This is a genomic window from Proteus sp. G4380, from assembly GCF_963885725.1.
GTDB classification, from domain to species: domain Bacteria; phylum Pseudomonadota; class Gammaproteobacteria; order Enterobacterales; family Enterobacteriaceae; genus Proteus; species Proteus mirabilis.
This window is the reverse complement of record NZ_CAWPAV010000086.1, coordinates 1-57,225: the sequence shown is the minus strand read 5'-3', so window position 1 is coordinate 57,225 and position 57,225 is coordinate 1. Positions and strand designations below refer to the sequence as shown.

48 protein-coding genes are annotated in these 57,225 nt (G+C 46.2%); 3 read left to right on the top strand and 45 right to left on the bottom strand.

Translation table 11 applies throughout. The features are described 5' to 3' along the window. From AACU98_RS07200 to AACU98_RS07125, 16 genes are all read right to left on the bottom strand, one after another. Positions 1–1,268, bottom strand: a 1,268-nt coding sequence (locus tag AACU98_RS07200; RefSeq protein WP_161735743.1) for a 5-methylcytosine restriction system specificity protein McrC, incomplete at its 3' end; no start/stop codon positions are given. Between the two features lie 3 nt (positions 1,269–1,271). Beyond that, positions 1,272–2,915: an McrB family protein gene (locus AACU98_RS07195; protein ID WP_161735663.1), complete on the bottom strand. Its 1,644-nt coding sequence runs from the start codon at positions 2,913–2,915 to the stop codon at positions 1,272–1,274. A 19-nt stretch (positions 2,916–2,934) separates the two neighbouring features. Then, the gene (locus tag AACU98_RS07190; RefSeq protein WP_024008817.1) at positions 2,935–3,687 is read right to left on the bottom strand and encodes a hypothetical protein; all 753 of its coding nucleotides are present in this window, start codon (positions 3,685–3,687) and stop codon (positions 2,935–2,937) included. An 89-nt stretch (positions 3,688–3,776) separates the two neighbouring features. Continuing rightward, the gene (locus AACU98_RS07185) at positions 3,777–4,850 is read right to left on the bottom strand and encodes a DUF7146 domain-containing protein (RefSeq protein WP_049195488.1); all 1,074 of its coding nucleotides are present in this window, start codon (positions 4,848–4,850) and stop codon (positions 3,777–3,779) included. A gap of 91 nt (positions 4,851–4,941) precedes the next feature. Then, entirely contained in the window at positions 4,942–5,283 is a 342-nt protein-coding gene (locus AACU98_RS07180; RefSeq protein WP_049195487.1) for a hypothetical protein, read from the bottom strand. Further along, complete coding sequence (gene radC / locus AACU98_RS07175) at positions 5,283–5,780, bottom strand: RadC family protein (RefSeq protein WP_060554878.1); 498 nt, start codon at positions 5,778–5,780, stop codon at positions 5,283–5,285. Before radC ends, AACU98_RS07180 begins: the two co-directional genes overlap by 1 nt. Positions 5,781–5,865: 85 nt before the next feature. Further along, positions 5,866–7,521: a VWA domain-containing protein gene (locus AACU98_RS07170; RefSeq protein ID WP_049195483.1), complete on the bottom strand. Its 1,656-nt coding sequence runs from the start codon at positions 7,519–7,521 to the stop codon at positions 5,866–5,868. Positions 7,522–7,590: 69 nt separating this feature from the next. Beyond that, entirely contained in the window at positions 7,591–8,031 is a 441-nt protein-coding gene (locus AACU98_RS07165; protein WP_049195482.1) for a hypothetical protein, read from the bottom strand. A gap of 61 nt (positions 8,032–8,092) precedes the next feature. Continuing rightward, complete coding sequence (locus AACU98_RS07160) at positions 8,093–9,046, bottom strand: DUF3150 domain-containing protein (protein WP_060554879.1); 954 nt, start codon at positions 9,044–9,046, stop codon at positions 8,093–8,095. A 98-nt stretch (positions 9,047–9,144) separates the two neighbouring features. Beyond that, on the bottom strand, positions 9,145–9,912 hold the full coding sequence (locus AACU98_RS07155; protein ID WP_004249383.1) for a hypothetical protein: 768 nt from the start codon (positions 9,910–9,912) through the stop codon (positions 9,145–9,147). Beyond that, entirely contained in the window at positions 9,912–10,871 is a 960-nt protein-coding gene (locus AACU98_RS07150; protein WP_004249382.1) for an AAA family ATPase, read from the bottom strand. Before AACU98_RS07150 ends, AACU98_RS07155 begins: the two co-directional genes overlap by 1 nt. Before the next feature lie 209 nt (positions 10,872–11,080). Beyond that, positions 11,081–12,097, bottom strand: a complete 1,017-nt coding sequence (locus AACU98_RS07145) for a YqaJ viral recombinase family nuclease (RefSeq protein WP_060554880.1) — start codon at positions 12,095–12,097, stop codon at positions 11,081–11,083. 60 nt (positions 12,098–12,157) lie between these two features. After that, positions 12,158–12,301, bottom strand: coding sequence for a hypothetical protein (locus AACU98_RS07140; RefSeq protein ID WP_000167275.1), 144 nt, complete (start codon positions 12,299–12,301; stop codon positions 12,158–12,160). Positions 12,302–12,384: 83 nt separating this feature from the next. Continuing rightward, positions 12,385–13,203, bottom strand: coding sequence for a phage recombination protein Bet (bet, locus tag AACU98_RS07135; RefSeq protein ID WP_060554881.1), 819 nt, complete (start codon positions 13,201–13,203; stop codon positions 12,385–12,387). A 79-nt stretch (positions 13,204–13,282) separates the two neighbouring features. Continuing rightward, entirely contained in the window at positions 13,283–13,702 is a 420-nt protein-coding gene (locus AACU98_RS07130; RefSeq protein ID WP_060554882.1) for a single-stranded DNA-binding protein, read from the bottom strand. Between the two features lie 15 nt (positions 13,703–13,717). Then, on the bottom strand, positions 13,718–14,044 hold the full coding sequence (locus AACU98_RS07125; RefSeq protein WP_060554883.1) for a hypothetical protein: 327 nt from the start codon (positions 14,042–14,044) through the stop codon (positions 13,718–13,720). A 367-nt stretch (positions 14,045–14,411) separates the two neighbouring features. On the opposite strand from AACU98_RS07125, the gene AACU98_RS07120 reads away from it, so the two are divergent. Then, on the top strand, positions 14,412–15,014 hold the full coding sequence (locus AACU98_RS07120) for a hypothetical protein (RefSeq protein WP_022614423.1): 603 nt from the start codon (positions 14,412–14,414) through the stop codon (positions 15,012–15,014). A gap of 90 nt (positions 15,015–15,104) precedes the next feature. Here the strand turns inward: AACU98_RS07120 and AACU98_RS07115 are convergent, their stop codons facing one another. The 17 genes from AACU98_RS07115 to traL form a co-directional block, all read right to left on the bottom strand. Next, positions 15,105–15,767, bottom strand: coding sequence for a hypothetical protein (locus AACU98_RS07115; RefSeq protein WP_000342215.1), 663 nt, complete (start codon positions 15,765–15,767; stop codon positions 15,105–15,107). A gap of 30 nt (positions 15,768–15,797) precedes the next feature. Further along, positions 15,798–16,130: a hypothetical protein gene (locus AACU98_RS07110; RefSeq protein WP_001132435.1), complete on the bottom strand. Its 333-nt coding sequence runs from the start codon at positions 16,128–16,130 to the stop codon at positions 15,798–15,800. Positions 16,131–16,360: 230 nt separating this feature from the next. Then, entirely contained in the window at positions 16,361–20,053 is a 3,693-nt protein-coding gene (traN, locus tag AACU98_RS07105; RefSeq protein WP_034167062.1) for a conjugal transfer protein TraN, read from the bottom strand. Positions 20,054–20,055: 2 nt separating this feature from the next. After that, entirely contained in the window at positions 20,056–21,084 is a 1,029-nt protein-coding gene (locus tag AACU98_RS07100) for a TraU family protein (protein WP_024008827.1), read from the bottom strand. After that, the gene (locus tag AACU98_RS07095) at positions 21,068–22,195 is read right to left on the bottom strand and encodes a TrbC family F-type conjugative pilus assembly protein (RefSeq protein WP_226894331.1); all 1,128 of its coding nucleotides are present in this window, start codon (positions 22,193–22,195) and stop codon (positions 21,068–21,070) included. The genes AACU98_RS07100 and AACU98_RS07095 overlap by 17 nt, the downstream gene beginning before the upstream one ends. 7 nt (positions 22,196–22,202) lie before the next feature. Further along, complete coding sequence (locus AACU98_RS07090) at positions 22,203–22,715, bottom strand: S26 family signal peptidase (RefSeq protein ID WP_024008829.1); 513 nt, start codon at positions 22,713–22,715, stop codon at positions 22,203–22,205. Then, positions 22,699–23,046: a hypothetical protein gene (locus tag AACU98_RS07085; RefSeq protein WP_024008830.1), complete on the bottom strand. Its 348-nt coding sequence runs from the start codon at positions 23,044–23,046 to the stop codon at positions 22,699–22,701. Before AACU98_RS07085 ends, AACU98_RS07090 begins: the two co-directional genes overlap by 17 nt. Beyond that, a complete protein-coding gene (gene traC / locus AACU98_RS07080; RefSeq protein WP_024008831.1) occupies positions 23,039–25,438 on the bottom strand; it encodes a type IV secretion system protein TraC in 2,400 nt (799 codons plus the stop codon). The genes AACU98_RS07085 and traC overlap by 8 nt, the downstream gene beginning before the upstream one ends. Continuing rightward, positions 25,438–26,130 (bottom strand): DsbC family protein, encoded by a 693-nt coding sequence (locus tag AACU98_RS07075; RefSeq protein ID WP_024008832.1) that lies wholly within the window; start codon positions 26,128–26,130, stop codon positions 25,438–25,440. The genes traC and AACU98_RS07075 overlap by 1 nt, the downstream gene beginning before the upstream one ends. Positions 26,131–26,261: 131 nt before the next feature. Further along, positions 26,262–27,200 (bottom strand): nucleotidyl transferase AbiEii/AbiGii toxin family protein, encoded by a 939-nt coding sequence (locus AACU98_RS07070; RefSeq protein WP_000356587.1) that lies wholly within the window; start codon positions 27,198–27,200, stop codon positions 26,262–26,264. Then, positions 27,193–28,026, bottom strand: a complete 834-nt coding sequence (locus AACU98_RS07065) for a type IV toxin-antitoxin system AbiEi family antitoxin (RefSeq protein WP_024008833.1) — start codon at positions 28,024–28,026, stop codon at positions 27,193–27,195. Before AACU98_RS07065 ends, AACU98_RS07070 begins: the two co-directional genes overlap by 8 nt. A gap of 178 nt (positions 28,027–28,204) precedes the next feature. Then, a complete protein-coding gene (traA, locus tag AACU98_RS07060; RefSeq protein ID WP_000180225.1) occupies positions 28,205–28,591 on the bottom strand; it encodes a TraA family conjugative transfer protein in 387 nt (128 codons plus the stop codon). Beyond that, positions 28,588–29,160, bottom strand: a complete 573-nt coding sequence (gene traV / locus AACU98_RS07055) for a type IV conjugative transfer system lipoprotein TraV (protein WP_024008834.1) — start codon at positions 29,158–29,160, stop codon at positions 28,588–28,590. The genes traA and traV overlap by 4 nt, the downstream gene beginning before the upstream one ends. A gap of 74 nt (positions 29,161–29,234) precedes the next feature. Then, complete coding sequence (locus AACU98_RS07050; protein ID WP_049195464.1) at positions 29,235–30,524, bottom strand: TraB/VirB10 family protein; 1,290 nt, start codon at positions 30,522–30,524, stop codon at positions 29,235–29,237. 2 nt (positions 30,525–30,526) lie between these two features. Continuing rightward, positions 30,527–31,426: a TraK domain-containing protein gene (locus tag AACU98_RS07045; protein WP_024008836.1), complete on the bottom strand. Its 900-nt coding sequence runs from the start codon at positions 31,424–31,426 to the stop codon at positions 30,527–30,529. Next, positions 31,407–32,033 (bottom strand): TraE/TraK family type IV conjugative transfer system protein, encoded by a 627-nt coding sequence (locus AACU98_RS07040; RefSeq protein ID WP_000667167.1) that lies wholly within the window; start codon positions 32,031–32,033, stop codon positions 31,407–31,409. The genes AACU98_RS07045 and AACU98_RS07040 overlap by 20 nt, the downstream gene beginning before the upstream one ends. Continuing rightward, positions 32,030–32,311, bottom strand: a complete 282-nt coding sequence (traL, locus tag AACU98_RS07035) for a type IV conjugative transfer system protein TraL (protein WP_000433891.1) — start codon at positions 32,309–32,311, stop codon at positions 32,030–32,032. The genes AACU98_RS07040 and traL overlap by 4 nt, the downstream gene beginning before the upstream one ends. 287 nt (positions 32,312–32,598) lie before the next feature. Here traL and AACU98_RS07025 point away from each other — a divergent pair, with 287 nt between their 5' ends. Beyond that, positions 32,599–33,186, top strand: a complete 588-nt coding sequence (locus tag AACU98_RS07025) for a hypothetical protein (RefSeq protein WP_024008837.1) — start codon at positions 32,599–32,601, stop codon at positions 33,184–33,186. A 26-nt stretch (positions 33,187–33,212) separates the two neighbouring features. On the opposite strand, the gene AACU98_RS07020 is transcribed toward AACU98_RS07025, so the two are convergent. The 12 genes from AACU98_RS07020 to AACU98_RS06965 all read right to left on the bottom strand — a co-directional run bounded on the left by AACU98_RS07020 (position 33,213) and on the right by AACU98_RS06965 (position 55,782). Beyond that, entirely contained in the window at positions 33,213–33,848 is a 636-nt protein-coding gene (locus AACU98_RS07020; protein ID WP_011788471.1) for a DUF4400 domain-containing protein, read from the bottom strand. Beyond that, positions 33,835–34,395: a hypothetical protein gene (locus AACU98_RS07015; protein WP_060554884.1), complete on the bottom strand. Its 561-nt coding sequence runs from the start codon at positions 34,393–34,395 to the stop codon at positions 33,835–33,837. The genes AACU98_RS07020 and AACU98_RS07015 overlap by 14 nt, the downstream gene beginning before the upstream one ends. A gap of 9 nt (positions 34,396–34,404) precedes the next feature. After that, positions 34,405–36,225: a conjugative transfer system coupling protein TraD gene (gene traD, locus AACU98_RS07010; RefSeq protein WP_040132779.1), complete on the bottom strand. Its 1,821-nt coding sequence runs from the start codon at positions 36,223–36,225 to the stop codon at positions 34,405–34,407. Positions 36,226–36,273: 48 nt separating this feature from the next. Then, positions 36,274–38,424 (bottom strand): MobH family relaxase, encoded by a 2,151-nt coding sequence (gene mobH / locus AACU98_RS07005; protein WP_060554885.1) that lies wholly within the window; start codon positions 38,422–38,424, stop codon positions 36,274–36,276. A 154-nt stretch (positions 38,425–38,578) separates the two neighbouring features. Next, on the bottom strand, positions 38,579–41,230 hold the full coding sequence (locus AACU98_RS07000; RefSeq protein WP_004249347.1) for a TrlF family AAA-like ATPase: 2,652 nt from the start codon (positions 41,228–41,230) through the stop codon (positions 38,579–38,581). 43 nt (positions 41,231–41,273) lie between these two features. Further along, positions 41,274–43,328 (bottom strand): protease Lon-related BREX system protein BrxL, encoded by a 2,055-nt coding sequence (brxL, locus tag AACU98_RS06995; protein ID WP_196534595.1) that lies wholly within the window; start codon positions 43,326–43,328, stop codon positions 41,274–41,276. A 198-nt stretch (positions 43,329–43,526) separates the two neighbouring features. Then, positions 43,527–46,196, bottom strand: a complete 2,670-nt coding sequence (gene pglZ, locus AACU98_RS06990) for a BREX-1 system phosphatase PglZ type A (RefSeq protein ID WP_060554886.1) — start codon at positions 46,194–46,196, stop codon at positions 43,527–43,529. Next, on the bottom strand, positions 46,196–49,813 hold the full coding sequence (pglX, locus tag AACU98_RS06985) for a BREX-1 system adenine-specific DNA-methyltransferase PglX (protein ID WP_060554887.1): 3,618 nt from the start codon (positions 49,811–49,813) through the stop codon (positions 46,196–46,198). The genes pglZ and pglX overlap by 1 nt, the downstream gene beginning before the upstream one ends. A 156-nt stretch (positions 49,814–49,969) precedes the next feature. Next, positions 49,970–53,647 (bottom strand): BREX system P-loop protein BrxC, encoded by a 3,678-nt coding sequence (brxC, locus tag AACU98_RS06980; RefSeq protein WP_060554888.1) that lies wholly within the window; start codon positions 53,645–53,647, stop codon positions 49,970–49,972. Positions 53,648–53,665: 18 nt separating this feature from the next. Continuing rightward, positions 53,666–54,250 carry a DUF1788 domain-containing protein gene (locus AACU98_RS06975; protein ID WP_004249341.1) on the bottom strand — a complete coding sequence of 195 codons (585 nt, stop codon included), beginning with the start codon at positions 54,248–54,250 and terminating at the stop codon, positions 53,666–53,668. Beyond that, the gene (locus tag AACU98_RS06970; RefSeq protein ID WP_049194747.1) at positions 54,247–54,846 is read right to left on the bottom strand and encodes a DUF1819 family protein; all 600 of its coding nucleotides are present in this window, start codon (positions 54,844–54,846) and stop codon (positions 54,247–54,249) included. Before AACU98_RS06970 ends, AACU98_RS06975 begins: the two co-directional genes overlap by 4 nt. Positions 54,847–54,855: 9 nt before the next feature. Then, complete coding sequence (locus AACU98_RS06965; protein WP_156868342.1) at positions 54,856–55,782, bottom strand: WYL domain-containing protein; 927 nt, start codon at positions 55,780–55,782, stop codon at positions 54,856–54,858. Positions 55,783–56,084: 302 nt separating this feature from the next. Between AACU98_RS06965 and AACU98_RS06960 the strand changes: the two genes are divergently transcribed. After that, positions 56,085–57,225: IS4-like element ISVsa5 family transposase (locus AACU98_RS06960; RefSeq protein ID WP_001443860.1), on the top strand; the 1,141-nt coding region annotated here is incomplete at its 3' end.

Here is a 57,225-nt window from a genome sequence, read left to right as displayed (position 1 = left end):
CCCTGTGTTTTTTCAAGGTTAAGTGAAGCCCATCGTTCTTCTGATATAGGGTAAATAAATCCACATCCCTTGATTGCGGCAACATTTCCATACTGCCCTATGTAAGTATGTAGCTGAAAAAGATCTTCACGCTTCACCCCAAATTGTGAATCAAATGCTTTATACTTCACATCAAATACGAATAAACTCTCATCGATTTCTATAACAAGATCAGGTTCAAGTTTTCTCATATAACCACTGAGAGCACCAGATGCTATTTGCTGACGTTGCTCGAACTTACCTAGCAGGCGTAGCCCATCTCGCTTAATGAGCTTACGAATGAAATATTCAAACAACATCGAAATATCGAAAAAGAAAGCACTCGAATCCTGCTGCGAATCAAAATCAGAGCCCTTCCGGTCAATGACTTGCTTAGATAAGTCAATGAGCACGTTATAATCATTGTAGAAAGGGTTGGTGAAATGAGAAGTCCTCAAAATTTCTTGCTGTGACCTTTTAATCCCCTGATTGGCAGTCAGAAATGCACTATAGATATTTCGTGTTTGGTGACAAAATGAGTAATGTGCGACTGCTTCATAAGCTTTTATAAAAAGTGAAGTTGCAGGGCTGTCGTAGCTGTGCTCTCGGTACGAGCATAAATATTTTCCAGATGACTTATTCTGGAAATAATCTGTAGCATTTATAGTTCCCCTTACGCGGGAAATACGATCATTTCTTGTAATATAAGTCTTTGGCAAGCCCAGGCGGTATGCTCTCTTAAACTTAATGTTCCATAGATATGCTAAAAGCCACTCGTAACCGTCTGCGTGACTTTCTCCTCCAATGTTTTCTAATTCGAGAAATCCATCGGCATCTGCAATGATGTATTGAAGGAAAGCATCACCAAAACGTGAGCTGATCTTCAGAGAGTAATCTCCTCGCTTAACAAATCCGATTAGATTGCCCGTGTCGAGATTAAAATTTCTTGCATCCGTACCAGAGACACCGATGAAACCGCCATCTGTATTGTGTTCGTAATCTTCATCATTGAAGAGTATTAAAGCATCGGAAATATTATCATTCAGCGTTTTTTCGACATCACGAGATACCGAATTCAAAAAGTGCCAAATTGCAGACTCGTCGTTATGAGGATAGGTCCATTGTCCTTTTGATTTGGCACTAAGGGTTATCGACTTTCCTAAACGTCTATTTGTCAAAATGCCTTCGCTGACAAAATAGGACTGGTTATCGACCAGTGTGCCGTTCTTAATGATATCGAAAAGCCACACAGTTTAAACCCCAAATGCCTTTCCGAAGGAGCTAATCAGTTCAGTCTCCTTACCTGTTCCACGAAGATACTCCTGTAATAACGGACGAATACAATCATCCCATACACGCTCTCGTACCTCCGAAACTGTAAGGCTGGTTGCATACTTCAAATCCATCAAATAGGCATGACCAATTTGGTAATCATTACCAAGCAAAGGCTCTTTAGCTATCAATTCATTCAAGCGTTCAAGGTTATCCACCAGGGGCAGCCAAGCTTTGCAAAATTGGTTCAAATGGTATTTCAATAGCGCCATATCAGGCACCACTTCTTCCCAACGGAATCTTCGACGTAAAGCGAAGTCAAAACTTTCGACACTTCTGTCTATCGTGTTCATCGTTCCAATAAGATAGATGTTTGTTGGAATGAAGAACAAATACCCTTTAGCGTCCTTAAGCATACCAGTATGTTCATTGTTCAGATTGGCATATTGGGTTTTAACGCAACCTCTAGTGCCTCGGTATTCCAGACAGTACATTAACTCACCAAAAACGCGAGACAACTCAGCTCGGTTTACCTCATCAATTATAAAGAAAAATGGTGGTACTGCTTCCGATACAAGCTTGGATATATCTGATATTTCGAAAATATCCTGCCAATGCTCGCCTGATAACTTTTCTCTAAACGGGAGAAGTTCCTTGATAGTAAGAGACTCCCACTTCTGAGTAAGTCCAAGCCCATACACATCGATTTCCCACTTACCAGCGCTTCGGCAAAACTCTTTAAAAACACCATTTTGCAACGTTAATTGAGAGTTCCCATCACTGTCCAAAACAGGACGTAGCCCTTCCATAAAGTCTTCATAACTGAAAGAAGGATGAAATTGAACCAACTCAATCTGACTTGCATGTGTGAGACGGCTGTAGGGAGCAAATTCCTCTTTCCAGATGTCAAACAAGAGCGAAGTTTGCAGGCGAGCTTGATAAGTTTTCCCTGTCCCCGGCGCACCGTATTTAACAATCTGCTTCTTTAAACTGAATGGGTTTGACAAATTCTCGTAAAGCACCCAAACAAACTGACTAAGATAAAACTCATCAGTTTTACCTTCCCGAAGCTCATTATCAAACTCGCTTTTGATGCTCTTTAATAGAAAAATGTTTTTAGCAAACCAACTTTGATTTTCTTCTGCTGGGTATGCTGGAATTATTCCTTCGCGTATAAGCCAACTAAAAACCTGATTAAATTTACCGGAATCAACCGTTGTGGAGACTTCGAGCGTACAAGCTGCTGCCACTCGATTAACGAGAACAGGGTTGTTGGATTTACCTTGGTTAGACCACGAATCAGAAAAAATCGTGAAGTTTTCACTGTTTGGAATCAATATAAATTTTTCTAATGCGGATATGAAATTCTTGTTTTTAATGAATGACTGGAAATTGTCATTGCTCAACACAGACTGTCCGCGAGAAGCGATACCGTTGCTCTTCTCATAGATTAACTGCTTCAGAAAAGCTTCATCATTTTGAGACAAGCCTTCTCCAGATGTGATTCGCTCACGAATTTGAGCGACCTGACTGTAAAAGTCACGATAGGCTTTGTGCCATCCATTGACTTCATGTTTCCTGTTCTCAATAAGATATTTATATAGGTTTTTCAGTCTACTTTTCATTTATTCCCTTGTTACTGGATTATCGGACACACATCTTGAATTCATTTTGCGCTTTTGTGAGAGACTCATTTAGCCTGTAAACAGTAACCAAAGTCTTCATCGCTCCTGACGGAACGACCACAAAATGCAAATCACTGTTACTGTGCCGCCAAATATCAGCTTTGTTACTATATTTTTGGTTCTTATGAAGAGCTACCTTTTCAGGCAAAATTGCTTTTGTCAATGATGAGCTAAATAACCTTGAAGTCAAAGCCTTCCAAGGATGCTTAGGTACGCCGTCTGAAAGCCGTTCCACAAATCGTTCTAGCGCGTGACGAGTCACCACGACAGGCCCAATATTCGGAACGTTGATGACCTCATCGATTTCTCTCACTGTAGCATTATCGACGCTGTATTCTTCGAAGGAATGTGAGAGCCAATCGTCCCGCTTCTCTACCGAGATCTGTGCTTCCTGGTATCGAGTGAGCAAAAACCTAGTCAGGCTGTAAAGTGAATGCTGAGTTGAGCGTTGTTTCTGTAACTTTTTGATAGCTCCTTTACTGACTCGGATTTGAAGCCCATTACCGCTTCGGTTACTCCCCATCATCTCTTTCACTGACAGTAGGTGATGAATAGCATAAAGCTCAGCTGCAATTGGCTTTTGCTGCTCAGGTAGCTTGTCGTATTGCTCACCTAAATCGACCTTTAGCTCACCACCTCTTCGAAGTCCGGTCTTCCAGTAAACCTTAAACTCACCATCAATCTGCTTTGTTAACAGGGTTAATACCATCATGTTTGTTTCTCCTATTGGTTATCTATTTTTCATTCTCCATGTTTTTTCAAATATGCAAGGCGCAAAAAAAGGGGCCGAAGCCCCTTGGATCAGATATGAACTTTAGGAAAGCCCATGGCACCGTAAACATTCAGCACATCATTCCAATCCCAACTTTTCACGCCGAGTGACGTTGGTATAGGAGGGATCAAGACTTGTGTCAGAATGCCTTTTTTCCAGGCTTTTTTCTTGAGTTCATTCGCTGCATTCAGGCCGGTCTCAGAGAGATCGTGATCTGCCCAGATGTACAGCATTTTCACATTACTTGGTGGTTCAAACCTAGCCAGTAGCGTTGCATTCACAACCGACCAACATGTTTGCCCCGTTGCTCTGGTAACCGCTAAAGCCGTTTCTATACCTTCAGAAACACCTAGTACTTCACCAGGCTCACCTATAGGAATGGCACCACCAGTGATTGTTCTGTCACTTGGTATCGGCATCATCTTTTTAGGCTTTTCAACCGGCGCTTTGAATCCATCTTCACTTAGGTAGATCCGATGAAACGTGGCCGAACGCCCTTGCTGAGTAACGATTTTACCTAGCAGCGCTGGGTAGCTATCGATAAACAGGCCATCTTCATCATGGTAAGGCAAGTTTGGATGAAACCTCAGCACCGAATCCCATTCAGGACGAAGCCGCGTCACAATGCCACGACGATGCAAGTAGTTCCAAACTGGTTGCGCACGAGTATCTGCAAGAGAAAACGTTTCTCCCCAGGTTTGATTCAAGCGATGGATAATCGCTTTGTCCTCGTCCTGCTTTCTAGCCTTCCAATCAACAGCGTTACTCGGTATTGGCCGAGTAGGCACTTGTATTTGTCCGGGTTGAATACCTAGAACTTGGCCGATTGCTTCAATAGACTGAGCAAAGTTCCATCCATTAATCCAAGACAACAGTTCAAAGCCATCATGAAAGATACCGCAGGAGTTACAAACGCCACCTCCGGTATATTCAGCATCTTTGAATAGCCTAAAGCCATCACGACCGCCATGAACAGGACACGCCACATGACGGCCTTTTCGAGCAATGGCGGCATCAAGTTCTGGCACCAATGCCGCTAATACTTGAAGCCATTGGCCATTAAGATATGGCCTTACTGTTTCAATTTGTAAAGGTAACGCCATATAACCTCCTTAAGTAAAAAGCCGACTCCTACCACTGGTGGTAAAAGTCAGCTTGGGTCCTGCATTGAGCCGTTTGGTTAATGCAGGAACGTTAGTCAAGCTGGATACCATGTCGTCTTAATAGCCACATGATGGACTCACGAAGCACATCAGGATCGACAACCGCAGCCATTGCGCAAACACGAAAGCAAAATGGCGTTAATTCGTCATTTTGAATCCACGACAACACATCCTTGCGCAACCGAGTACTGACACGACCGTCCAGCAATACACGGATCGCATCCAAAAGAATGCCTTCGCGTAACTGCCAGATTTCCGTGTCAGACCAAGTGACTGGGGCATCATCAAACTCAAATATAAATTCGAGCTGTGATAACGTGTGTTGATGGGACTGCTTTTGTGATGAAGGTGAATGGGCAATGCGCCCATTCATTAAAGATAACCGCGTTCGGCAAGCGAAACGCAGCCCTCGTATGCGACCACGACATGGTCAAGCGTTCGAATATCAACAAGTGACAAGGCGTCACGGAGTCGATGAGTGATGCGTTTATCAGCTTCACTGGGTTCAGGATCACCCGATGGATGGTTATGAACCAGTATCACTGCTGCCGCATTAAGTTCTAGCGCTCGTTTTGTTACTTCCCTTGGATACACGCTCGCCGCATCTAAAGTGCCTTTGAACAGCTCTTCAAATCGAATGACACGATGCTTTGTATCAAGAAACAGCACGCCAAAGACTTCGTGCTCATACTCGTGCATCAGTGTTTGCAGGTATGAGAACGCCGACGATGGCTGTTCAATTTTTCGACCTTTACTCAATCGACCACGGGCAAGCTTGAGCGCCATATCTAAGATATCCTCTTCAGTCACTTGCTCAGGAACGATATAAGTACCGGCTTCTTCGCCAGCTAAGAACTTTTTGTTTTTCATAGGAGTCTCCCCAAAAAAAAGCGGAGACGAACCCATGCCCTGAAGGGGACGGAATCGTCCCCGCAGGGTGGTAAATTTGATGTGGTTACTGAATTAACAGTTGTTGTGTTACTTCGAATAACTCACGCTTCAGATCTTTGACGTCGTTAATCACGATGCTTTGAGGAAAGAATTTCTCAACACTGCGTGTTTGAATCCCTATTCCCAGCAGCTCAAAGCCACTTCGTCTGCATCGGTCAACAATGTCATGCGTGGCAGCCCAATCATCTGGGTCACCATCCGTTAGCACTATCATTAGCTTTCGCTTCTGTTTTTGCGCTAACAAACTGTTTGCCGCAAACCACATCGCTTGTGCCATAGGCGTACAACCTCGTGGTTTTTGGTCAAAACAGGCGGCCCGATGTCGAACCGATTGCTTGGGCAATAACGCGATAGAAACTTCCTGATGAATACCAGGAAAATAACTGACCGCAGGTACAACACCCGGTATGCCTTCCAGTGCCATGGCCAAAGCCAAAGCGGCTTCATTGGCAACATGAAAGTACTTGCGATTACCTTCGCCAATGGGCTTACCCATTGAGCCCGATATATCGACAAGCAAGTGCACAGCAGCATTAGGCGCAATGCGGGGCTGCCTTTGAATAAACAATCTCGACTCACCTGCTTGTGAAGCGGCAAGACGATGTGTTGCAACTCGAAGACCGTGCTGTTTGGCATGATTCCGATTGTCCTGACTGGACTGAACCATGCCCCTAAGTCGGGCTCGAATTTGAGCGGACTCAGACGCCGATAAGCTCAAGATGGCCTCATCACCCAACATAGCCTGCTCTGCTTGGGGCAAACTGAGTGGAGTGACGCCCTGATGTCCTTCAGCTTGTTCCGACAACACTTCTGCCACTTGTGCAAAGGTATCGGGTTCAAACTGAGCGGCACTGGCCTCTAAGGCTTGTCGCAAATTGTCAGCTTGATCAGAGTTATCAGAATCACCCGTTTCAGCAGCATCCCCTGTTGCAGACGAACCTGTTTCCGGGGTTTGACTGTCACTACTGCTATTGCTGTCATTACTCGCATCTTGTCTAATGTCATTACCGCTATCAGCATCCGACTCATCCTGAGGGGGACGAGATTCTTCTTCCAACATGGCAACGATGGCATCGACAAGTTTTAGCACTTCACCTGTAGACACCAGGCTAGGCACTGCTGTCAGCATGGCGCTTAACCGGCTCATCGCTGCGGTAGGAAAGAGTTGTCTTACTCTTTCATCAACTGCTTGATACAAAGGCGTCAGCGCTTTCTGGCCCAGAAAATGGCATCTCAAGCGGAACAACAACCAGGCTTGCAAGTTAGATGCAGGCTCAAGCTGTTCAGGTACACTCATTTGCTGAGTGTCCACCATGTACTCAATCACTTGCGAAATACTGCGCCGGGTTCCGGGGTAATCCTTTGCCAATTCGTTTTCAATGCGAACATCCTCAATAATATTGAGAAGTGCCTTACGGATCGGCTTGGACGACGCCTTCTGCACCATGTCAAAATTGGTATGCCGAATATGCGCCGCTTCATGAGCCAGATAACCCCAAGCTATCTGTTGATAGTGTGGGTCGTCTGGGTTTGCTGTTGGGATCACAATCCGCTCACCATCTGTAAACGCATCTTGTCCTTGAATAAGCACCTTCACACCAAACTTTTCGCCATAAGCGGCGGCAACAATTGGCAGTGCATTTTTTAATGGATGATTCATGGGAGTCTCCTAATCATTAGGGGGAATACTCCCTCAGCGGGAGCGTTTCCCCGCTGGGAATGTGATTGTTTAAACCTGTGCTTCTAGCTTATCCAGGTCGTATTTTTGACCTAACCAAGCCACCAATTGAGCTGGACTCTCGTGCTGCTCAAATGACGTTTTAAGCTGGTCTAAACTCAGGATGTCATCCAATGTCAGACCGTACTGGTCTTGTAACTGAGTAGACACCTCGTGTTGATATTGCAGCCAGGCCCGCTCATAAGCGGTTTGCTGCAATGCTATGTTTGGAACAAATACCATGGCCGTTACCCAAGCTCCTTGTGCGTCCGCATCTGCGATCAAAACAGGGTTCTTGGGGATCACGACACTATGTGTTGAGTACGACCGTTGTACTAACGTTCGACAACACGCCACTTCTGGTATCGATTCACTTTCAACCGCATCAGTCACACCACGAAAATGTGCTTCAAACTGCTTCAGTTGGCTGGGGTTATGGATGGTTGATTGCATAATTTCCTCTTACATAGTTCAGAGGACATGCGCCCTTTAGGGCGACATGCCCTCAAGGACGTTAAAAATAAAATGAGTTTGGTACAGTCGAACCAAGGTTTGGTCTGACGGTTGGTTGTGGTATTGCACATAAGTTATCTGGCTGAGCAGATACTGGCTGTGCGGGTTTAGGTTCAGGTTTGGGCATCAGTTGTCTGATATCCAATTGACCTTCACCGTGCATTCTCATCTTGTCTGGATCAGACAAAATTAAAATGGTCGCCATCAGTTCGTGATAGAGATTGTCTGTCACAGGGCCGGTCTTCGGCAGACGAACAAATAAATTGTCCATCGCTTCGACCATCGGCTGGACTCGATGATCCAGGAATGACAAACCATCCAACTTGTCTCTTAACCGCTTCAGAGGATTAAGGGCTCGCTGGCTGATTTGATTCTTACCTGCAACGGAACGCTCAAACAGTTCATTGGCATCACGAGCCACCTCCCTAAAGAGGGTGTGTCCCATGCCATTGACCTTGTCATCTAAGCCACCAGCTTGTTCAGCCGGTTGCATTCGATAGATGGCATAATCGAACTGAAGCCGTTGTTCCACATCTTCAATGGGTGACAGCGCACGCCGGATTGCATCTGCAAATTCCGGGTGTTTTGCAACCCAGTCAAACGTCACCTGATCATAGTTGTCCAAGAACAACTGCTTGCACTGCGCAAACTCCTGACCGATCCGGTCAAGCTCTGGAACAATCTGATCAATTCGGTCCTCAGGGACGGCATAGCCACCTAAAAACCGCACACCGACTTGCTCACACAAGCGCTGCGCTTCTTTCTTAAGCCTTTCAAAGTTCGCCAATGCCTCAGGGGCGCAAATTTTTTTACTCCCTAAGCTGGCAACATCCTTCGGTGGAAGTTGGCTGCCATTGGCTAGTCTGAAATCTTCAGGCCTTAGTTTTTTTCTACCGCTCCAGATGGAACAGTCGATGTGACAAATCAAAAGTTTGTCGAGGGTTTGAATACTCATAGTGCATCCTCATGCGAGATGGGGACGCACCACTCCCAACAGGAGCAATGGCCCCCGTTTGGGTGGTAGTAGTTGACGCGCTAATGGCAATACCACTATCAGAAATAGTAATTTTGCGAATCAGGCGACGATTGGTTGAGATCGATTTTCACAGGCATTAAGTCCAGTGCTTCAGCAATCGGGCGAACCCGCTCTAAATCACTACCTAATAGCCTCAATACATCTTTTTCCAACTTCAGTTGGTCGGATACTTCTATCCCTTCAGGACTCGCTACTGTGAGCGAACACAGAGGTGGTAATTGACGCTTAAAGGCCAGTAACAGCAACAATGGCCATGGGCCATCATCCGTGTTAACAATGCCAGCGCCTTCACCTGACACCATGCTGATTTGATTGGTACTAGGTAATCTGCTTTTGCAAAACCCTAATGACCATTCTCCAATCCTGACCTGGTTATCATCAATAACAGCCAAGCCATAGGCTTCAAGCAGCTTTGCCATATCGAACAACGCTTTTTGCGCCAGCGAGATTTGGCCATTGACGTCCTTGCGAGTACGAAACTCCCAACTGACGTTATTGGCGCACGCGACGCTATCTAGCGCATTTGAGAGTTCAAATGGCCGCCCTTGATGATCAATGCCGACTTGTCCAACCAATCGATAACCCTTGTTGATTTTCTCATTAATTCGTCGGTCTGCTTCAGCGTTAGGATCAGTCGAATCAATCAATCGCTGCTGCGACAATTGACCAGCTTTTCCAAACCGAACTTCAATCTCCTGGGTGTCTGATCCAACGTAAATGGCCCATTCTTTGGCTGTCCCATCAGAATGACTGTAACGGTAAAGAGCAAAGCACTTTTCCATCATCAATCCTCCCAGTGGTCACCGAAGACATCAGCGGCAATACGGTGAATGGCTTCACGTTGCTCCAACTCAGCACGAGCCGTCAAAGACCGAACCAGTGCATACTCCACTGCGTTAGGAGCGCCTTTAAAAGCAAGTGTTAACTTTGCCCAGCGCACCAAAGTCCGAGTGGACATGGTGATACTAAGCTCTGCACCGCCATCCGTACCCCCAATAAAAAGACGACGGATGTCACCAGCCACTTTCACCATTTTTTGGCGAAAGACTTCTGGCAAGCCAGGCGCAACGTTCTCCAGAATGGCTTCCTCTACAGAAGGCTCTGCATAGGTCGCTTCGATGATTCTAAAGCGATCAAGAAAAGCCAAATTCTGTTGGAGCACACCTTGATACAAGCCCGTTTGGTCACCGCTGCCCGCACTGTTGCCGGTTGCGATAAAACGAAACTTGGTATGTGGCATGATGATCTCTCCGCCATTTTGTGCGATGACCAACGGGGCACCTTCCAAAATGTCATTGAGTCCAGCCAGTTCAGCAGGCTCAGCAAGATCCATTTCATTAATGATCAGCAAATGGCCATGCTTTACAGCCAGTGCTAACGGTCCATACACAAAGGTCATGTTGCCATTAACCAGCGTGTGGTGACCGATAAGATCGGACAACTCCAATCGACCATGTGCAGTAATTTGCTGAACAGGCCAATTCAATCGAGAAGCAACTTGGCAAATTAGCGAGGTCTTACCGCATCCCGTGGGGCCTGTAATATACAAACCGTCACCGTCGGGGTTAGACAAGAACGCCAATACGTCACGTAAGTCTTCTTTTCTAAAAACATACTCGTCCTTGCGAACGGGAATGTTTGGATGGGTAGTGTCGGCACCAAATCCTTCCAGAACGAAAGCATCAGGAGCCGGAACATTAAACGCTTGATTCACTTGAACCAAAAATGGGGATTGTTCAGTCATGGTAAACCTCATCTGTTTTGACGAGGCCCCATGCCCCAACAGGGACTGAAGTCCCCGTCGGGTGGAGTGTTGATTGTGGTATGGCTGTGTATGTAAGAGTTCAGCTCGCTCTATCATTCGTACCCAGCATTGGCTACGAGTGAAACTGCTTTCTGATGCACTCGATATAAGCGCATGAGAAAGGAGCCGAAATCGGCTCCAAGTGAACGTTAAAAGTAAAATGAGCTCGGCGAGTCACCTGGCAGAACCAAGTTTTCTTGCTCAAGACTGATTTTGATTGGTGTTTCAACGGGCTGCTCTGGCTTATTGGTGCTAATGCGCAACCGCTCTTGTGGCGCTTTTCGGTAAGCGGCTAAAACCTGTTCATCCAGCTCGCCTAATTTATCGGTGGCCAATTGCTTATAGTCCACCGTACCTGCCATCATGTAGCGGCTGAGTTTGACCCCAGCATAGTCGGCATGAGCGTAGTTACCCATCATAGCGACCAATTTCGACTGAGCTTCTCGCATTTCCTCTTTCAAAGATTTAATGTGATTTTCCAGTCGAACCACTTCGGCATGTGCTGAGCAATACTGCCGAGACAGCGATGTCCAGCGGTATTGGGCTTCACCCTTGGGAACAAAACAATCTTGCTCAGGGCATTTTGACGGTTCTTTTTTAGTTTGAACTAACTCCCAAAACTGAAGCGCCGTTTCTTGCAATTCAGTTAAGAACGCAGCGTCTCGTTGTATTTCAAACTCAATCAGTTGATCCTCAAAATAGAATACCAACCAACCACGCGTGCTATTGGCGACCAGTATTTGATGCTGTACTTGCACCCAATACAACTGGTACGCCTCGCTTTGTTCTCGGTGAGCTTGCACATTCTCAAAAACTGACTGGCAAGGACATTTCAGTTCAACGGGTTCGCCCGCATCGTTGATGCCATCAAAGCTGGCTCGAAAGATTGCGTTATGATCGGCTTCTGCACATAACGGCAGAAGAAAGTCATTATGCGCATTCTCAAATGCTCGCCTTGCTTGAGGCTCCAACCGAATACCGCGAAGCACATTAGGATTATTCGACAGGTCTTCCGGTAATACGAATCCGGTTTTTTCTGCCCATAATCGCCAAGGTGTTTTGTAGGGTGAACGCCCCATAATAATTGGGGCTTCAGATGCCGTAACCCCTGCAATGCGCCACTGGTGCCATGCAGGAGTACGCTGTGATAGGTCGATAACCTTCATATTGCCTCCTTTGAGGGGAGACTCCCCCGAAGGAGAGAACTCCCCTTCAGGGTTAAGTGGTTACTTTGCAGCTTGTGCTAACGCTGTTTGGTGCTGAACAACACTTGCTTGAACCGAATCAATTGCCGCTTTACCGGCTTGAATCGAACCTACGACAAGGGCAACAACCAATACCAAGCGAAAAAGTGAGGCTGATTTAGTCATGGAAGATCTCCAAAAAAAAAGACGAGACCTTCCCCCTGACGGGAGAATAATCCCGCCAGGGTTCGTAAAATGAATGCGTGGCGCTAAGAACCTAAAGGCTGTGTGAGCGCTTTGGCTGCTTGTTGCTGTGCATTAAATATTTCTTGTTTCGCAAACGTCAGTTCAACACCTTGAAAATGTTCATTGGCATATTCCAATGCACTATTCCAAGCGTTTGAAGCTTCCGCCCGCTCGATAAGCTTGTAAACAAGCCCTCGGGTTCGATCATCAACTTGCTCGGGTGGAATCACTGATGGCTCAACAACGTGTGTTGCTTGGCCTTCGATAATTCGCTCCGCTTCGTCTTGATCGAAAATTCCCACAAAGCCAAACGCAATGCGGGAACACTGGATCATGGATTTATGTCTTAGCATTCGCTTAGTGTGCGTCTGCCATGGACCATCTACACGGTAAGGGCCATTTTTGCCGTTACCTTCAAAAGGCGGTCGATAGACTTCATCCAGATACTCAGTGATTTTGACTGGGTGCGAACGGTCGCGCCGGTAGATGATGCATTCCATCCATTCCGGGCATTCTTTCGCACCATCCAGGGAGACTTTGTTTTCTGAAGTCTTAAACTCCATGCCATCAAACTGGTCGTGTTGATTGATGATGCGAGACCATCCATCGACACCTACCACTGGAATAATTCCAGCTTGTTTATCAGGGAACGCAAAAATCTCTTTGGTGAAAGGGTTCAAGCCGTACTGATCTGTAACCACCAAGAGCGCCATCATCTGCTCATTGGTCGGTGCACTACCGTCACGTTGCTTGAATGCTGTTGCTTTTAGGGTATCGAACAGTTTGTTTGGATCGACACTAAAGCGCTCAGCAAAGCGTTGGATTAGCTTTGGTTTTTCCATTGTGGACTCCGACAATCAAAGTGGGAGTCTGACCCTGACGGGAAAGTACTCCCGGCTGGGTTAAAGCGTTTTCGCTCGGTTAAAAATCTGGTTCAGGATATGTTTGTGCCCAATTACCTTGGGAGCCCGCATCATCTGCCGGTGATGGCTCGGATGCTTTGTTCACACTATCAAGAAGCAGAAACTCGTCCGCGTCCACTTCGGTCAATCGATACTTAATCCCATCTTTCTCCCATGAGCGCGTGCGCTGAGGCCCTTGAACAAAAAGCTTCGCTCCTTTTTGGATCAAATCTTTTGCTCTTAGCCCTAACTTAAATCCACCACGATCTCGAAAAACAACCCGATGCCATTCCGTATGCTCTTTGAGCTCATTGGATTGACGGTCGCGCCATTTCTCAGAAGTGGCCAGTGAAATGCTGGTCACCAAATCACCTGATGGATAGGCTCGCGTCTCTGGCTCAGAGCCAACGTAGCCTATGAGTGTTACTTGGTTTTTCATGATGTTCTCCTCGTCTTAGTTGAACTCTGTGCACACAGTCGTTTCTACCCGGCTGGGCAAAGAAGACTGACGACGCAGATAGGTTGGTATTTCGAGTAAAGCCATGTCGTACTGATGTGGCTCTTTGTAAAACGCAGATGTCAAACGGGGCATACCAGGAGCTTTAGGCACTGCCATTGGACGACGTTTTGGTGTTGGTGTGAGCAATCGCTTGATTTGAGTAAGTACAAATCGAAACGGACGCACGCTTTGACGAGCAAGCAATCGCAAAAGCGACCAGCTCAGTTTTGCTAGCAACATAATGCCCGCGATTTGGATAATAAATCCGAAGATATATTCCATTGGTGACTCCATAATTTGGTTTTGAAGGAGTCACCCCCAACTGGGGAAAACTCCCCCAGTTGGGTGGTGAAAAGGCGAACCGTAAGGAACGCATGGTTGAGCATGTAAGAACATGCAGGCTATTTGTTTAAGGAGGCTAGCTACCTCTTAGTACCACTGAGAATACTCAGCGGCGGGCTTCCTTTGAGCTCATGCTCTCAGGCGCAGATATCACTGAAACAGATCAGCAATATTTGATAGTCAGTGTAACCGTCTTATCCAGACAGGATAGTCAGAAAGATGCTCAATTCTTCCACCTAGCTGAAAGGCCATTACCTCACAGAGGATTAGTCTAGGGACTGATTATTGTCATATCAGGAGCAAACTTATGGCCCAAGCAAAACCCAATTACTCAAAACCCATCTTTGAACAATCATTCACAATTAATAGCTTACAGGCGCAACGTGTCGTTGACCGTGTTTTTAGACGGACGGTCAGTGCGCTTTACGGAATCGATGTCATCCTGCGCATCATTGGCGATGAGAACGAAATTGATGAAGTGGAACAGATCATTAGCCAGTTGATCGAGGATTGCGCTAAGGCGGTAGACAACGAACAATCTCGTTTGGACAAATTGATGGAGTCCAACGGCATCGATGAAGTACCTGACTACACCGACCCGATTACCTTCAACGCTAAAATCAGCTCGCCTCAGGTTGGCCAGTTTGTCGGCTTAGTGCGCAAACTCGATTCGTTGATGATCTCAATGGACACACTCTGGTTATCTAGCGTGCTTAGTAACAAGCAACGTGTTGATGGCAACTACGCATGGCAACAGCGCATTATCAAACTTGCACGACGCATTATTGATATCGAAATTCGTGCACGAAAATCAGCCCAAGCTAAGGGTAAAGAAGCAGAAGTTGAGCAAGCGGTGCCTTCAACCGATGACGATATCACTGAAGAGGAAACAGATACTCCCGCCAACTAGCGAACGGCTCCCATCACACAGCCCCTCTTGAAGGGGCTTTTTCAAGATACGACGCAAGGCTTGCGCTGCATATAACTATTCAAGCATTGGTTATATATGATTTTTGTAAGCGTGGTAGTTATCGAGTACTTGATGATAAAGCATGGCCGACTTTTTTCTTGCGGCAGGATGGAAGGCATTGATGAAGACAACCCCGTCATTAACATGCACTCGTTCGCTAACTTTTTTAAGCTCAGGGAATACGTAACGTTTAACTTGATTATATGTGCCGCAAAGCACAACAATATCAGGGTTAATCAACTCAATTTGCCTTCGAACAAAAGGGGCAAATTCTTTGGCATGGGCGTCAAATGATTTTTGGTCGGTTCGCGCACTTCCAGATGTTTTCCTTATATTTATGTATGCAATATTCTTAACTGCATTTTTTTCATTTAATTTAGCATCTCTCAGTGACGGCACAGCCCCATCATATTTTTGAAGTCCGTAAGCCCAACGCCCCACCCGACGAAGAACCTTTCCTCGCCACCATCCACTTGCCTTCACCTCAATAGCCCTATTAATAGCGTTGACAATATTTTGCTTTGCTTCATTTGTTTCCTTTAAAACAAACAAAACTTTTTTACCACAACTATCCCAGTCCTCAGTTGAAATCACTCCATCGTAGTTGAAATACCAATCCTTCGGGAATGCCTCTGACCATGCAACCATTAACTTATCAAGACAGTCTATTTCTGAAACATATTTATCATCCATAGGAAAACTCAGGCTGGTTCTTATAAAACATCATTTGGATAGATGGGTAGTTCCATTAGGTAGCCATTCAATATTTAAAGTGCCACCACCAAAACGCACAATCCCTTCCTTTTTCGGCAGCTCGTTACATTGACCTCGGTATTCTATGAAATTATCCAGAAGTTCAAGCAAGTGTAATTTGAAGCCTGATTCGGTGACCTGATCAAAAATGTCATCTTCAAGAGTCCAAGATGTTCCGCTTAGGCGGTCTTCGTCATCTTCCGCACGAAACACCACCTCACCCGACACCTTCACAATGTCAGGGTGTTGTTTTGAAAGCATAGACAAACGAGTAGCTTCAAAGTTTTGATCGAAATTAGGCATTATTAATTTTCCTTTTATCATAAATTTTATATGTGCCAGACTATCAGCTTTTCCTTTTTGCAGCAGCCTCCTAAGTCTGAAAATGGTAAAAAATAAGAGCAAATTGCGCACACGCTGAACAGAAAGTATAAGAGGCCCAAAGTGCCAAATTGGTTACCTTAAGGCGCAATAAGCTCATTAAAGTAACCATGATGGAACATTATTGGCAAAGCTGTTTTAGATGGATACGCTCAATTATTCCCCGAAATTTCTTCCGTTGCCTCATGACGCAGTTTCTGAGCATCCATTCCGTTTAGCCGTTCAATAGCTCTTTCTGCGGCACTCTGACGATTTCCATCCACGTTTAGCTTACTTCCTGAGCCTGTGAGTCGTTCCAGATCCAGTGACGGTACTTCGGGTAGGTTGCCCGTGATCGACAAGATACCTATCCATTCATCCAAATTGACTTGGCTCCAATCTACCTGATTTAACTGACTCGCGGTCAAACCTTCACAGTTTGGTGACTTGGCACTGCCCCAGCCAAGACCAAGTTGCGGACGTACTTGTTCTTGAATGATCCGTGAAAGCGGCGAAGTAAAGCAGCAATATGATTGCCGTTTCTCAACACAGGCACCTAAGAACTTAGACTTGCAGTAAGAGCCCACGTAATGGCAACTCTTCAATACCCGCTTGGCGTTCATTTCAAACTCACTCTGCTCACATTTCCAGATAAGCTGAATGAGGATCATGGTGACTGAATAAATCATGTAGGCCGTCATAACCGTACTCAGAACCGCGCCCGCAGCGCCACCCAGCGCAAAGTTACCACCCGAAACGACACCATCGGCTCCAACCGCACCACCAACGTTACTAAACAGAGCCGATTGTGCCCCCGAACCAAAGGTCGTACCTACCCATTCAGCCGTTTTGTTGGTCAACACCTGCATGAAGCCTGTCGCTGCTTGCTCTGCTCCCGCGCCAGCAGCCGTTGATGGCCCAGCCCCCATGAGAGAGTCCCATGCAGACACAAAGGGCTCTTTGACCGCACTCCAGGTACTGGTGATTGGTTCCCTGAGCGTATTCCAGGAACCATAGATTGCCGAAGACGGATTCATGGCCATGACTGCCGTATCAAGCTTGTTGACCGCCACTATCATCGTGATGTAGTCCGATAACGACACGCCACTTGGCTTTTCACAGCAATCCACTATGCCGCCAACGGCTTTTTTGCACTGGCCAGCATTACCTTTAAAAACCGTACACTCAACGTTATCTTGGCCATCAGCTCCCGTACATGACATATCATTGGTCATAAACTGCGCAGCATTGAGCATCGCAGCGGCCTCTGCAAAGTTAGCCTGCTTGATTGACTCTGGCTCTAAACAATCTGTGCCCATGCAGCGAACTGGCCCCTCACAGTTGTATTGAGTTTCCATTCGAGCGTTTTGCACTTCAACGCTTTGTCCGCAGTCATACACCAAACTTTGGATATAACAGAAGCCTTCATGACCAGCCCCGCCTTCAGTGCATTCGGTTCTGATATACTGGCAGGCTGGGTTTTGCTCTAGCGCGGCACACGTATTGGTGGTCGTGTTTTGTCCGTTATTGACGATGGTTTGCGTATTACCATTGGCATCTACCCAGCTATCTGAGCTGCCCATATTGAACTCTGGATGAGCAGTCGAAGCATTGTAGGTTGCTCTTGCCCTCCAGCATGAGAGTCCCAGTCCATCAGAGCTGCCGCGACTGGTTAAATGAGCAGGAGACGAAACAACCGCTGGATAAAGGCTCCCAAGATTGGCCAACTCGCCACTACCAACCGTTAACCCTTCAATTCGTTTTGTGCCCGTATCCAAACACTGCCACTGCACCGTAGTGAACTGATCCGTTTGCATCAAGCATTGGTCTATGCCGGGATCACTTGATTGATGAACAACGTCCTGTTCTAAGTACTTACCGGAGAAGGTCAAGGAAGCGCTCAGTTTCGCAGGAGCCAAACACTTCTGAACTTCTCGGCTGCAAGTATCGAAATCGACTTTGTTCCAGCCGGACTCACATCTGGAACGAGTGATCTCTTGGGGTTCATGCCACGAAATAATCGACCCATTAACAACTTTACACAATGAACCAACCAAGGTTCCTTTTGGACAGGTCATTTCAGGGTATTTAATAGACGGTTTCGTCTCAGTCACCGTCTCCTTATTGCCCGTCAATGAGAGTGTCGTTTTCCAACCATTTGCCTTGGATGGCGACTCGGTGATTTTTATCTCAGTATTTTGATTATCAAAAATACTCAGCGTCGCGTTTCCAGTTTGCATGGTGTTGCTGTGCTGTGGAACAAAGCTGAGCGTTTCAGAGCTAAAGCAACCGCGCTCAATGGACCAGCTTTGTTGATGGGTTTCAGCGGATACACGTCGCTCTAACTGACACTGAGTAAGCGTGCTGATCTTTTCGCACACCTGGTAATCCGGTACATGCTTGGTTTCAGTAAATGGCGTAATCGTCTGAGTAGGCTCACAGGCCTCAAAACTACTCGGCATAAGATTGGATACCACGCACTTTGGATCGCTGGTTTGCAATCCACAGTCATAGGTATCGGTAAAACGAATGCATTCACCTTTATCATTGGTCTCGGCACATTCTGACGACATGAAGCCACAGGAAGGGTTCGCTTCAAGCACTTGGCAGGCCTGATTTTCAATCCCCTTATAGCTTTCGTCATCCACACTCACTTGTACACGCCGACACAAAGGCGATATGCCAGCCACAGGGCTTGGGGCAAAGTAGGATTCACAAACTGAAACACCATTGACCACCGTACATCCGTTGGTTGAAGACGGCTGATCCGTGCATTGAATGCTGTAGTCTGAAAACTTCGTCGGGATATCCGCTGCTTGTTCAATACAGGATTGCGGTGACCAACTATCATTCATCACCACCTTGGTTGGATCAAAGCGCACCTTTATGCGTGCATACCCCTCACCACTACCAGTGACCGATACGCGAATTTTGACTGGCACTTCTAAACCTGGCTCTACCGCTTTTAACTTGGCGGTGAGGTCAGTATTAGGATTGCGCTCCCAACTGGTACTGAGCTCGCAGCGACCTGCCGTTTCTGGTGGAAAGTTATTGTTCGGCCCAGACCAGACTTTCTGATCGCCAAGCCACACTTGCATGTAGTCATCCCATTTTGCGTACTCAAGAACGGCTGAGGTAATCGCATCGGGATTCACGACTTTGAGTGTGATGGCCTGTTCAAATACTTTACAACTGCCACTCCAGTAGTTGTCGCCAATTCGTCCTATCCAAACTTCAAGACACCCCTCACCACAAGAGCGAAGGTTCATCGACCCTGAAACATGCTCAATAATGCCTGCCGTGTAATCGTGAGTAATAGTGCAGCTGTTAACAGCTGTATTGAGCCTGTCACATTGCTGGTAATTTGGGCTGCCTTCACCTTGAGACTCACAGCCGGGGAAGCTTTGAGTTAATAGATTGGGGTCAGTTTGAACCGCGTCAGTTAATGCCCAAAGCGGATCATTGACCATATCTGGCCGAGACCTGTCTTTGATTTGCTGTAGCGAGCGAAATGCTTCACCCGTAGCGCCACTTTCGGATGCCATGCTCTCTTGGCGCTGCGTCCCCAATTGATTCATACTGGCATCAGAGCCATAAACGCCCATTAAGATATCCAATGAGCCCTGATCCATACCAGGGAAAAGCTCTTGCAAGTTAATCGTCTCATTACCACTGCCATTCGGCACCGACAATGTATTGCCATTGAGTGCGGGCATCGTCCAGTTTTGCAGCAATTGCTTACCTTCTTGTTGTCCGCTTAAGCCGGATTGGCGCTGCACATCAGCGGCGACACCATGTAGGGGCAAGCACGCCATAGTGATAGATAAAATACCCGCTAACACTCGGGTGAAAAGTGTTGGTTTCATGGTTAACCTCCCGAGTTACAGCAGTCTTGCCAGCGCCACAAAATGTAGAGCGCATCTTCACCGGCACCGGGGATCGTTCGCCACTCTCCCCATTTCATGGTGCTTTCACCGATGACATGCGCACTTTCAGTTTCTGGTACAGGGAAGAACATACTCATCTTGTATTGGGATTTCGGCAGCATGGGTTCGATAACAGGTCGGCATAGCGCACTGTTCCCCATTGTTCGCCTTGCAAGACCACGCCTGTGTTGAGCCGCGATTGCACGCGCCGCTAAATGGCTGGTGTTTTCTGCTAATGAACCAAAGGCTAAGGTGTGGCCAGATAACGGATAGAGATGGCCCCAACTGCCAGCACACCAAAACAACTGATCGATGGGTTTACCAAGCGTTGATGAAGCAGCGTCAGCGGTACAAGCAGAGATAGCCAATGGATTAGCAACAGCAGCAGCTTCAGGCTGAGTAAAAAAGGCCAGTTCATCGTTCAGCCATGTTGGGTCCAATTCCGACAAATACATCAAGTCAAAATCCATGTAACCATCGGCATTGCAATTGCCATCCATGAACAAATCGAGCATGACCAAAAGCGGAAAGGCGTAATAATGGTAATGGTAGAAAGCAAGATCACCGGTATCGTATTCACCTTCACCATGACCACCTTGCAATCGCCTATCACCTAACGGTAAGCGAATCCCTCCAAGGGAAGGCGAACAACCCGGCGTTCTGACCAGTTCAATCAGACGCGCTGGCTCCCACATGCTGGTAACAATACCTGGCCTTGGCACACCTAAGTTGTCTTCACATAAGCAAAACGACTTGTTTGATGCGCCGCTTGGGACACTGCCAGAGCCAAGTGGAAGACCTGCAACCCGGATAGGAAAAATGCATGACCAGCAAACATCCGTCAGCAACTTACCGGACAATAAACCCGCGTCTGGGCAGGTCAGTTCGGCTTTAGCAGAAATAGATGCGCCCAGGACAAACATGACAACGAGAGTCCGCAACAGACGATACGTATTATTGAGCTTTTTCATGAACAAGCTCCTTTGCTGGAATTTCTTCTATTTCAAACGCGAGCCCCTTTGCTTGAACAAACGATGGGGTGACTTGCAAATCAAAGCGCTGCTTTAGCGAGGCATTGAGAAGGTAAACCGGACTATCCAATGTCTTTTCGAGCGCATTGAGGCGATTCCAACCTTGAGTACGGTCGAGCTGCGTGGTGATAAGCGTAATGCGGCGCAGTGTCCTATCTTGCGTCTCAAGCCAATGCGCAACTGCGTCCACTTCTTCAGCGTTCGACGCATTAAACACCACAAGCTGCTGAGTAAACGGCAAGGCTTTGAGCGGGTTAATACGCGTTCCTGCTGGGATCAATGTTCGGCCATTGGCATCCAATAGTGGCCGCTGCATGACGATGGTTGGATCAACCGTTCTTATCCGATACTGCGTGGCTTTGGGTAAGTCAGTGAAAGTTTGGCGAGACCAGAAACGCTCAATGGCTTTTTTCTTTAACGCGCCCAGGTCAAGCGACTGTAAACGCTGCATCGCCACTTGCATTAAATCCGGTTCTAAAATGGAATGAATAGGACCGCGTTGACCCAATGAACCGGTATTGCCTGTTTCAATTTGACGCTGCAACCAGTCCTTGCTGTAAACCCCTAGTGCACTTGCAGTCACCTTGTCATCTTCTATGCGGAAAATGGCAGGCACGCTAGTCACCCGCCAGTGCACAAAGGCTTTCGGATCGATTCGAACCTGAGGAACAGGATCAAGTCCCACCATCAGCGTATGCCAATCACGGATAGCCGCCCCCAAGGTCTTTCCTTCAGGAATTCCCCGAAACAACACAATAGCGCCGGTTGCACTGGCCTCTTTAAATAGCTGCTTCAGTGAGGCATCCCCCAGTGAAGACGACGCAAAAATCAACCATTCATCGTTGTGTTTGAGCGACGCAGGTTGTTCAATCGGTGAAAAAGGCTCGATAAATTCAGATGAACCATCCACAGCACTTTGTAAAATGCTGCGGCTCATTTCAACGATCTTTTTGTCCTCGTCAGACAACGGATAAGGCTCTTGTGCCCAGGACACTTGAACCCAAGCCAATGGAGCAACCAACAAAAATAAGAGGCATAGTCTTCTCATCATCCACCTCCTACCAAAGCGGCCAAGCGCGACCAACAATCTGCTCGCGCTTAACGGAATTCCAATAGCGGGAGTCAAAACTCGTTGCAGCCTCACCGGAAAACCAATATTCGTTTTCTTGCAGCGTCAATGAGCGGCTAAATTCTGTTTCAGCCACACCAAGACGCTGGGCTAGTGCCATGCCGGTTGAGACTTCAGCACCGTTCACCAGCACATGCTCAGGCGTCACATTGACTTCATCCCCAGGCATCCCTGTTAGGCGTTTCAGCATCCGAGTACCGTCGTTATATAACGGAGCGAGTCCTTTTGAGTGGAAGGCATACAAACCCTCCTTAACGGGCTCTTTATTCCATAGGTCAATCAGATACACCGTGGTATCAGGCAGACAGCGCTCTTGCTGGGTATCAATACCTATTCGGTAGCGCATCATGGCGTAGGTGCCTACCACGGCCATGATTAACGCAAGAACGGTCAAACGGATGAGATATGGCCGCCAAGGCATTTTTTTACGGAGTATCTGCATGAGACACCTCCTTTGAGCCTACTGGCACAAATATGGAATCATCTGCACCCACCACCGCTTGGGCATCCAGCACGATAAAACCGGCTGCTTTTAACTTTTCAATTTGCTGATTGGTCTGAAGCAACCTAGATTCGATGTCTTGTTCGCTGGCATTAGGGCCCAGTGACAGCACAGCCTCCCCAAAATCCACGACTGCAATGGGCGTACTTAACGCCAACTGGCTGTGGATGGGTTCGAGTGTTTTCATTAAAAGCCAGCTGGTCATTAAACCGCTACCAGCAATAGACAAAGTAATAGAGGCCATAAATGGCCAAAGCGTGGTCTTATTCATAGCCTCGCTCCTTCAACAACTGAGAGATGGCATCAGCAACAGAAAGGCCTTTGCGCGTTAACTGTTTAATCGCGTTTACATCTTCTGCACGGGACGAGTACAACAGCTTGTGAAACGGATCGACGATGAGGCGGCCAATCCCGGTGCCCATTTCGGTAATAAAGAAAATTTCGGAATAGACACCAGTGACGGTATGAACGGTTTTCAGGTATTCATAACCGCCTTCACCCAGTGGCAAGCGGCCTTCTTTTTTGAGCGCGTTGATGGTTTCAGCTTTTTGGCCAAGCAGGTACATATTGGCCGAGTTTTCAGCGATGGCTTTACCTGTAGGGCTGTCATACAAATCGTTGACAGACTGCGTTACCGTTACAGCACTGCCGCCATATTTTCGAAATCGCCGGTAACCCGTCTCGATGAACTTACCGACATCACCTTGAGTCAGCAGATCCCAGGCTTCGTCAATGAACACAATCTTGCGACGATCCCGCTCACCTAAGTACATCTCTTGTTGGATTTGGTAGATAAGCTGAAGCAACACCACTTGTTGTAGATGCTTGCGCCCCTTGAGCTCTTCCAACTCCAAAACGGTGAAACGGTTTTTGAAGCGAATATTGTTGTGACCATTAAAGAAACGGCCATATTCGCCCTGTGTCGTAAACGGATAGAGCTGCTCACCCACGTCTTGCACACGTCGGTCTTCGTGATTTTTTAAAGCCTCTGCCACATCATCAACTAACATGGCACGACCTTTTTTCTCCCACAGTTCACGGGTCTGACGTTTTAAGTTGGCCATCTGAAAATCCGTTAATGACTGCGTAGGTGCGGCCATTGCGGCCAATAACCCAACCAGTACATCCGCTTCTTCGTCATAGTCCTCAACGATTTCAAACGGATTTAAGCAAATGCCACTGTCCCGCCCGAACTGTAAGAACTCACCGTCATAGACTTCACACAGCTTTTCATAAGAGCGGCCAACATCAATTACCCAGCATTGGCCTCCTTCTGATAGGTAGGAGGAGATGATTTCGTTCACCAGGAATGACTTACCCGACCCCGATTGCGCCGCGATGCAACAGTTGTAATTACTGCCCGAGTCATAAAGGGACACACTCATGATCTGGCCATTACGGGAAACAAAGTTAATCACTGGCGTACCTGTACCTTTCCAATCCGCAAACAAAGGCAACAGAGGGATCACATGCCGTGTCGCCATGGTCTTGAATCGAAACAAGTCGTTCATCGCTTGGCGGTCAGCACCAAATGGCAAGGCATTCAGGAAAATGGGCAAACAGAAGTACTTGTCTTCCATCAGCTCAAATCCGAGTTCTTTGAAATAAGTTCGAGCATTTGAAACAGAGCTGATGGACGCTTCTTCCGTTGGTGAAAACAGCGTTAAGGTCATGTTTGCCCGAATAGGACGATCACCTTCTTGCAAGGCTTCAAAAAGAACATCAAATCCCTTTTTCTTGGCTGCAAGCACCGGCACAAACTTGAGCATCGGGCCATAGGCCTGATTGACCGCCCATTGACGCTTCGTCTCTAGACGAGATCGCATCGCCTCGGCTGAAGGAAAGTGAATGGTGACATTTAGCAAAAAGCTGCCGCGTAAACCGCGACTGCCCGTCATCATATCGCCCGCAAAACTTGCGGCATGACCAAACCAGATCCGCTCAGGCAAGCGCTTAAACGATAAGGTTTTAACTCGGTAATCACCCAGCATCAGACCTTGGCTATCCACCTTGATAGCTCGGTCATAATCCAACACTTGCTCCCTAAGTGGTTTATCTGCCTCACTGCGGATTGGTGATGGATTGCGCCAGGAAGCATCTTTTCCCCAGTTAAGCTGAGCACTTAATGCCGCGAGCCAATTTCGGTCAGTCATCTCAGTGACGCGAAAACCAACCGTTGCCAGCGCTTGCGAGAAAGAAGCCCGAAGCGCGGATGCTCGACTCAACTCACGCTCCGTCGGAATAGGACTTTCCAAAGGCAATTTGCAGGTGACGATCAGTTGAAAGTTGCGAACCTGAGTCTGGGTCGATTCTTCTATCGGTTGAACCGTGCCCCCATCGAGAAAATCCGCACGTTTGCGTATCGACGCCCTGAGTAATGGATCGGATTGACGATGCCGTAAGCCCATCATGCGCTGAAGGTCGGTTTGAATATCAGGCGAGGCGTACAGGCCAAATTGCAGCAAAGTGTCTTTTGGCCAGTCGTTGTTGAGAAGAACATTAACCCTGTCTGCAACAGACTCATCACCACCGGGCAATGGGTCACATAGAAAACCAAAGCCAACACTCTGGTCTTCCATGAAAAACAGTTGCTCATCGTCTGAATAGGCCAATACTGGCAACAGCTCAGAAGCGCGTTGCCCTGAATACAGAGAGGCTTTCATTAACGCCCCTCCAACCAAGCAGAAAGATCATAAGGACGGCCTCGGCTGATGCGACCATCATTGGCGACGATGAAAGGCACACCTTGAATTCCCAGAATTTGAGCGGTCACCAAGGTACGCTGCATTGGCTCTAAGTTGCAGGCATCATCCTGCTCTAGGTTACCAATCCGGCCATTGAGCAATGCATCGGCGGCCGCTTTCTTGTCACGCGCACAGCCAAGCTGGCGAACCTGACGCTCTGAATCAGGACCAAGCACTGGCACAGGGAGAATTTGGAAGGTGTATTCCTTGGTTAGCGGTAGGGCTTGTTTCAAAAGCTCATGGCAATGCGGACACCGGGGATCAACAAAGACCACCACTTTCTTTTTGCCTTCACCCAGCGTCAGTGGATTCAAATCATCCATTTTTAAGCCAAGACGACTTAAGTCCAGCGTGTTTCCCGCTTCTCGAATTTCTTCAAGACTGGTAAGCGGCTTTTTGGACCAGGCATCATAGAGCGTGCCATCAATGACGAACCGGCCACTGTCTGACATGAAAACAATACGGCCATTGCTTTCGACCGCTTTCATACCCGTGACAGGTAAAGAAACCATGCCATCAATTTTGCCAACGGGCGACACTTCAGACACAGGTTCAGCTTGAACCAATGGAGACAGCGCAAGCGCCAGAATAATTGGAGATAGTTTTCGCATGAGGAGTCCTCGTTAATGTAAATCGAGGCTCCAGTCTATGCAGTTGTCCTATGTGGACTCGGTTAGATAGATTGAAGAAATCGCAATCTAACTAGGGGGCTTATAGCTCGTTGAGGTTTGTTATAAACGAATTACTCAGCGTTTGCGTTAACAAGCCAATCATCAAGTACTTGCTTCAATTTATCTAATTGCTCTTGATGTTTTGCTTGATTCTTTGCCAATTTGTTTATGTTCTGCAACTTCCAACGAATCGCTGGCAAGTCTGCTGCATTAGGATAGTCAAACAATGCCCAGTCAGGTTGCCCTCTTTTGAATGACATAAGGAAAGCATGATCCCTTTCTGTGAAATGTTTTTGCAGTTCAATTAACATCATGGGCCTAACAGAGGCTAAGTCTTCGCATTCAACTTTTTCAAAAGTCATTCCGTCAAATTCTGCCTGAAATTTCTCATTCAGAGGCTGCCAGTTTGGCGACATGACTTCATTAATAGGCCGAGGGTGACTTAATGTATAGGTTAAAAAACCCACCAAAATCTCTCTCGAAATCCCTTCACTGCCAAGTAACATACGCACATCAAATAAGTCGCGAGGATGTTGGCGATCCATTGCAGCACACAATTTCCCACCATACAGATCGGGAAGACTGACTACCTGAATCTCAGCATAACCAAACTCGTCTTCAACAGACTCTTGAACTGGCATTATTTCTGCACTATGCAATGTACCTCTGGCGACGGGCGACACTTCAATTTTGATCGTTGCAACCGGACTTGATACAACTATTCTCAGTTCATCAGCTTTATTATCCTGAAATGCCGCTCTGATATCTGGTTGAGTATTGATTCTGTCTGTAATGCGCTGCAATGCAGCCCTGACATTAATCAAAGCCTCATCTCTTGGTTCAAGTGGAAGATAAGCAAGATCAATATCTACAGATAACCGAGGAAAATCTCTCACAAATAAATTAATAGCAGTGCCACCTTTAAGTGCAAAAACCGTCTCTGTCGCTACCACAGGAAGCATTCTTATGAGCAAGGAAACCTGTTTGTAATATGGGCTATCTTTATCCATTATGTTGTTCACCTTTTTTGACGCTTAATATCTCTGGCACTGTGATTTGATATCGCTCATCAAAACGTCCTTTTTCGACAACCTGCCGCTTTCCTGCCCCCAATTTAATTCTTGTTTCATCTACGCGATTGACCCACTGGTGATCGTAGTATCGACCCAGAAATAGAAATATTCGGTTTGCCTGAACAGAGCTGCTTCGTTCAAGAATATCTTGTACTTTTCTAGGGCTAAGATTGACTAAACCCTGAAATAATTCTGCGACATGCTCAAATGAAATCAGCTTTCCAATCGCATCTACCACTTCATAGGCAGCAAGTTCTGCACAGCTGACAGTGAGTTCTTTCTCTTTAACCGTGATCCTTTTCAAATCTTTCTCGGGATTCACTTCAAGCTTATGGTTTCCACAGTAAAACCAATTCTGATAAGGGAATTCACGAAACCATTTCGGTAAGGACGACTTGTTTTTAACGCAAATCCAAACTTGCTCTTTGTTCAGCTGTAAATAGTGACTCAGTCCTTGGTGAGTTAAGCTGCTCAGTCCAGCCAAATGAACTGGAACGCCCAATTGCACATCCAATGCTTGAATGGCATCAACCCAAGTTGGCTTTATATCGCCCTGCGCATTTGGACGATAGTACACACCAGAACTAAGCTTCTTCAGCCAACCGTTCTGCGCGTACTTTTGAGCCAACGAGTAGCTCACGCCGTTTTCAGTCAGCCATTGCTGAAGTACTAGCGCACCAGGAGAAGTATGAGCAACAAGCCAGTTTATTTTAGATGACATTTTAACACCCAAAGTATGAATATCACGAACAGTATAAACCATACAGTTTATTACGATAGGAATTTTAACACCTTAGGTATTAATATACCAAATAATGTAAACCAAGTTCGTTAATGTGGCGTCGCTGAAATGAAAAGGTCTACACAACATCACCAATAACCCGATGTTGTGTAGACCTAAGTTTGATTGCCTTAAGTGAACTGCCTAATATGGCTCACATTCAGGTGCCCAGTAAGACGGCGCTGATTGCTGGAACGGTTGTGCCAATGACTTCTTGAGTGCTGGCAACAACAGGTAAAGTTGCAGACATAACACTTTCAACGACTGTTGGCGTATTGTAGAGACCCATACCGCCACCAATGCCCAAGGCAAAAGCCATCAAGCTTTGGCGAGCGATACCGCCCACAATACCCACCAGAACCATGGCTCCCGCTACGATCCGTCCCAAAGTACCTTGGGTCCAATCTTTTAGGGTATCCCACACATCAGTGAAAGCATCACCACCGGTGCCCGCAAATGAGGGCTCCGAAATCATTAACGCCATCAAACCAAGCGCACCAATGGTCATTAGGCGCTGAGTTTGAATGGTGCGAACCGCATTTGTCATTCGTTAGTTTCTCCGTAGATACTCAAGTTATCGCGCTTACCATCAGCTCCCGCTGAGGTTGAATCGCTCTGAGTCTGAAGTGGACGTAGCACAGGCGAAACCGTTCGAGGTGCTGACACCCCAATATCCCACCGGCGCGGTTCAATTTCGGTAAACACGTAGCTGGATAAATTCAGATCTCCACGGTCATCCTCCCAAGGCGCAATCCAAATTCGCATCACCCTTGAAGGAATGCGAATAGGTGCAGATTGCTGCGTCTCAGGTAATGCTGGATGGCTCAGCAGTCCTGTCTCTAAATCAGATTGTGAATACCCAGAGGGAGAACCAATTCGAGTCGCCACAGCATCAATCGTCTTGGGTGCAGCGCCATTACTGGTAAGCTCATAGACTTCACGAGCGGATAAACAGCGCACACCGTCAGGCATACCTGGGCATCCATATTCACTACTCCCAAGACCCAATGAACTACAGCCAGACAATAAGGTTGAGCCGACTGCCAATAAAAGTAATCCAGCTTTAGACCACTGTTTTGACTGGTGCTTTGGGTTGTTCTGCATTGATGTCGTCATGGTTAACTCTCCTCTGGATACACATCTTATTGTCTGAAGCGGACTTCGATCGGTTAGCAACATGCAGGATTTTTTCATCTTCTTGCACCTACCCCTTGTGAAGTGGCCAATGACAACGAGGCCCCACGAGTGACTATGACTTCAATTTTCCTTGCAGCGTCTACCTCTATGACTGGGAACATATTTTCAGCCATGTCCAAATAGAACTTGGCCACTCGATCCAATGCTTTACCTGTGCCTTTAATCGCAGCGCCTTGTAATGCTTCTTGGCTCATGACTTGCTGGTACAGCTGAGTATCACCGGCACTACCCGTCTGAATCGTTGGTACAGGATTCACATCAAATGCGCCAGCCAAGCCCTGAAGGAATCCGGCCATCATCGATTTGGCCACCAGCTGGCCTTGTTTCGACACTAATCGGCCACGAATACCGGCTTTGCCGTCTTCACCCACGGCATAAGAATCCAGTCGTGTTTCAATGACGCCACCATCTTCTCTCACACATGAAATGGTCTCGCCTCGCAAATAAGCACGCTCAGAGCTCAAATCACCGTAACCTGCGGCGATCAAGAAACACTCTTTGATATCCGCTCTAAATCGGTTGGGTAAAATGGCTTCCTTTTGAATCCTCAGCAATGCAGGAAAAGGCTCACGTCTTGCGGACTCGTGAGTAGGTGCATCCAAACCCGTGATCAAAGTACCCGAGATAATGCTGCCTGCCGGTAGATACAAAGGCGGCGCTTCTTGCACAACAACCTCTGGTTCAGCAACCACTTCAGGCTCAATCATACGAATCGTGATTGGCGGCAATGGAACATCCCGTGCTCGTGTGCCTTGGCCATTGGCTGGCTGCTGATAGAGCGGATCAGGCAGCGGCGCATTGGCAAAATAGTCGTCTGGGTTAGACGGCAATGGCTTTTCGTCTTTAGGCAATTCCATGGCAGATAAAGGCACTTCGAAACGGCTATTAGTGCCTTCAACTGCTGCATAACCTCCAGCGCGAACATCATCAAGTTCCGCTCGAAGGCGAGCCAACTCCGCATTGACCTCACTTGGTATAGAAGGCGAACCTGGGCTTAGCCGTCCTGAATCGACGTCACGACGCAAGCGCTCAACTTCACGACGTAACTGTTCATTGCGCTCACTGAGTAGTTTTACGTTCGCAGCCAAACTATCGACCCCAACATCACGAGTATTGGTATCCGTAAGAATGTGCCGGATCGTTTCCTGTCGGTTCCGACTACTTGAGCCATCGTCAGGATTAGGTGAAAACACCATCACCATAAGGATGAGACCACCAGCAATACCAGCAACCGATAGACCCCGCTTCATGTTCGGGCTCATTTGTTCCCATTGTGCTTTCATCGTTATTCACCTCCCACAAGAAGCGAAGGTCGCTGACTTTCCACCGCTTCTTCACGATGATTGCGAACAACCACATACAACTCAGTCTTTTCACCCGGCAACAAGATATTGCGAGGCCAGTAGGCGCTTGCCACTATATCTGGTGCATGACAGGCTATTTCACTGGCTTCTATCGGCTCATCGGCAAAGCTTTCAACCAGTCCTACATAGACGGTGAAGTAATGTCCCGTCACAATTTGCCCCTGCTTAAAACCAAACTTTAAGCCAGGCTGAAAACATTTCGGGCTTGTGTCAGTTTGGCCAGCTAAACGGATGTCATAGCCTTGTGGTAACTCATTTAGTGCAAGGCGTCTGAGTAAGTCACGTAGGTTATCGACGTATGGCTGAGCCGTTTCCCAAGTGGCGGCTTTTCGGTTCACGACGCCCTTAATAGGCCACTGCTGACCATCAATAGCTAAGGTGATTTCACGCGGTGGAATACGACGAGGTACTAAGGTGACTGATAATGCAGGCGCTTCCTGACCAGGCGGAGTGATGTAAAGTGAAACCGGTGATTCTTTGTCCGTGGCCACATATACAACATTCCCCTTGATTTGCGTCTGAGCATCACTGGTTGTTCTCACCTGAGGCGATTCAAACGGCGTTACAATCCGATTCAGATGACCAAGTGCTACAGGGATCAGTTCATTAACACCCGGTGTCATCAGTAGCGTTGTTGGCGCATCGGTTGCAACCGTATTGCTTTGAACCGGTGGATTTGCAGTAGCAGACTGCTTCATCACACTGGCTGGCACAATTGGCAATTCCACGTCTGCATACGACGCTTGAGATAACAGGACGCCACTCAAGCTCATTGCGATTAAGCTTGGTGTCATCCATCGACTAATTTTGGTTCGCATCATTCACCCTCCGGTTTTGCTCTTGGGTCAACTTTTCACGAACGCGCTTCGTTCTAGCTTGCCCCTCATACGTATCCATCCAGCTAAGTTTTGGACGGTATTGCTCAATATCGATGTCAAACTCATAGGTGCGAGTTTGGCGCTGCTCATCTCCAGATGGCCCAGAAACCAAGGAATAACCGGTCACAAAGACATGGCCGGTTTCATACTCATATTCCACTTGTCTGGGTTGGAATTTGAGCGTGACCCGGTCTTCGCGGATTTGTCTTGCCTGAATCTCCAGTGCATCGACCACTTGCTGGTACACCGCTGGAGAAAGTAGCGGCTCAATGGCAACCCGGATGAAAGACACATTACCTGGCGTCACGTTACCCATAAGCTCAGCCAGGTAGAGTCCCCAGGATTCAAGGTAAGGTTGAGTAGCTTGGTTTCGTGACACTTCAGCCGGTTCAGACAAGGTTGGCGGTTGAATGGCTACCACGGTATTGCGAGAAAATGCCGCTACCGCAAGTAGCAAGTTAGATAGCACCAGCACCGCAATCAGGAACCGTTGCCATCGGTTCTCTAATTGCGTGCCTTGCCATGATTTTAAAAACACGTCGAACTTCACGGCAGATAGCTCCTGATAAATGGGTTAGGGATCGTCTTGGCTTTGGTTGGCAACAGTCCGGCCCAGTAGATGGCGTGAAGAATAAAACCATCCGGGCGACCATCACGAAAACGCCGATAGAGCTTGGTTGTTACCAACCCCAATAGGCATAAAACCAAGGCATTACCGGTAAAAATGCCGATCACTAGCCCCAACAGAATGGGAGCCATCTCATCGGCACTCCAAAGCAGGAAGTGCGGCGGGTCATCGATATAGGATGGAATACTCACAGGTTCCATAGTCACTCCTCGTTGTTTGAATTGAGAAGTGAAGAATGCCTTGAGATTGGCAGGTTCAGTGGTCAGCTAGATGCCGAATTCTTGAAGGTTTTGAGGGTTCTACTCAAACAATACTAACAATTGATCTTTTTGATGCGGTTGATATGATGGGGATATTGGTCGTGTCGAGACCAGCTGCCCACTTTAGCAAACCCGGACGGGACGACATGCATATCAAATTTATATTTGCTTAGGTTTTTTCTGCGACCTCGGCAGTGGGCACCGTATTCGCTAATAGGAGAAACTCAATGCAAATTACTAAAATCATTTCCTCTGCCTCGGTTGAACGTTTAAAGCAAAAAGCACGAAAGCTTAAACGTGAAAAATCCATTCCACACACTCAAGCACTCGATGAAATTGCAATCTCTGTTGGCTTTAATCATTGGCATCAGGTTGTACAAGCCAATGACGTACTGAAGCCATCAGAGGTGGCGTTATCTTCTGGATGTGTCATGGCTTTTGATGTCAAAGATGGTATGGAAGCCGATACCAGTGATGGGGTTTTAATTGAAGACCACTTCTTGGAGATGCTCACTGAAAAGCAGCTGTTTGAAATTTATGCCAATTCCCCTGATGAAGACGACGTACAAAATAGGCCGCTAAAAGAAACGCTATCGGATTCAGAGCTTCATGAGTATTTTCGAGATTATTGCTCATTCATGTACTTTCGTCTTGCCGAGCCTCATGCAAACAAACCGTTAAAAGAAGTATTGGCTCTTATACGACAGTACTCTTTTTGGATGCCTCAATATATTTGGCTTCAAGGCCACCTTATTGATACTTATCATTTGCCAGCGGAAGACGAGAACGGCAATACCGTAGGCGTCAGGTTTTAGCTCTACAAGATGAGGCCTAACTGGCCTCATATCTTCTTCTGCAAGTGACTTAACGCCAACCCCGCCATTAATGCTAAACCGATGATCAGCGACGGTAGCACCACCGGTGGAATGGCCAGCGGGGCGAACAATCCCATAAACAGCAAAATGACGCCTGAGCCCAAGATGATCATGCTGTAGCGGTGAATGATAGGGCTCGAAAAATCAAAGGTTGTCTTCTTAATCTTCCAGGTCATCAAGCCGTCCCACAGCGCCGGTAACATGAGAATAAGCGCAAAGGGCAACCAGACCATCAGCAAAGCAAATCGAGTGAACACTTGGTACAACACATCAAAAAATGCCTGAATACGATCTTCCACCCAAACAAACCAAAAGCCTCCCATGTTCTCCATCCCTTTAGAGCGCAGTCGCTGCTCTTCAGTGGGGATTAGAAAATCTCGCACAGATTGCTCCATCTGCGTATCCACAATCCATGACTGATACCAGCGATGGCTAGTTTGACCAATCCAATAGCTTGTTTGTGCGCCCAATTGATTTTGGATCATCTGCTTCTCTTTACTAATAACCCGGCCAGTCCAATCACCGGGCACTAACACGCCAATGGCAATAATCTCCAGCATCAGCGCCAGGCAAAGTAGCCAAACCGACTTATGCTTGCTCATGCCAAACATCCTCTTCTACTCGCGCCAACATGGCTGCAACGGTTGGCGTCATAATCCGGGCTTTAATCACTTGTTGAAGCCGCTTTGTCGTCGTATGGCCACTGACATAACGCACGTCGATGCGTCCTTCAGCCAAATACGCCATCCGATTTGGACGATTACGAATCCAGGAGTAGAAATACACACCATCCACGGCGGCCCACTCGAAATGGTCAGGATCACGCAAGCGAATCCCCGTTAAAGCACTAGCGGCAGTCCAGGTCAGTGCCTCAATGAAATGCCACAGGCGTACACTGTCATCATCACAACTAACTTCTTCATAACTGCCCAAGCCATTACACAGACACAAATCAAAGATGGCATGGCCATCTAACGTGAACGCATCTGTTAAATAGTCCGCCAAACAGTGCACTGAGGCCAAAGCATGAGGCCAGTCGGTTTCAAGCAGTCTTAAGGTTTCCTTGAACTGGGGGTTATGTTGCTGCCATTGAACGAGCATTTCTTTACTGGTAAGTGTTGTCATTTTCAGACAGACAGAATGATGCATACAGACTCCTTATGCTGCCTGTGTAGAGCTGGTTAAAATAGGAATACGGCCTTTGATCACGCGGCCACCTGAAAGCTTGGCGATGTACTCCAGGTTGGGAAGCTGGCCTAATAACTGCGGTGGAAACATATCGCCTTCTTCCTCCATCAAGCGTTCGCCATGATTGCCGGTAAACAACGCGGGGCTGTCCGAGTTGGACGACATACCTTGAGTTTGCATGATGTACTGCAACCGAGTCTTAGGCAGATTGTCGGTAATGTACTGCTGCGTTTCGGCATCCATCACCCTAAGAGCTATCAGGTTGTTGATGTTACCTAACACCTGGCGAGCTTTAGCTTCACTGCCTGTACGAGCTGAAAAATCAGCAAAGGTCTGAGTAGCAATCACACAACGCATTTTTGCGCCACGGCCTTTGTTGAGCAGTTGAATGAAGGGATCGTTGACGACTTCAGCCGCCTCATCGATGAAGATATTTACGGGACGATTTTCAACACCATAGTTATAGCGGTCACCGGCCACTGCGGTGAGATCGGATAAAAGCAACGAACCAATGGCGCTACCAACCATTGCGTCGGTCAATGAATCCAATCCGATATAGGCCACTTGGGCATTGTTGATAATACGGCCAGAATCCGTAATTAACCGGCTGTCATTCACATCGTTTGCAATCGGTGATAGCAATGGACCTAGTTCACTTGATGTGAGCATATTGAGCACCGGCATCAATGAGGCCACCATCTTTGAATAGTGGGTTCTGTCATGCTCAAACATACTCAATAGCCCCTCTAAATCAGTATTGGCGGCAACGGGCTGAATGCGTTCGTAGTAGAAAAGCAGCATCGCCATAGCTTGTTTAGCCAAGGTATTGGCCTTTTCGGTAAAGCGCTTGATCTCCACACTAAAATTGGGATACACCTGCTCCCCCCAGGCTGTGACGGCTTTTACTACCAAGCCTTCTGGGCCACCTTCCAAAAAACGCCTCAGTGTTTTCAGATCAGGACGTTGTGACGTAAGCAACAAACCTTGCACGATGTTATTCAGTGCCATTTGGCCAAAGGCTTTAAATGGATCAGCACCGGTTTCGGATGGGATTAAGGCCGCAATTCGGCTGGCAATTTCAGTGCCCCGGTTAAAGTTTCTCAGGGGATTAAGACGTACTGAATGCTCTGGAAAACCCGGATGAAAATACACAAAGCGCTCAGGACTACCGGCGGCAATACAGGCTCGCTGTGCATTATCCTTAAGTTCTTTGTCTCCCTTGGGGTCAATAATTATCACGGCTTCATTGCGCAAAATGGCCTGAGTGATCATCGCATCAAAGCATCGGGTTTTTCCGGCACCGGTCGTACCAACTATTAAGGTATGCCCCTCAGTGTGACCAACTGGCTGGTACACATCTTCTTCTTTGGGCTCGACACCATGAATCCAGGTCGAACCCATTTGCTTGCCGTGACCTTGGTTAAGCAAGGTTTGCTTATCCCGCTTTAAGATTTCATAAGCACGTTGAGCATGGCGTTGGTCCCACTCAAAGCCATAACCTAACCACAATTCATCAGGATGTTTTGCCATTACCTTTTGCAAATGCGACAGCGCCATAAATGCCAATGGTTTGCCTTTTAGCCCCTTCTGCAACTTATAAAGACGGTAAGCCTCAGGCAGGCGATACAACGCCATGCCCGAGGAAATCCCTGTCATCCACCAAAATGGTTCGGGCGGTAACTCTGTCAGCATTTCTGCGGCAATCGCCCCAGTGGCCCCAACCAGCCAACCTGCTGCTGCCATGGCCTCATAGTTCGTGCGCCAGGGCATTTCGTATGCGTTTTCTTTCATTCATGCTCCGCAAAATAACCGTTTGCAATCCACTTAAGTTCAAATGGATTAACGTTTAGCGTGAGCGGTAAACAGAACCGTTTCCCCCTCATCAAACTGGCATTCGTCACTGGCCGAGATCCCCCGAAGCAGCTGTCCGGCTGGAATGCCATGCGCATTGGCGACTTGGCGTAAGGTTTGAATCGTGACGCGAATACCATCGGCACTATGATCCACGTCTGGGTAATCACCATCGGTCAGTAAGATGGGCAAATCTTTCACAAAATTAACCATCTGTTGGCGCTGCACGTATTTGGGGTCTGTACTCGATTTCGCATTGGGCGCAATCGGCTTTTGCTTTCGCTCCGCTCTTGTGGCGGGCTCTTTTGCTTGGGCATTAGTTGTCTTAGTTCGACTCGGACGCTGTAAAGCCTCTTCGTTCTGAATTGCTGCCGCCGGTTCTGTGCCTTGTTTGGAGATGTCTATCAGTGCAATTAGCCTTTTAGAAATCGATACCTTCAGAAGTAACCCTTGCTCCTGAACGCCATCATTCGTAGTCACAGTTCTGGCCTTACGTGTCGGGTTTGCGGGATCTAGTTCAAGCCAATCTAATTGACTGAGTTCAGCAAGCAGTTTTCGGGGAGCACACCAAGGCCTTACGGCATCGGGATAGCGGATCAAGATCTGTTCACCAACCATAACCAACGCACTGCTGGCCTCTGGGAGCCACGCCAAAGATTCAGGGAGATTCAATGCTTCTGTATCGTACTGGTTTACGTTATTTGAGATAGCGCCATCATATGAATTGTTAGGCTTTTCACATCCATCACCTGGAGCATTTTCAGTTGCCTGGGGGTTATTAACATCACTGGCAAGACGAAGTTCATCATCTTGTTCGGACGAGTTTGTCGATGGTGACTCAGTCGATTTTCTATGTTCGATTGATGATGACGCTTCAGGCAAGTCTGAATGCTCACTGGAGCGACTCTGTGGCTCTGCTTGTGTTTGCCGTGTTGCTTCCCACTCAGATTTGCTAAACAGTCTCACACTACTTGGTACATTCGAGCTGAACAATAAATCGGCCTCAGATATATGCAGCATGGGTAACCAGATGGGCTTGTCGTCTTTGATCAGCACTTCAGGGGCAAGGCTTTCATATCGCTCATTCGAGGCGGATTTAGTGGCCAATCCTCGCTCAATAAGGATGTCCGCAAGGGTATCGGGATCTCTTGGAATGCCAGGTATCTTGTCTTTGGCCAACAGCTCAATGATGTCCTTAGCCGCGCTTTTCCAAACCAGGTAAAGATGGGTTGATTGATTCGATTTTCGTAACCAGACTCTGGCGTCTCGCTGATTGACCAGCCACTGGGAACTGGCAAGTAATCGCCTCATGGCATCAAGTAGATAGCGTTCGACTGGGACACCAAGGGCATTGTCGTCAACGGAAATTCGTTGAGCTTTCAGGTCTCGCTGGACACTGGTTTGGTCAGCTTCAATGACCAATTTAGACAGGACATGCTCGAGATCAGTATTGCCAATTGCCTCCAGCATGGCTTGCAAAATCTCAGGGCCCGGCTGGGTTAACCAGGCGAGCAACTCAGGTGTCATCACCCGGTTTAAAACCAGAATTGAAAATTGCTCGTGCCGCTTGCACCGTCCGTCGCGCCAACGAATGAAATAGCGTTCAATGCTGTTATTAGTGGTCCACTGGGATAAGGTTTCTAAAAAAGGGTTCCACTGATAGCGTCCATCTTCGTCTGTGATGGACAAATCTGAAACAGGCTTACCAATATCATGGAACAAACCGCCAAGAGCCGCCGCGACACGCCACCTTGGCTCTAGCTCTTTTTTCTCAACCGGTGTGCCACTGGCAACAAAGATGATCCCTTCAGCTGCTTGTGCCGCCCAGAAAGCAACTTCCAACGAATGACGTAATAAACCACCAGCACCACTGTGATGATGATGCTCAGATGCTGGCAGCAAGTGGACATAAGCAGCCAGATGATCAATACAGGGCTGAATTAACCTTTGAAAATCACGCTGGTTGAAGCCAAGTACCTGGCGCAGTTTGGCAATTAGCTCGTCTTGTGTGGACTGCAAATCCTCGGGTGACGCAGCAGGCAACCCCTTCAGAAATGGCGGATAGCGTGGAATGTCTGCATCCAGTTGAGATGACAGTTCTGGTAGTGCTTTGGTTTGAAAAAATAGGTTTTTGAACATAGTGAACCTCCGACACGATAGTGTGAAGGTTCAACTCTGAGCTTGATGGCTAGATAGATTGATAATTCATGTAGAAGAATAACATACGAGCTAATTTCACGGTTTCAAAAAGGTGCGGAACCTGATTCTTAGTGATTAATACCAAAATAGTGCTTTACACGAATCCATATTTCTCACGACGCTGATTGAATGCACTTTTCCCGCCCTCTAATATATCTGCGGCTAAAGCCTGAACATTGGGAACATCGATCGCACCTTGTTGTTCTGGAAGAATTAGCCCTTTATTATCTTCTACGCTCAAAACGCCAATCCATTCAGCATCACCGAAAACCGGAATATTGGCATTATGTGTTGCAAATAGAAACTGACGACTCAGTTTAGCCCTACGTAGTTCTGCGACTATCCTCTCAGCTATAAATGCGTTATCCAAATTATCTTCAGGTTGATCAAGGATTAATGGGTCTTGATTATCTAACAGCAATAAGTGCAAAACAGCAGTGCACTGCTGTCCCGTCGATAATTCATCAATTGACCTAAATACAGCTTCTCGTTCTCCATGAGTCACATTTAACTCAATCGCCATGGTATCCGGTAACTGCAATTCTTCCAGTTCCATTAGTTTTACTTCTGAAAGACGAATTAAAGCTGAAACAACAGTGCCTGATATGCCAAACTTTCGTCCTAGCTCCGACTCTCCTTGACGGATAGTCGAGGCTAAACTGCTTGGAGAGAAGTTACCTTCTAATACCCAGGCGAGACGTTTAGGCCCAACCCCCTCTAAATTGCACCCAGTCAGAAAATTCACAAGTTCTTGGCGGCCACCTTCTGGCTGTAGGGTGAGCCGTACCTTCTGCTCCAGTTTTCTTGTTAACCTTTTAACAGATTTAGTAATACTACTCGCACGCGCACTTGTATGTTGTTCTAACTCCAGAAGCAGCTTCTTTCGCGAGTTGTACAATTCGTCAATTTGTGTCTGGCGATCTTGCAAGGTGGTTTGTTTAGGGCGTATCTGCTCAATTTGTTTTAACAGAGTCTGATATTCAGCACCAATTTGTCGGCCAGTTTTACCCTGGCTTGCAGGTATATCCTTAAAAGCCAACTCAAGTTTTTGCTCTTCAAGTTGCTGCTTTTCTGATAAAGATTGCTTGACCGGTAACAATTGTTGATTTGCATTTAAAGTTAGCTGTTCTAACTGTATTAATGTCTGCTGAACGCCCGTTTTCAGGGCATTCAAAACTTCACGCTGCTGCTTCAAGAGCTCAGCATGAGGTAAGCCATCCAAATTGGTATCACTTAAATACAAAGTATCTGGCAAACTGTTTTTGAGCGCATCGATAGCCAGTTGGACGCTTGCAACATCCTCACCAATCTGATCATTCAACTGTTTTTCTTTTTCAAGTTTAGGAATAAGCTCCAGCTTTTCATCAATACCTAATGCTTGATACTGTTTTGCCTGATCCAATAACTTAGGTAAGCGCTCGATCTCTGCTTCAATGTCATCTTTCTGACCTAGGACTCGCTTGATGGATTCTCGATTATCTTTTAACTTTGCTAAAACGTCAGCGATATCTGCATCAAACTTCTCATGTTCGCCCTCAAGAAAACGTTCGATGAGCTGATTACGACTTTGTTCATCTCGTGTCATTTCATAGATTTCGTTTTGCCCGTAAAGCTCTATACCAGGCAAAATATCCGTTGGAAGATAGGGGGATATATTTCCATGGGAGTCAACCACTACCGGATCACTACCGTGTTTTCGGCTTACTTTGAATCTGCGACCGTGCATAACTGATGAACGCAACGTAATTTCAACTAAACCTCGTTCTTTCCCAAGGTTAGTATCAATGACACTTTTGTGCTGTTTGATTGCGTTAGGTGTTTTAGGTTCTAATCCGAAAGCATAGCGAATACATTCCAACAAGGTTGACTTACCAGTTCCACGACCACCAATCACAGCATTGAGATGGTCCGATAGTTCAATATCGACGCTATCCAGATAACCACCAACAAATCGAATACGCTCAATTGCCGAAGCATAGCTTTCTGGCTTATCTGAGTTCAAACGAACCCTCGAACCTGCATCTAAAAAGGCTTGCTTAAAGGAAGCAAAGCAAGGGTTGGTCATTTTAATCAAACAAGAAGCACCCGATGCTTTGATATCCTCTGGTTTTGCAACGTCTGAGGAGTTAATAGCAGCCATTTCGCGCTCGCGCTTATAGTTAGGATCTTTGTTGAGGAAGACCTTACGGTAGAAATCATTTTCTATTCCTTTAAGATCTTCAATCGACTTGTCGCCTGGTATCTGAGCTGCCATCAACCCTTCATGTTTCCATACATGGTTCATCTTTCGACTGAGCACACCATCATCATTTATGCAGTGTGCTGCAAAGATAAATCCACCTATCTCATTCACTTTATCAATCAGCTGAATTGCTGTGAGGTTGGTCGGCAATATACCATCCTCTGGATCAAGTAAATCTAGACGCCCCAAAATCCGTTCAAGTTCTTGCGAAGTTTTGTTTTCATCAAACAGACAAACAAAGTGAATTTTCTCACTTGACGCAATCTCAAAGCCGGGGAAAACAACAATCCCATTCTCAACAAAAAGATTGCGGATTTTATCAACACCATCTACTGAACCATGATCAGCTAATCCAATGACCTCTATGCCCGCTTCCAGTGATGCCGCAAGCAGATTTTGGTTATATTCATCTTCCGTGATGGTCTGCTGTTGCCCACGATATTTTATGTATCCTGCCGGATTTACCTGCAATGCACATTTAAAGAAACGAGCTTTGGTAAACATACCTGTAATTACTCCACAAAATGGCGCGTCAAACGACACCTAATCAATTAACCCCAAGCGCTTTAAACACGGCATCGACGGGGTCTGCATAAAAGCTGATCTGGAATTTTGAGAACAACTCAGCAGGAACCGTTGGAATATCTGAGGCTGAGGCCATTGGGAGCAAAATACGCTTTGCGCCACTGTCCATAGCTAACTGAAGACTGCCTGCAAGATCTTGAACAGGATTGACGACACCACCTAAAGTCATCTCTCCCAAAACAACCATCTGCTCTTGAATCGGTCGGTTCATCAGAATTGAACAGAACGCAATTAATGCAGCGAGCGATGACTTTGTACTTGGCCCCGTATTGTGGAGCTCAACAACATGGAGGTGATACTCATGATCAGAAAACTTCGCCGACGCACTGATTCTATTCAGGTTACCTTTGAAATAATCAAAGCCAACACGCACAGCTTCTTTCGCTGCGGTATTCGAACCAAGGCCAGACACTGAGTGTTTACCAGAACCAGCCATCATCTGGGTTTCATAGCGATATAACCCAAGCTGCCCAGTGCTTCCCTGAGTAACTAAGTGCACAACACCAGCGCGAGGTAAGCCTTCAGGAATTAGCTTGCTACCACCTTGTTCTGGTACATTGACGAAGAATTCTTCTAATGACTCATTATCGATGTAGCTAAAGTGCACATCAAAAAATTCCATTCCGCCAAGCTTTTTCAATTGCTCTTTGACTCTACGTCTAGTTTCCAGCGCATAGGTCAGGCAGGCTCTTACATCATCTTTTGTGTACTGTGCGTCGGGGTGTAGTAGCTTTAACAAGCCCGAAACCGTTCTGCGTACAGCAATGACATCACGCTGATTAAGGTTATTACCGAGTTTGAAGAACTTATCGATCGCATCCGCAAAACTTCTTTTGCGCATTTCACGCATGTATTCAGCAAGATAGTCTGTGATTAATCCGTAACTATTGGTGAAAAACTCAGGACGCATCTTCGGTATTTCCCATCCAGGAATATAGGAATGGAAACGGTCAAAAAAAGCAGTGTCAATCATGGCATCAGGAAAAGGTGCCAACAGATGACTGGTCTTCACCAGTGTCTCAACGCTTTGATTGATGTTACCGACGAATACCATGGAAGCCTTCGCTTCGATTGAATCACGGCCACGGGCAAAAGACCCTGACGCCATATAATCTTTCATTATTTGGACGCCGTCTTTGTCTTTAAAGTGAATACCCGCTACTTCATCAAAGGCGACAACATCCCACATTCCGACCAACCCAACTTGGCGCGAGCTCATGTTATAGAACAAGTTCGCCACCGTTGTTTGTCCACCCGAGATAAGCAATGAGTTTGGCGAGCACTCTTTGTAGACATGGCTTTTACCTGTCCCTCTTGGTCCGAGCTCACAAACGTTGTAGTTGTTTTCAACGAATGGGATCATGCGAGTAATAAGATGCCACTTCACCCGATGCTCTAAGTTGGTTGGCTCCATACCCACGGAACGAAGCAACACATCCATCCACTGATCGGTACTAAAATGTCTTCTGGTTGAAAACACCTCATCCATGTTCATGGACGGCATTTGTATCGGTTTTAAACTCATAATGGAGAAAGGTGATGTCTTCTGACCTTCCTCAAAGAAATACTGCACGGTAATAATGCACCAGATACCGCCAGTTAATAATTTTTCGTTGTCTTGTACAATTTTGGTCGGTACAAGGGCATCCTTGATCCCCAGGTTAGACAACGCAGCTTCATAGACGTCTTTTTTCTGATTAAGCTTAACGCTTACTTTGTCGATGATTTTAAACGTGCCGCGTTCACGGATAAGTGACTTCACTTTCTCCGCTTCATCAGGTCGGACATAGTTCTCAGCCAAGATTTTTTTCACATTCTCAAGGCCTTGCATTACAACTTCGTCGTCATCGGACGCACAATACATCCCTAGTAAATACTCCAGCACGTAAACAGGGACGTTAGCGCCTTCTTTCAATTGCTTTGTCAGATCTTTTCGAACGACACGGCCTTTAAAGTGCAGATTTAGCAACCCATCGAGATCTGAATTTTTCATGTCACGAATCTCCCTTTCAGACATGGAAATATCTGAGGGAATAACCTCACTAGGCGCTTCTGGTTCGACACCAGCCTCATCTACGTTCACTTGCATATTGGCAACATATATGTTCTGCGTAACATTTGCGGGAGTTTCATGCTCTGCACCAATCCACTCTCCGGATTGGCCTTGATGGTCAATCAAATCTTTGTCGTTGTTACCGTTCATATATATTTACCCTTAGAAAAAATCATCTTGGAATGCCAAATCAATGGTTACCGCGTATTGGCTATAACGCGTTCTCATTTCCGCATTCTCAAGAACTAACGTGTATTGAGCGTTCCTGTCGAACTGAGAGCCAATAAGCTTTAACCTAGCTTCGCGAGTACGCTCATCCATCACTTTACTCACGCTATCAAAGTTAATCGTTTCACGACTGGAGACTTCATTACCTTGTGCATCGACGATATAGACATCCAACAACCGTGCGACAAAACGCTCGCCTACAGGGTCTGTCTGAATAAATCTGACCTTGTCGATATTGTTTACTAATTTAATGGGCTGAGTGGCTGCTACAACACCTACCGGTTGTTTCTCATGTTTTGCTGCTTGTTCTTTTTGTAGCTCGCGCACATGCAGTACCGGTACACAGACTTCCTGTAGCATCGCTCCGCCGTGCACAAACTTGGCACCACCAACGAAGTGGAAGCGTTGAGCCGCTTTTGGAAGTAGGAACTCTGCCTGATATGAAGAGCCACTAGAGCCATGAGCCGTATCGTTTATTGAGCCTTTCCAACAGGCTTCATCTGAAGGCAAGTTATTACCAACGATATAACGTTTCTTGGCTTCTATCGCGCCAGCAGGTTTGGTTTTCAACGAGGTTTTGTCAGCCGCTGCAAGTGCTTTTTGTTGGAAGAGGAAGCCATGGTCAGCGGTGATCACAACTCGGCTGCCGTTTAGACGGTTGATGACCCGCCCAACGAGGTCTTTTAGCTCTTCAATGGCACTACGACAGGCTTCAAACGTTTTTTCTTCAGTTGCAGCCTTATCACCAATCGCATCAATGGTATCGTGATAGATATAAACGACTTCTACGTCTCGAACCTTGTCACGCCCCTCCTGGTTACTCCAGCTCATCAGTTCCTTAGAACTCACTGCCATACCACCTACCTTCTGTAGGATGGCGTTGCGGTTGTCTAAACCCTGTGAAGAAATACCATCCACATAAACAGCCGTGCCTTGCTCTGGCTGGTAACTGAGCGCCTTATGAGGCAATAATGCCGCCATCCCAAGTTGGGTATAACTCGGCAAAACGCCCAACTGCGTAGACACCTCAGCCTTAAATCGCTTCTCGTTGTTAATGATAGCGCCAAGCTCATTCGCAATTTCAAAACGCAGGGCATCAGAGATGATCACAAACACGCGTTTTGTCTGTTTCAGACTCAGTCGTGTGCGAACTTCTTTTTCATAGAAGTTATACTGGTGCGGTACGCCAGAAATCTGCCACTTTTCAAGTAATTTCTCATTGGCCAAGTGACGATCCCAGGCAAGGCCAAGCTCATATAAGTACCAGTTGGTATAAATGCTTTCGACTTCGTCGTCGAGCTGACGCAGTATGTCCGCACCTTTACTCAATACAGAGTGCACATGTTCATTGAACAAACGGTAAGCCTGGTCAAAGCGATAAATGTCTGTGGTATAGGCGTCGTACATTGCTTTCGCGTTATCAAAGTGGAACCCATCCACATAGCGATTTCGCAAGTGCATTAACTCTTCAGCGTTGCGGATAGCTTCATAAATTGCGAAATATTCTTTGCGTGATAATGTCCAATGGCTAGCAAGACGTCTTGATAAGACCGTATCAAACTGAACTCGGTCTAGCGCTTTACTGCTATCGAGCAAATCACGAACTAAACCACGGATTATGGCCTGCTCCACAGCTTCGAACGTTTCGCATTCGATAAGCTCAACCGGATGGTACTGGCCAGCACGAGTCGAAATTTCCAACTGTTGGCTAAGCACCTTAGAGATGCTTTCGTAGTAAACGGCGAAAGACCGGCTGTCGCGCCAGCTCACCATAAACGCCAAGGCTGTCGCCCGGCCTGATGCGCTTTTTAGAACATTGTTAAGCAACCAATCGCGTTCAACACCTTCAATTTGGCTCCAGAATTCAGTACAGAATAATTTCAACACGAAGTCTGAGAAGGTTGGCTCTTCGACTGTATAACCAAAACCCTCACTCAGATAGGCCCAGAGTGAGGTCTCAAGATCAAACTTACTTAGCTGGCTCCATAAAGGTTGGCCAAGGCTTTCATCTTCGATATAAGCCGCATACTCGCGTAGTAACCCAAGCAGAATGTCCGACAAAGACGCAGAATCAGCTTTTACAACCACTGCCATCATCTTCCTGTCTAACGACAGTTCGTCTTCGTTCTCAGTCACCCACTTTTTTAAACCGGCTATGCGCTGTTTATTGGCAAAAAAACTCTGGCGCTTACGAATGTACGTGCGAAGCGCCATTTTCGGAATACCCAGCTCATTAAGCAACATTGAGCTGTGATCAGCAAAAAACTGCTCGCTATACAAACGCACGTCCAGCAACCAATCGCGGTCAGGCTCTGGCTCAGCGCTTGGAAAATAGATAAGGAATTTAGCTTCACGCTCATCCACTTCAATACGTTTTTTCACTGCCAATACGGACTCATTGCCCATATTGAGGATAGTCAAATCATTTGGCAGAACTCTGGCAGTTATATCTGCCGCTTTATCACCTGATTCTTTTGCAAGCGATAAAGAATTAGCTAAATGCTCAAGCTCTTCAGTAAAGCTTTGCTCTGGGTCGTACCAAAACACAATGCGGCTTTGTTCAAATTTGGCAGCAACGCCTTGTGCCAGTTCACTAATCTGCATTAGTTAACCTCCGGGGCCGAACCGGTAATGGCCTTAACATCAGCCAACAGATCACCAAACTTGCCGTAATTCACTTTCACGCCATCATCCAAATCCAGTGAAATACGCATATCAGCGTAGTGTTTTAGCTTGTCATCAAACTCGCGTAGTTCAACCTGTTTCTTGATTAAGGCATCCAACTCTTTCTTGAAGCGGTTCGCTTCACTGGTCGAGTCTGCCGTTTCAATCTGCTTCTCAAGCTGCTCTGCATAAGCATCGTATTTGCCGAGTAACGGGGTGACATACTCGGTACGCATACGAGAAAGCGTACCCTCGTTGTAACGGTGCAGGTAAACCAGGCACTCAAAAGCCTTCTGTTTACCTGAGCTAAACAGCCAATAAATAGGGCGTTTTTTGTAAGTCTTCAGGTGGTCTTTATAGAACTGAGTCGATAAATAACGGCGAATCGTCTCCAACGCTGATTCAGATTTTTTCGGTTTAATGGCGTTTAGGCATAGTGTTTCGGCAACGAAATCCAAGTTTTCTTGCAGATGTTCTTCACCCCATACGACTTGAACAAACTCACGAAAACGGTTGGTGGCATCATCTTTGAACCATTCTTGGTCAGTTAGTGGAATAATGCCGTCTTCGTCGGCAGCGAAAGATTGGTAAACACCTTCGGCAACGAGTTTATCAAAGCCTTCGTTGCCTGAGTGGGCATAAACTAAGCCTTCACGATCGAGAGAGTAACGTCCTAACATGCAGCCAATTGAGTAGCTAATAAATTGAACAATCCGTTCACTCTTCATCTTTGAGTTATCAGTAGTACCAAACCTGTATAAAGGATTGCTATTTAATGTAATTTGCTCTGCATTTATTGAAGAATCTAAAATTGATCTTAAATTATACACATCAATTATTACTTCATTAATTTTCATTTCTAATGACATAGCATCAGAAATTTGATTGCTCTCAAATTTTTCAACCTGCATCACTGAATCAGATATTCTATATAATGAATATCGTTGGCACGCTGTAATCAAGGAGTCCCTTTTGAAATCCCAAGAAACTTCAGATGAGTCCCAATCGTTTTTAGAAATTTCTATGAGACATCTTACCGCAGGAATAAAGTCGCTATATCTCTTTATACTATCATGTAAAAATGGGAGCTTTTTAAAATCTCCAATTTGAAAACTTAATGTTGGATTTAAAAGCTTAGTGAACACCTCTACAGCTTTAGAGTTAAGAAACCCCAAAGCTATATCAACAGACTCATTGTCAAAAAATGCAGAAGGGCCTTTAGCGTCAAATAAAAAATTAGACGGGAAAAATCTAAATGAAGAATAGGCTGAAGTTATATCCGACCAAGTTAAGCCTGGCCTAAAATAATTATGCTCACCACGAATACAGCTGTTTTCACGAGACTTTATGTCTAAGCCATCACTTTCCCAATTCACAACATAATAATTATTCCCATACCATTTTCGGTATTCACCGCCTTTATTATATGGAAACCATTTATAAAAAAACTTGCTAAAATCAATTTCATGCCAGTTCCTGACAAATAAATCATTATCACCAGTCTGAATTCCATTTGAGGACTCAGACACGTCGCCAATTAATGTCCCACAAAAGGAATCTCTAACTGTTTGGCTTACCCAATATGCTAAAGGACTCCCAGGAATCTTTTTGAAATCATCTGATGCAGCTACCGACAATCGTTCATTCTTCACAGGAAACTCATAGGGCACACCATATTCATTTATATCTTCATTATCAGCATATGAGAAAAATCCTTTATAACCGCTCAATTGAATATTCCGGAAAATGGTCGCATTCGTACCAAATGCAATTTTCATAACTCCATTCCCCATATGCACCATGTTTTCAATAGTTTTATGTCTTAATATAAAGTCCCTCATTTGTTCATAACTAGATAAGAACATCCAGCTTTGCATTGTTACCATTGAATTAAGACCTGCTTTTTTCAGCCAGCCAAATCCTCGTTCGATAAAAATGGCAAACAAGTCTGATTTACTATTTGGGTATTGTTTCTTAGCAAACTCTTTCAAATCTGCATTCATTCCTTTTGCTCCCATATAGGGAGGATTAGCAATCACAGCATCGTAACGAATAGATAAAACCAAAGCCTGATGCACAATTTCAATCAATTGCTTTGCTGCTGGCTTTTGCATTGAGTCGCCTGACTCTTGAAGCTCGACAAGCGTGTTCATCAACTCTTTTAGCTGGTCATGCTCATCGCTTGGAACATCAATCAAAGAACCAAAGGTCTTAGCTTGAGAAAATCTTGCCAATGTTCGCGTCAGCAGTTGGTAGCGGTTGTCTGCATTGAACGAGCTTAAATCTTGCTCATCATCTGAGAACAAGCCTTGTGATGTGCCGCTTTGCCAACTTCCCGATAGATTGAGTGCTTTCCATAAGGTCGGCAGGTCAATATGGTTACTTTCCTGCAATGACAGTACATTGAGTCGCACATTACGGGTAAAAATACGCTTATCGTCATCTCTCGCCATCATCATCAACGCAAAGCCAGATAACTGTGCTGCACGATCATCTATGTCTAGGCCGTAGAGGTTATTCTCCAAAATCATCTTTGGAATATCACGAGAGCGGAAACCTCGTTCTTCGTAGATGGCTTTTAGTACGTTGTAAGCTTCAATCAGTATGTGGCCCGAGCCACAAGCGGGATCGAGTACTTTGATGGTTTCAGGCTCAATCGATTCTGGCGTAATAGCCTTTAGCTGTTGGTTAACTTCGTCAGATTGTTCAGCAGGCTCAATGTAGTATTCCATCTGGCTTTTAATGGCAGAGTCTGGGTAGGTTTGCAGCCATTGACGACCGACTGAGTTTTGTACCAGGTACTTTACAATCCAGTTAGGTGTAAATAGCTGAGTAGCGGCAGGAATGTCTTCACTTTTGACTACTTTTCCGATGACCTGATCTTTCTTTTCAGAAATGTAGAATTGGTAAAGCCAGCCAATCACTTCGACTTGTTGCCAGTCTTCTTCAGGAATGCCGTCTACCAACCCACGCAGAATTGAGTCGGTACGCATTAGGTTGTCTGGTAGCAGAAGTTCTGTTTCATCGTCCAATGCGTCAAATAAGAAAGGCATCGCTTCATGAAGCTTATGGCACTGGCCCAACAGCAGTTCACGATACAGCTCTTCGTCTTTGTTGCCCGCAAGCTTGAGTTCGATAATGCGAGCTCTATCTAACCCGAGTTCATCCGCAGCATCTTGCGCATGGTCGATAATTTCAAAGCCTTTAGGGTTGTCTGGGTGCGACAAAACACGGAAACCGTGGCCTAGATAGTCATGGATTTCCATATAGCGAATAGCACACAGACGGTTGAACCAGGTATAAGCTACTTGTTCAATAAGTTGTGCATACCCCAGCTTCTGGCTTCTGGCCACTATGCGTTTTCTGGGCTCCGCCAGTTTACCGTCAAAACTGTTACCGGCGATTTGAAGCACAGAACCTTGTAGATTCGCTTCTGCAATTTGTAGCTCGCCCTTTTTATTCGCGGTGATACCAAAGGTATTTAATCGTTTAGCTACCGCATCCATAAATTCGCGGCGCGCTTTTGGTGCGTATTTTTTAATGTTGTTCGTATTCATATGATCTTGCGCCTCTTATTCTGTCTCTACGCTGCTTGCGGGTTGTAATGCGGTTCTTCTCGCTGGATGGCCGGTAACAGGTATTCCTGCTCAGCAACCTTGTCGAGTAATGATCTTATTGTTCCACCCGCTTGATACATAGCTATCCGTTGCCTCTTACTTAATTCTTACTCGGTCGCCAGCTTTGACCGCAGCAATCAGCTGCTCTCTTAAAGCGGCAAGATAGGCATCAACTTCGGCTTCACTTTCAATGAATCCGGTTGTTACTGACTTAGCCATGGCATCGGTTGAGTTAATCGTTACGGTACGTTTTGCAACCGGCTGTGGCTGCACTGGTTCAGAGACTGGCTCAGGTGCTGGAGCTGCTTTACCGGCTTTCGCTGCTTCCTCTTCGCGTGTCTGCTGTTCGAGTTCACGACGTCTTTGCTCAGCTTCAGCTTTTTTGCGTTGATCTTCGATAAAGCCATTCAGCAACTCATAAGCTTCGTCCTCGTAACCTTCCGCTTCAGTTTGCTCACTGATAATTTGTGGTATTGAAGAGGTTGCTTCAATGCGCTGTCTGCACATTTGTAACGGGCGCAGTGCTTGGTTCTGTAATTCAGACGGTGCATGAGCTTCAGCTAGCGCTTCTTTTACACGTCCGATGCGCAGATCAACACGCTCTAAGGCATGAGTGCGTTTTTCTTCAACCAATGTTGAGTTAATTTTTGCCACCTGCTCGATAAGCGGATTAATGTGGCGCAGCTGCTCATACGGCGAGGGCATATTGTAAATGCGTTCTAATTCAGTGAGCGCTTTTAATGCTTCACTGTCTTTTTCTAACGCAGGTCTATTGGCCTTAAACTTCTCGTTCAATGCGCCAGCAAGGGCTTGCCACGTTTGAAATTGGCTATTGTAGAAGTCATCAAGATCCTCAAAATCCTCAGCAAACTCTTCAAGGGCATCAGCGTCTTCTAAGAATCGGGTGATAAGAGCGAAGCTTGAAGTTTGCTCAAGAATACCCGCGACCAATGCAAGACCCTCGTCAATTTGAGATTTACCTGGGAAATGGCCTGTCTGTGACTTGGTTCTGAATGATTTAAGCTTTTCATTCCAAGCCAGTAATTCATCGCGCACTAATTCGTAGAGCTCCTTCTCACCAGATCCGGTAAAAGTTTTAGAAAAGATCTCTTTAACAAGACCAGCAGCCTTTTTAATTTGGCGCTCGTCATGTTGCCTGATTTTATGTACACGGATCTCGCCGCGTTTACGCACGCTGGTAAACGGCTCGTAAGCTTTTTTCAACGCCAGATCTGTGCCTTGGGTACTAAAAGATAACTTTCCAGCCAAGCCCAGCCTTGCGGTGAGCAATAAGATTTCATTGTCTGGCCAGCCATACGGGCGCTTGCCGAAGTGGGCAACGATGTCACGTAAGTAAACAGGCTCATTACGCTCGACTTTTAGCGTTACGTACTGCTCAACCTCACGCGTAGCTTCTGGGTTACATTCATCCGCTTGAAGATCCAGTCCAATCTGAGCAATATCATCAGCAACAAGAACGGCCTGTAGCTCACGCAAAACTTCACCAGGCGTTGCCTTGAGCATGTTCAATTTAGCGAAGGTATTTTCGATAACGTATTTGTATGCTTCTTCGACGATGGCACTTGGCGTTGCTGATTTCTTCGGCAGTTTTGTGCCGATCGCGTAAACGTCAGCCTCGGCAAACAAAGCTTCAAAATCCGTTCTTAAGCGTTTTTCACGCTCCATATTTTCCATCTGCTTTTCGCGGAGAAGGTGTTCTTGCTCTGGTCGCTGTCCTGAATTTTGTTTTAAGAATCGGTCAGTTTTTATAAAGGTTGTCAGCTCATCCCAAAGACGCTTATGTTCGCCCAGCTTGACGAGCACGCACCCATCAGCCTCAAGCGTATGATTGAGGCACGCTTGATCGTGGGCGTAATTTTCAAAGTGCGAATCCAAAGGTGAAATGACTTTAATGACTAGGTCTTCCAGTGTGGTGCCATCTTTTGGATGACCATTGCAAAAACGGCTCACCGCAAAGTCTTGCTTATTAATCGGGTAACGATAGGCACGATTACCTTTCAAAATACCGTCAAATACGATGGCTGAAAGCTTGTTCGAGACCTCTGACATTTCAACGTCAGTGTGACGGATCTCGTTTTCGATCTCTTTTTCTTCGTTGGTCAGGAAGATAAACTCATCACCATTACGCGCAATCAGCAATTGGCGTTCAAGACGATTCAAGCTCTCTTCAATTTGTTTACGCAGCGCAATTTTATCGGCATCGATTCGATCAATTGACAGCGTCACAAGGTTGTCTAGTGTGCTTTTGACAACGTCCACATAACGGATCAAGAAAAGCGTTTTTAGGATCTTGCCATCAAAATCCGTTAAGGAATCCAACTCACAGGCTTGGTCAATCGTTCGCTTAACCGCTGGCTCCAAAAAGCTTTCAATCGGTGCGTAGAAACTGTAAAACGGGATTAACACATCAAGGCCAGAGTCCTTCATTTGTTTTGCAGCTGATTGGAAAGCATCAAGTAATGAACGCTCACCCATGGCTAAGTGCTTACCCGTCGCGCCTTTTGTTCGAATTGACTCAAACACTTTTTGAACCAGCGTGTAGTGGTAAGGCACAAACGGATAGTTGTCCACGAAAGACGGAGCGTCGGTGTAGCCCTTTAGAGACGCGGTTGTCGTTTTATCAAATGTCAGCTGGTTACGAAGAATGTCGCCCTTTTCAGCAAAGACATCGATGAGGTATGTACGAGCTTCTTCCGTTTTGGACAACAATCGCTTTTGAATAACTTCCGAGGTATTCGAGCTCGACAGCTGTAAGCGGGTACTAAAACGCCCTTGAATTTTAGAGAAGTCCTCGCCATCGCGCTTATCCATACCACCAATGGCAGCATCAATGTCTGCCTGAGAGGTAACAACGATCCAAGCTCTGCCACCACAATATGTGCCAAGATCTTCAGTAATGGTCTGAAGCTTCAACATCATTTGTGTGTTCTTACCGATAAACTGACCGACTTCATCGACTAAGAAAAGAAGGTTACGATCCCCAGTGCGATCTAAGTATTCATTAACCCACTTACAGAAGTTTCGGATATCTAGCGGGAAATTGTTTTCAACCTGCTCAACCCACGCTTTGGCAGACTCTAATGATTGCTCACTGGCATGAGCGAGTGCTTCTGAAAGTTCGTCTCGATAGAAGTCATAGGCGTCACGCTCCTTTTCCCAAGTTGATTGAGTCAACTCAGCAAATTTGTCCTTGAAAGATGCGTATTGATTACGTTTATCAAGCTCGCGTTCTAAGTGCGCAATATGAGGAAAGTCAGCGCAGTATCCTACACGCTCATTAAAGACTTTGAGGAAAACCTTAAGAATGGCATTTTCTCGGTCGTCCGTATTGGCTCGCGAATCGATGTTAAAAAGAATAACATCAGTGTCTTTGGTAACCGCTTTTTGGATGTCCGCCAACAGCATGGCGTCGTTGATTTTGTCTTTGAAAAACTCAAACGCTTGTCGGCCTTGGCCATCTTTTTCAACAGATTTATTCTCAAGCAAATAAGATAAAATTTTCAGGAAGTGCGATTTACCCGAGCCAAAGAAGCCAGAAATCCACACACCAATTTTACCTGACATATCACCGTGGCTTTGCGTCACAGATGGGACGTAAGCCTCAAAAAATGCACGAAAGTGTCTATCTAACTCTCGGGTAACAACATACTCATCAAGCTCGACATACACACTGTCATTGTCTTTTTGTTCCGCTTTAACAACGCCATTAATGTCACGCGTCAACTTCTTGGAAAAAATCTGTTCAATTTTCATTCGGGAGGCTCCCTGCTCTTAAATTTTTTTACCGTCTTCAGGCACAAGTTTGAAGGCGCGATAGTAGTTTTTAGATTCGATCATGCCAAAAGGATGCAAATCCCTTCCGCTATATTCACCCGGATAGAAAAGCACTAATGGCGTGCTCCCCATCACGTCTTGCAGAGCACTAAGTAACTCATGTCCTCGGACAAGAGGCCACGCACTGCCTAAGCCTGACAGCAACACAAACTCAAGTTCTGATGGCTTATATTTGTCCGCGATATACCTTGCCACTTTCTCTTGGCTCAGAGGCCCGGCTAGTGTTTTTCGAAGACCATCAACACCGACTTGCAATTCACGCTGGCAAGCTCGGTCGAAAAGGCCTCGCTCCTCAAGCATATCTATCAAGACTTCAAAAATATTGAGATGGACAAAACGGTAACCACGCTTGTTGAGTTTTTCGTCAACGTGCTTAAGGTGCTCTCGTACAAGCAGTTCATACTTGGCTGGATAGTCAAATACCCAAAATCCAATTTCATTGCCCAAGCCATCGTTTTTCAAAAACTTAGGGCTTTCAATTCGTTCCTGTATAAGATCAAGCCTGGTCTGGAGAGCCTTCATATTGTGCACTCCATGACCTCAATCAAATCTTCCCGGCCCAGACGAACTAACCAGTCTTTAACTTCTGGCATTAGGTAAACAGGTTGTATTTTCTTTGTCCTGCTATCACTCAGGTAGCCACTATCAACCAATGCCTTAATTGCGTTGTTACCCATTTTTTTGACAGTTGAGTCAGAAAAACCGCCAAGTTCGGCATATGCCCGCACTCTCGTGTCATAAAACTCAGACCATGCATCAGCGGTTAAAGCGGGTTTATAGGTGCGACGAGCCTCGGCTAAGGTATGTCGCATAAAATCAGCGACAACCGGAGAATGAATGAGTAATGACATCATCAGCATTTGGACATAGGCACGTTCACTCGCGGCTAAAAGATCAGTCATAAACTCATCACCCAGGCCTTCAATACGCCAACGGATTGTTCTGGCATAACGAATAGCCGTCTGACCGGATTTTTTCTGAAGAACATTTTGCTCAACGATCAGCGACTTCCACTCATCTTCTGGAAGTTTTTTCAGTAGCGATTCTGCGATTATTCTAGATTCAGTTATCAATAAACTGCTTCCGATAAGATCGCCTAAATATTCTTTTATATTCATAAATTCATCTCACGATTCGCTATATCCAGGAGCGAGTGCAGCATTGTCAACGCCGTATAGTGCTTCTGGATTTTTAAGTGCTAAATGGAACTCTCGCCCATTGCTCTTGCTATTCTTTGAACAATCGATATTCCATAAACGCAGTAAATATCCAGCGAACGCAGCTCTTATCTCTACACGCAACCTATTGTTTTCCATTGCGTAGTCTATCAATACAGCTTCTGGATGTGCTAGTTTTGGATGAGGTATCAGCTCTAGTTCAACGATTCGGTTCCATTGCTTATCCCACTGAAGAGTCTCAACTTCGTCGTTAACCTCATCTTCTAACAACTCAACTTCACTTATTCTGGTTAACACAAAATCCCTAAATTCTCTATGCTTTCTATCGAATGCTCGGACATGCCATCTCAAGCCATTGTCAATCAAGGTATGAGGAACTATTTGCCTGCTCCCATGACCACTCGACAATGAGGTGTACTCAATATTAATCACCGCGCGTTTATGTATGGCTTCACTAACCGCCGCTACCACTTCCAATTTCGGCTTATTGAGATGAAATGGTGCTTCACAAGCCATAGGTGGCCTAACCTTGCCAAGAAAGCCATCACCGAACCCTTGGCTTATCGTCGCAAGCGTTCGAACAATGTCATAATCAAACAACGGCTGGAATGTGCTCGTCTTCAAGTGCACTCTGCGCTTTTCGTCATACATAACGTTGTTAGGAGCCAACGCTTTGTACCGCGCAAAATCTTGTGTTGCCACAGACGGCGCTACGCTAAAGCGCTCGGTTAAATAACTCCGCCCAGCTTCACCTTTAAATAACAAAGTGAAATCAATATGAGCGAGTCGTTCTCTCTGTGCTTGGCTAAGCTCTTCAAGTCCAGTGTTGTCTTGCACTGTCAACCTCTCAATCCATTTGGGACAAGCCCTAATCATCTAAAACTAGGAAGCCATCGATTGAATGCCATCAAGCAACCTACTGTTTTTCATTAGGTTTCATAGTATCAACAAGTCGTCTTGTTGGCTATAAAAATTGGCTTGATATTGTTCGAATGTTTCTTTTCTGGCCTTGATAGAAGCTCACGCTGGAATGCCAACTGACGCAATTCATTCTCTCGAACACGCCTAGCACTGATGAATCCCCTAATGATTTTGGTAAAAATCATTAAGTTAAGGTGGATACACATCTTGTCATATGATCAAATGGTTTCGCGAAAAATCAATAATCAGACAACAAGATGTGCGAACTCGATATTTTACACGACTCTCTTTACCAATTCTGCCCCGAATTACACTTAAAACGACTCAACAGCTTAACGTTGGCTTGCCACGCATTACTTGACTGTAAAACTCTCACTCTTACCGAACTTGGCCGTAACCTGCCAACCAAAGCGAGAACAAAACATAACATCAAACGAATCGACCGATTGTTAGGTAATCGTCACCTCCACAAAGAGCGACTCGCTGTATACCGTTGGCATGCTAGCTTTATCTGTTCGGGCAATACGATGCCCATTGTACTTGTTGACTGGTCTGATATTCGTGAGCAAAAACGACTTATGGTATTGCGAGCTTCAGTCGCACTACACGGTCGTTCTGTTACTCTTTATGAGAAAGCGTTCCCGCTTTCAGAGCAATGTTCAAAGAAAGCTCATGACCAATTTCTAGCCGACCTTGCGAGCATTCTACCGAGTAACACCACACCGCTCATTGTCAGTGATGCTGGCTTTAAAGTGCCATGGTATAAATCCGTTGAGAAGCTGGGTTGGTACTGGTTAAGTCGAGTAAGAGGAAAAGTACAATATGCAGACCTAGGAGCGGAAAACTGGAAACCTATCAGCAACTTACATGATATGTCATCTAGTCACTCAAAGACTTTAGGCTATAAGAGGCTGACTAAAAGCAATCCAATCTCATGCCAAATTCTATTGTATAAATCTCGCTCTAAAGGCCGAAAAAATCAGCGCTCGACACGGACTCATTGTCACCACCCGTCACCTAAAATCTACTCAGCGTCGGCAAAGGAGCCATGGGTTCTAGCAACTAACTTACCTGTTGAAATTCGAACACCCAAACAACTTGTTAATATCTATTCGAAGCGAATGCAGATTGAAGAAACCTTCCGAGACTTGAAAAGTCCTGCCTACGGACTAGGCCTACGCCATAGCCGAACGAGCAGCTCAGAGCGTTTTGATATCATGCTGCTAATCGCCCTGATGCTTCAACTAACATGTTGGCTTGCGGGCGTTCATGCTCAGAAACAAGGTTGGGACAAGCACTTCCAGGCTAACACAGTCAGAAATCGAAACGTACTCTCAACAGTTCGCTTAGGCATGGAAGTTTTGCGGCATTCTGGCTACACAATAACAAGGGAAGACT

What these genes read in the sequence shown, in the direction of transcription:
- AACU98_RS07150 (WP_004249382.1), bottom strand. Translation starts at nt 10,871, where the DNA reads ATGACTGAACAATCCCCATTTTTGGTTCAAGTGAATCAAGCGTTTAAT.
- AACU98_RS07155 (WP_004249383.1), bottom strand. Translation starts at nt 9,912, where the DNA reads ATGATGGAAAAGTGCTTTGCTCTTTACCGTTACAGTCATTCTGATGGG.
- AACU98_RS07090 (WP_024008829.1), bottom strand. Translation starts at nt 22,715, where the DNA reads ATGCAGATACTCCGTAAAAAAATGCCTTGGCGGCCATATCTCATCCGT.
- AACU98_RS06970 (WP_049194747.1), bottom strand. Translation starts at nt 54,846, where the DNA reads ATGAATATAAAAGAATATTTAGGCGATCTTATCGGAAGCAGTTTATTG.
- pglX (WP_060554887.1), bottom strand. Translation starts at nt 49,813, where the DNA reads ATGAATACGAACAACATTAAAAAATACGCACCAAAAGCGCGCCGCGAA.
- traC (WP_024008831.1), bottom strand. Translation starts at nt 25,438, where the DNA reads ATGAAAGCCTCTCTGTATTCAGGGCAACGCGCTTCTGAGCTGTTGCCA.
- AACU98_RS07085 (WP_024008830.1), bottom strand. Translation starts at nt 23,046, where the DNA reads ATGAATAAGACCACGCTTTGGCCATTTATGGCCTCTATTACTTTGTCT.
- traD (WP_040132779.1), bottom strand. Translation starts at nt 36,225, where the DNA reads ATGAAAGAAAACGCATACGAAATGCCCTGGCGCACGAACTATGAGGCC.
- AACU98_RS07110 (WP_001132435.1), bottom strand. Translation starts at nt 16,130, where the DNA reads ATGCCTAATTTCGATCAAAACTTTGAAGCTACTCGTTTGTCTATGCTT.
- AACU98_RS07065 (WP_024008833.1), bottom strand. Translation starts at nt 28,026, where the DNA reads ATGGTTTATACTGTTCGTGATATTCATACTTTGGGTGTTAAAATGTCA.
- AACU98_RS06975 (WP_004249341.1), bottom strand. Translation starts at nt 54,250, where the DNA reads ATGAAGGCTCTCCAGACCAGGCTTGATCTTATACAGGAACGAATTGAA.
- brxC (WP_060554888.1), bottom strand. Translation starts at nt 53,647, where the DNA reads ATGAAAATTGAACAGATTTTTTCCAAGAAGTTGACGCGTGACATTAAT.
- AACU98_RS07130 (WP_060554882.1), bottom strand. Translation starts at nt 13,702, where the DNA reads ATGAAAAACCAAGTAACACTCATAGGCTACGTTGGCTCTGAGCCAGAG.
- AACU98_RS07000 (WP_004249347.1), bottom strand. Translation starts at nt 41,230, where the DNA reads ATGTTTACCAAAGCTCGTTTCTTTAAATGTGCATTGCAGGTAAATCCG.
- AACU98_RS07180 (WP_049195487.1), bottom strand. Translation starts at nt 5,283, where the DNA reads ATGAATGGGCGCATTGCCCATTCACCTTCATCACAAAAGCAGTCCCAT.
- AACU98_RS07185 (WP_049195488.1), bottom strand. Translation starts at nt 4,850, where the DNA reads ATGGCGTTACCTTTACAAATTGAAACAGTAAGGCCATATCTTAATGGC.
- AACU98_RS07075 (WP_024008832.1), bottom strand. Translation starts at nt 26,130, where the DNA reads ATGCGAAAACTATCTCCAATTATTCTGGCGCTTGCGCTGTCTCCATTG.
- AACU98_RS07160 (WP_060554879.1), bottom strand. Translation starts at nt 9,046, where the DNA reads ATGAGTATTCAAACCCTCGACAAACTTTTGATTTGTCACATCGACTGT.
- AACU98_RS07020 (WP_011788471.1), bottom strand. Translation starts at nt 33,848, where the DNA reads ATGAGCAAGCATAAGTCGGTTTGGCTACTTTGCCTGGCGCTGATGCTG.
- AACU98_RS07015 (WP_060554884.1), bottom strand. Translation starts at nt 34,395, where the DNA reads ATGCATCATTCTGTCTGTCTGAAAATGACAACACTTACCAGTAAAGAA.
- traL (WP_000433891.1), bottom strand. Translation starts at nt 32,311, where the DNA reads ATGGAACCTGTGAGTATTCCATCCTATATCGATGACCCGCCGCACTTC.
- AACU98_RS07125 (WP_060554883.1), bottom strand. Translation starts at nt 14,044, where the DNA reads ATGGAATATATCTTCGGATTTATTATCCAAATCGCGGGCATTATGTTG.
- AACU98_RS06965 (WP_156868342.1), bottom strand. Translation starts at nt 55,782, where the DNA reads ATGATTAGGGCTTGTCCCAAATGGATTGAGAGGTTGACAGTGCAAGAC.
- AACU98_RS07050 (WP_049195464.1), bottom strand. Translation starts at nt 30,524, where the DNA reads ATGAAAGCACAATGGGAACAAATGAGCCCGAACATGAAGCGGGGTCTA.
- AACU98_RS07140 (WP_000167275.1), bottom strand. Translation starts at nt 12,301, where the DNA reads ATGACTAAATCAGCCTCACTTTTTCGCTTGGTATTGGTTGTTGCCCTT.
- AACU98_RS07025 (WP_024008837.1), top strand. Translation starts at nt 32,599, where the DNA reads ATGCAAATTACTAAAATCATTTCCTCTGCCTCGGTTGAACGTTTAAAG.
- AACU98_RS07070 (WP_000356587.1), bottom strand. Translation starts at nt 27,200, where the DNA reads ATGGATAAAGATAGCCCATATTACAAACAGGTTTCCTTGCTCATAAGA.
- traN (WP_034167062.1), bottom strand. Translation starts at nt 20,053, where the DNA reads ATGAAACCAACACTTTTCACCCGAGTGTTAGCGGGTATTTTATCTATC.
- AACU98_RS07190 (WP_024008817.1), bottom strand. Translation starts at nt 3,687, where the DNA reads ATGATGGTATTAACCCTGTTAACAAAGCAGATTGATGGTGAGTTTAAG.
- pglZ (WP_060554886.1), bottom strand. Translation starts at nt 46,196, where the DNA reads ATGCAGATTAGTGAACTGGCACAAGGCGTTGCTGCCAAATTTGAACAA.
- AACU98_RS07045 (WP_024008836.1), bottom strand. Translation starts at nt 31,426, where the DNA reads ATGATGCGAACCAAAATTAGTCGATGGATGACACCAAGCTTAATCGCA.
- AACU98_RS07170 (WP_049195483.1), bottom strand. Translation starts at nt 7,521, where the DNA reads ATGAATCATCCATTAAAAAATGCACTGCCAATTGTTGCCGCCGCTTAT.
- AACU98_RS07165 (WP_049195482.1), bottom strand. Translation starts at nt 8,031, where the DNA reads ATGCAATCAACCATCCATAACCCCAGCCAACTGAAGCAGTTTGAAGCA.
- AACU98_RS07100 (WP_024008827.1), bottom strand. Translation starts at nt 21,084, where the DNA reads ATGAAAAAGCTCAATAATACGTATCGTCTGTTGCGGACTCTCGTTGTC.
- traV (WP_024008834.1), bottom strand. Translation starts at nt 29,160, where the DNA reads ATGACGACATCAATGCAGAACAACCCAAAGCACCAGTCAAAACAGTGG.
- traA (WP_000180225.1), bottom strand. Translation starts at nt 28,591, where the DNA reads ATGACAAATGCGGTTCGCACCATTCAAACTCAGCGCCTAATGACCATT.
- AACU98_RS07095 (WP_226894331.1), bottom strand. Translation starts at nt 22,195, where the DNA reads ATGATGAGAAGACTATGCCTCTTATTTTTGTTGGTTGCTCCATTGGCT.
- AACU98_RS07195 (WP_161735663.1), bottom strand. Translation starts at nt 2,915, where the DNA reads ATGAAAAGTAGACTGAAAAACCTATATAAATATCTTATTGAGAACAGG.
- brxL (WP_196534595.1), bottom strand. Translation starts at nt 43,328, where the DNA reads ATGTCTGAAAGGGAGATTCGTGACATGAAAAATTCAGATCTCGATGGG.
- radC (WP_060554878.1), bottom strand. Translation starts at nt 5,780, where the DNA reads ATGAAAAACAAAAAGTTCTTAGCTGGCGAAGAAGCCGGTACTTATATC.
- AACU98_RS07115 (WP_000342215.1), bottom strand. Translation starts at nt 15,767, where the DNA reads ATGGATGATAAATATGTTTCAGAAATAGACTGTCTTGATAAGTTAATG.
- AACU98_RS07120 (WP_022614423.1), top strand. Translation starts at nt 14,412, where the DNA reads ATGGCCCAAGCAAAACCCAATTACTCAAAACCCATCTTTGAACAATCA.
- AACU98_RS07145 (WP_060554880.1), bottom strand. Translation starts at nt 12,097, where the DNA reads ATGAAGGTTATCGACCTATCACAGCGTACTCCTGCATGGCACCAGTGG.
- bet (WP_060554881.1), bottom strand. Translation starts at nt 13,203, where the DNA reads ATGGAAAAACCAAAGCTAATCCAACGCTTTGCTGAGCGCTTTAGTGTC.
- mobH (WP_060554885.1), bottom strand. Translation starts at nt 38,424, where the DNA reads ATGTTCAAAAACCTATTTTTTCAAACCAAAGCACTACCAGAACTGTCA.